50 protein-coding genes and 1 pseudogene (1 of these 51 running past the window's edge) are annotated in these 57,538 nt (G+C 56.7%); 27 read left to right on the forward strand and 24 right to left on the reverse strand.

Annotated elements, in window-relative coordinates:
* Positions 1-28 precede the first annotated feature (28 nt).
* On the forward strand, positions 29-481 hold the full coding sequence (locus AAIG39_RS00610) for a hypothetical protein (protein WP_343192954.1): 453 nt from the start codon (positions 29-31) through the stop codon (positions 479-481).
* 30 nt (positions 482-511) lie between these two features.
* Here the strand turns inward: AAIG39_RS00610 and AAIG39_RS00615 are convergent, their stop codons facing one another.
* Both AAIG39_RS00615 and AAIG39_RS00620 read right to left on the reverse strand, forming a co-directional pair.
* A complete protein-coding gene (locus AAIG39_RS00615; protein WP_343192955.1) occupies positions 512-1,786 on the reverse strand; it encodes an MFS transporter in 1,275 nt (424 codons plus the stop codon).
* Positions 1,783-3,207, reverse strand: a complete 1,425-nt coding sequence (locus AAIG39_RS00620; RefSeq protein ID WP_343192956.1) for a M20 family metallopeptidase — start codon at positions 3,205-3,207, stop codon at positions 1,783-1,785. Before AAIG39_RS00620 ends, AAIG39_RS00615 begins: the two co-directional genes overlap by 4 nt.
* 222 nt (positions 3,208-3,429) lie before the next feature.
* On the opposite strand from AAIG39_RS00620, the gene AAIG39_RS00625 reads away from it, so the two are divergent.
* A complete protein-coding gene (locus AAIG39_RS00625; RefSeq protein WP_343192957.1) occupies positions 3,430-4,359 on the forward strand; it encodes a LysR family transcriptional regulator in 930 nt (309 codons plus the stop codon).
* On the opposite strand, the gene AAIG39_RS00630 is transcribed toward AAIG39_RS00625, so the two are convergent.
* The gene (locus AAIG39_RS00630) at positions 4,356-5,234 is read right to left on the reverse strand and encodes a LysR family transcriptional regulator (RefSeq protein WP_343192958.1); all 879 of its coding nucleotides are present in this window, start codon (positions 5,232-5,234) and stop codon (positions 4,356-4,358) included. The two genes, AAIG39_RS00625 and AAIG39_RS00630, sit on opposite strands and share 4 nt — an antisense overlap.
* 107 nt (positions 5,235-5,341) lie before the next feature.
* Here AAIG39_RS00630 and AAIG39_RS00635 point away from each other — a divergent pair, with 107 nt between their 5' ends.
* Together AAIG39_RS00635 and AAIG39_RS00640 are read left to right on the forward strand one after the other, a co-directional pair.
* On the forward strand, positions 5,342-5,995 hold the full coding sequence (locus AAIG39_RS00635; protein WP_343192959.1) for a DsbA family protein: 654 nt from the start codon (positions 5,342-5,344) through the stop codon (positions 5,993-5,995).
* Positions 5,996-6,003: 8 nt separating this feature from the next.
* Positions 6,004-6,855, forward strand: a complete 852-nt coding sequence (locus AAIG39_RS00640; RefSeq protein WP_343192960.1) for a Vmh family MBL fold metallo-hydrolase — start codon at positions 6,004-6,006, stop codon at positions 6,853-6,855.
* Between the two features lie 108 nt (positions 6,856-6,963).
* On the opposite strand, the gene mtnA is transcribed toward AAIG39_RS00640, so the two are convergent.
* Entirely contained in the window at positions 6,964-7,983 is a 1,020-nt protein-coding gene (gene mtnA / locus AAIG39_RS00645; protein WP_343192961.1) for an S-methyl-5-thioribose-1-phosphate isomerase, read from the reverse strand.
* A 106-nt stretch (positions 7,984-8,089) separates the two neighbouring features.
* Here mtnA and mtnK point away from each other — a divergent pair, with 106 nt between their 5' ends.
* Entirely contained in the window at positions 8,090-9,289 is a 1,200-nt protein-coding gene (mtnK, locus tag AAIG39_RS00650) for an S-methyl-5-thioribose kinase (protein ID WP_343192962.1), read from the forward strand.
* Positions 9,290-9,357: 68 nt separating this feature from the next.
* Here the strand turns inward: mtnK and AAIG39_RS00655 are convergent, their stop codons facing one another.
* From AAIG39_RS00655 to AAIG39_RS00670, 4 genes are all read right to left on the reverse strand, one after another.
* Entirely contained in the window at positions 9,358-10,602 is a 1,245-nt protein-coding gene (locus AAIG39_RS00655) for an LVIVD repeat-containing protein (RefSeq protein ID WP_249568715.1), read from the reverse strand.
* A gap of 91 nt (positions 10,603-10,693) precedes the next feature.
* On the reverse strand, positions 10,694-11,758 hold the full coding sequence (locus AAIG39_RS00660) for a sugar ABC transporter substrate-binding protein (RefSeq protein ID WP_103280002.1): 1,065 nt from the start codon (positions 11,756-11,758) through the stop codon (positions 10,694-10,696).
* 18 nt (positions 11,759-11,776) lie between these two features.
* On the reverse strand, positions 11,777-12,772 hold the full coding sequence (locus AAIG39_RS00665; RefSeq protein WP_249568716.1) for an ABC transporter permease: 996 nt from the start codon (positions 12,770-12,772) through the stop codon (positions 11,777-11,779).
* Positions 12,769-14,271, reverse strand: coding sequence for a sugar ABC transporter ATP-binding protein (locus AAIG39_RS00670; RefSeq protein WP_343192963.1), 1,503 nt, complete (start codon positions 14,269-14,271; stop codon positions 12,769-12,771). Before AAIG39_RS00670 ends, AAIG39_RS00665 begins: the two co-directional genes overlap by 4 nt.
* A gap of 160 nt (positions 14,272-14,431) precedes the next feature.
* Between AAIG39_RS00670 and AAIG39_RS00675 the strand changes: the two genes are divergently transcribed.
* Complete coding sequence (locus AAIG39_RS00675; RefSeq protein ID WP_343192964.1) at positions 14,432-15,520, forward strand: oxidoreductase; 1,089 nt, start codon at positions 14,432-14,434, stop codon at positions 15,518-15,520.
* Between the two features lies 1 nt (position 15,521).
* Here the strand turns inward: AAIG39_RS00675 and AAIG39_RS00680 are convergent, their stop codons facing one another.
* The gene (locus tag AAIG39_RS00680; RefSeq protein WP_090082955.1) at positions 15,522-16,109 is read right to left on the reverse strand and encodes a TetR/AcrR family transcriptional regulator; all 588 of its coding nucleotides are present in this window, start codon (positions 16,107-16,109) and stop codon (positions 15,522-15,524) included.
* A gap of 113 nt (positions 16,110-16,222) precedes the next feature.
* Between AAIG39_RS00680 and AAIG39_RS00685 the strand changes: the two genes are divergently transcribed.
* A complete protein-coding gene (locus AAIG39_RS00685) occupies positions 16,223-16,966 on the forward strand; it encodes an SDR family NAD(P)-dependent oxidoreductase (RefSeq protein ID WP_090082077.1) in 744 nt (247 codons plus the stop codon).
* A gap of 123 nt (positions 16,967-17,089) precedes the next feature.
* Here AAIG39_RS00685 and AAIG39_RS00690 read toward each other — a convergent pair whose 3' ends face one another.
* The 7 genes from AAIG39_RS00690 to entC form a co-directional block, all read right to left on the reverse strand.
* Positions 17,090-17,287, reverse strand: coding sequence for a YbdD/YjiX family protein (locus AAIG39_RS00690; RefSeq protein ID WP_041852181.1), 198 nt, complete (start codon positions 17,285-17,287; stop codon positions 17,090-17,092).
* A gap of 103 nt (positions 17,288-17,390) precedes the next feature.
* Positions 17,391-19,496, reverse strand: a complete 2,106-nt coding sequence (gene cstA, locus AAIG39_RS00695) for a pyruvate/proton symporter CstA (RefSeq protein WP_343192965.1) — start codon at positions 19,494-19,496, stop codon at positions 17,391-17,393.
* A 641-nt stretch (positions 19,497-20,137) separates the two neighbouring features.
* Positions 20,138-20,551 carry a proofreading thioesterase EntH gene (entH, locus tag AAIG39_RS00700; protein WP_090082082.1) on the reverse strand — a complete coding sequence of 138 codons (414 nt, stop codon included), beginning with the start codon at positions 20,549-20,551 and terminating at the stop codon, positions 20,138-20,140.
* Positions 20,552-21,298, reverse strand: a complete 747-nt coding sequence (entA, locus tag AAIG39_RS00705) for a 2,3-dihydro-2,3-dihydroxybenzoate dehydrogenase EntA (protein ID WP_090082087.1) — start codon at positions 21,296-21,298, stop codon at positions 20,552-20,554.
* Positions 21,298-22,149 (reverse strand): isochorismatase, encoded by an 852-nt coding sequence (locus AAIG39_RS00710; protein WP_249568722.1) that lies wholly within the window; start codon positions 22,147-22,149, stop codon positions 21,298-21,300. The genes entA and AAIG39_RS00710 overlap by 1 nt, the downstream gene beginning before the upstream one ends.
* 12 nt (positions 22,150-22,161) lie before the next feature.
* Positions 22,162-23,772, reverse strand: a complete 1,611-nt coding sequence (gene entE / locus AAIG39_RS00715; protein WP_249568770.1) for a (2,3-dihydroxybenzoyl)adenylate synthase EntE — start codon at positions 23,770-23,772, stop codon at positions 22,162-22,164.
* A gap of 9 nt (positions 23,773-23,781) precedes the next feature.
* Positions 23,782-24,957 (reverse strand): isochorismate synthase EntC, encoded by a 1,176-nt coding sequence (entC, locus tag AAIG39_RS00720; RefSeq protein ID WP_343192966.1) that lies wholly within the window; start codon positions 24,955-24,957, stop codon positions 23,782-23,784.
* 188 nt (positions 24,958-25,145) lie between these two features.
* Here entC and fepB point away from each other — a divergent pair, with 188 nt between their 5' ends.
* Positions 25,146-26,105, forward strand: coding sequence for a Fe2+-enterobactin ABC transporter substrate-binding protein (gene fepB / locus AAIG39_RS00725; protein WP_090082095.1), 960 nt, complete (start codon positions 25,146-25,148; stop codon positions 26,103-26,105).
* Positions 26,106-26,161: 56 nt separating this feature from the next.
* Here fepB and entS read toward each other — a convergent pair whose 3' ends face one another.
* Positions 26,162-27,418 (reverse strand): enterobactin transporter EntS, encoded by a 1,257-nt coding sequence (gene entS, locus AAIG39_RS00730; protein WP_343192967.1) that lies wholly within the window; start codon positions 27,416-27,418, stop codon positions 26,162-26,164.
* Positions 27,419-27,528: 110 nt separating this feature from the next.
* Here entS and fepD point away from each other — a divergent pair, with 110 nt between their 5' ends.
* The 3 genes from fepD to fepC are packed head-to-tail and all read left to right on the forward strand — an operon-like array spanning position 27,529 to position 30,319.
* Positions 27,529-28,533, forward strand: a complete 1,005-nt coding sequence (gene fepD, locus AAIG39_RS00735) for a Fe(3+)-siderophore ABC transporter permease (RefSeq protein ID WP_343192968.1) — start codon at positions 27,529-27,531, stop codon at positions 28,531-28,533.
* A 38-nt stretch (positions 28,534-28,571) separates the two neighbouring features.
* A complete protein-coding gene (gene fepG, locus AAIG39_RS00740; protein ID WP_425503236.1) occupies positions 28,572-29,522 on the forward strand; it encodes an iron-enterobactin ABC transporter permease in 951 nt (316 codons plus the stop codon).
* Complete coding sequence (gene fepC / locus AAIG39_RS00745; RefSeq protein ID WP_343192969.1) at positions 29,519-30,319, forward strand: iron-enterobactin ABC transporter ATP-binding protein; 801 nt, start codon at positions 29,519-29,521, stop codon at positions 30,317-30,319. Before fepG ends, fepC begins: the two co-directional genes overlap by 4 nt.
* Before the next feature lie 92 nt (positions 30,320-30,411).
* Here the strand turns inward: fepC and entF are convergent.
* From entF to fes, 3 genes and pseudogenes are all read right to left on the reverse strand, one after another.
* Positions 30,412-34,286 (reverse strand): annotated as a pseudogene (gene entF / locus AAIG39_RS00750) (enterobactin non-ribosomal peptide synthetase EntF).
* A 10-nt stretch (positions 34,287-34,296) separates the two neighbouring features.
* Positions 34,297-34,500: an MbtH family protein gene (locus AAIG39_RS00755; RefSeq protein WP_090082106.1), complete on the reverse strand. Its 204-nt coding sequence runs from the start codon at positions 34,498-34,500 to the stop codon at positions 34,297-34,299.
* 24 nt (positions 34,501-34,524) lie between these two features.
* The gene (fes, locus tag AAIG39_RS00760; protein WP_343193141.1) at positions 34,525-35,745 is read right to left on the reverse strand and encodes an enterochelin esterase; all 1,221 of its coding nucleotides are present in this window, start codon (positions 35,743-35,745) and stop codon (positions 34,525-34,527) included.
* 252 nt (positions 35,746-35,997) lie between these two features.
* Here fes and AAIG39_RS00765 point away from each other — a divergent pair, with 252 nt between their 5' ends.
* The 6 genes from AAIG39_RS00765 (at position 35,998) to AAIG39_RS00790 (ending at position 43,284) form a co-directional block, all read left to right on the forward strand.
* Positions 35,998-38,274, forward strand: a complete 2,277-nt coding sequence (locus AAIG39_RS00765) for a TonB-dependent siderophore receptor (RefSeq protein WP_343192970.1) — start codon at positions 35,998-36,000, stop codon at positions 38,272-38,274.
* A gap of 50 nt (positions 38,275-38,324) precedes the next feature.
* On the forward strand, positions 38,325-38,987 hold the full coding sequence (entD, locus tag AAIG39_RS00770) for an enterobactin synthase subunit EntD (protein WP_343192971.1): 663 nt from the start codon (positions 38,325-38,327) through the stop codon (positions 38,985-38,987).
* Positions 38,988-39,104: 117 nt separating this feature from the next.
* Entirely contained in the window at positions 39,105-40,046 is a 942-nt protein-coding gene (locus AAIG39_RS00775) for a D-ribose ABC transporter substrate-binding protein (RefSeq protein WP_090082113.1), read from the forward strand.
* 13 nt (positions 40,047-40,059) lie between these two features.
* Positions 40,060-40,668 (forward strand): DUF2291 family protein, encoded by a 609-nt coding sequence (locus AAIG39_RS00780; protein WP_090082115.1) that lies wholly within the window; start codon positions 40,060-40,062, stop codon positions 40,666-40,668.
* Positions 40,668-42,194 carry a sugar ABC transporter ATP-binding protein gene (locus AAIG39_RS00785; RefSeq protein WP_343192972.1) on the forward strand — a complete coding sequence of 509 codons (1,527 nt, stop codon included), beginning with the start codon at positions 40,668-40,670 and terminating at the stop codon, positions 42,192-42,194. The genes AAIG39_RS00780 and AAIG39_RS00785 overlap by 1 nt, the downstream gene beginning before the upstream one ends.
* A 1-nt stretch (position 42,195) precedes the next feature.
* Positions 42,196-43,284, forward strand: coding sequence for an ABC transporter permease (locus tag AAIG39_RS00790; RefSeq protein ID WP_343192973.1), 1,089 nt, complete (start codon positions 42,196-42,198; stop codon positions 43,282-43,284).
* A 320-nt stretch (positions 43,285-43,604) separates the two neighbouring features.
* On the opposite strand, the gene AAIG39_RS00795 is transcribed toward AAIG39_RS00790, so the two are convergent.
* Positions 43,605-44,558: a sugar-binding transcriptional regulator gene (locus AAIG39_RS00795; RefSeq protein WP_343192974.1), complete on the reverse strand. Its 954-nt coding sequence runs from the start codon at positions 44,556-44,558 to the stop codon at positions 43,605-43,607.
* A gap of 315 nt (positions 44,559-44,873) precedes the next feature.
* Here AAIG39_RS00795 and AAIG39_RS00800 point away from each other — a divergent pair, with 315 nt between their 5' ends.
* The 4 genes from AAIG39_RS00800 to AAIG39_RS00815 are packed head-to-tail and all read left to right on the forward strand — an operon-like array spanning position 44,874 to position 49,637.
* The gene (locus AAIG39_RS00800; RefSeq protein ID WP_090082123.1) at positions 44,874-45,704 is read left to right on the forward strand and encodes a transketolase; all 831 of its coding nucleotides are present in this window, start codon (positions 44,874-44,876) and stop codon (positions 45,702-45,704) included.
* Positions 45,697-46,641, forward strand: a complete 945-nt coding sequence (locus AAIG39_RS00805; protein WP_343192975.1) for a transketolase family protein — start codon at positions 45,697-45,699, stop codon at positions 46,639-46,641. Before AAIG39_RS00800 ends, AAIG39_RS00805 begins: the two co-directional genes overlap by 8 nt.
* 34 nt (positions 46,642-46,675) lie before the next feature.
* The gene (locus AAIG39_RS00810) at positions 46,676-48,094 is read left to right on the forward strand and encodes an L-fucose/L-arabinose isomerase family protein (RefSeq protein WP_090082126.1); all 1,419 of its coding nucleotides are present in this window, start codon (positions 46,676-46,678) and stop codon (positions 48,092-48,094) included.
* A 31-nt stretch (positions 48,095-48,125) separates the two neighbouring features.
* Positions 48,126-49,637, forward strand: a complete 1,512-nt coding sequence (locus tag AAIG39_RS00815; RefSeq protein ID WP_343192976.1) for an FGGY family carbohydrate kinase — start codon at positions 48,126-48,128, stop codon at positions 49,635-49,637.
* Between the two features lie 61 nt (positions 49,638-49,698).
* Here AAIG39_RS00815 and AAIG39_RS00820 read toward each other — a convergent pair whose 3' ends face one another.
* Positions 49,699-49,860 carry a Hok/Gef family protein gene (locus AAIG39_RS00820; RefSeq protein WP_090082130.1) on the reverse strand — a complete coding sequence of 54 codons (162 nt, stop codon included), beginning with the start codon at positions 49,858-49,860 and terminating at the stop codon, positions 49,699-49,701.
* Positions 49,861-50,255: 395 nt separating this feature from the next.
* Here AAIG39_RS00820 and AAIG39_RS00825 point away from each other — a divergent pair, with 395 nt between their 5' ends.
* The 5 genes from AAIG39_RS00825 (at position 50,256) to AAIG39_RS00845 (ending at position 55,278) form a co-directional block, all read left to right on the forward strand.
* Entirely contained in the window at positions 50,256-51,824 is a 1,569-nt protein-coding gene (locus AAIG39_RS00825; protein WP_343192977.1) for an ABC transporter substrate-binding protein, read from the forward strand.
* A gap of 78 nt (positions 51,825-51,902) precedes the next feature.
* Complete coding sequence (locus AAIG39_RS00830) at positions 51,903-52,925, forward strand: ABC transporter permease (RefSeq protein ID WP_343192978.1); 1,023 nt, start codon at positions 51,903-51,905, stop codon at positions 52,923-52,925.
* Positions 52,925-53,758, forward strand: a complete 834-nt coding sequence (locus AAIG39_RS00835) for an ABC transporter permease (protein ID WP_090082136.1) — start codon at positions 52,925-52,927, stop codon at positions 53,756-53,758. The genes AAIG39_RS00830 and AAIG39_RS00835 overlap by 1 nt, the downstream gene beginning before the upstream one ends.
* Positions 53,751-54,587 carry an ABC transporter ATP-binding protein gene (locus AAIG39_RS00840; protein WP_343192979.1) on the forward strand — a complete coding sequence of 279 codons (837 nt, stop codon included), beginning with the start codon at positions 53,751-53,753 and terminating at the stop codon, positions 54,585-54,587. Before AAIG39_RS00835 ends, AAIG39_RS00840 begins: the two co-directional genes overlap by 8 nt.
* Positions 54,574-55,278 (forward strand): ABC transporter ATP-binding protein, encoded by a 705-nt coding sequence (locus AAIG39_RS00845; RefSeq protein ID WP_343192980.1) that lies wholly within the window; start codon positions 54,574-54,576, stop codon positions 55,276-55,278. The genes AAIG39_RS00840 and AAIG39_RS00845 overlap by 14 nt, the downstream gene beginning before the upstream one ends.
* Before the next feature lie 77 nt (positions 55,279-55,355).
* Here the strand turns inward: AAIG39_RS00845 and AAIG39_RS00850 are convergent, their stop codons facing one another.
* Both AAIG39_RS00850 and AAIG39_RS00855 read right to left on the reverse strand, forming a co-directional pair.
* Positions 55,356-55,508, reverse strand: a complete 153-nt coding sequence (locus tag AAIG39_RS00850) for a Hok/Gef family protein (RefSeq protein WP_139223017.1) — start codon at positions 55,506-55,508, stop codon at positions 55,356-55,358.
* 237 nt (positions 55,509-55,745) lie between these two features.
* Positions 55,746-57,086, reverse strand: coding sequence for an aspartate aminotransferase family protein (locus AAIG39_RS00855; RefSeq protein ID WP_090082141.1), 1,341 nt, complete (start codon positions 57,084-57,086; stop codon positions 55,746-55,748).
* Positions 57,087-57,269: 183 nt separating this feature from the next.
* Here AAIG39_RS00855 and AAIG39_RS00860 point away from each other — a divergent pair, with 183 nt between their 5' ends.
* On the forward strand, positions 57,270-57,538 hold the beginning of the coding sequence (locus AAIG39_RS00860; protein WP_090082144.1) for an SDR family NAD(P)-dependent oxidoreductase. 499 nt of this gene lie beyond the right edge of the window; only the first 269 of its 768 coding nucleotides appear in the window; its start codon is at positions 57,270-57,272; the stop codon falls past the right edge of the window.

A 57,538-nucleotide genomic window follows, 5' to 3' on the forward strand; every position in this document is an offset into this window, starting at 1 on the left:
CTGACGTTACGGCCTTGAGAATGGATGCGTGAAATCTTCCCTGTTTTTATTTTTACTGACCTTACCTGCACTGGCGGCTCGTGCGGATGACGCTGTCAAACTTAACTGCCCGCCACGTGGCGCCATTACCGTCTCTTTTTTTAATTACTATCTCATCACCATGAAATGGGGCGATCACTTCCAGGTCGCCTCAGGAAAATTACAAAGCCACACCAAAGCCGGAGTACCGTTCTGGACCACCACCTTTGGCAATGGCGACGATCTGGCCTATTTCCCCAATACCCACCAGTACTATCTGTTTTATGCGGGTTCGAGCGATCCCGTGCAATGTACAGAACAGGAAAGCTACGTCTATCCGGTCATCACCCCGCCACGCTATGAAAACAATATCGTTAGCAGCAAAAAAAATACGCCCTGGATACCAGACGGTGACATTGATAATTCTCAGGTGATTTTGCCCGGACCCGGAGCACAGGGCTAACCCCTCTGCGCATGCAGAGGGATCAGTAGATTAACGAAGTTGTTTTTGCGTATACCACAGCGCGGCAACGCTCAGGAACACGGTGACCATCAGGTATAAACCGGGTGCGAAATGGCTGCCGGTGGCGCTGATAAGCAGCGTACAAATGAACGGTGCAAACCCGCCAAAAACCGTGACTGCGATGTTGTAACTGATGGACATCCCACTGGCCCGGGTCGATACCGGGAAGATATCCGCCATCACCGACGGGATGGTTGAGAAGTAGAGGGATTTCAGCAGCGCCATCCAACCCACCAGCAGTGAAAGCGACAAAGGGGTCACATTCAGGCTGGTGAGCCAGAATGCAGGTAACAACGTAAACGCGAGCAGCCCCAACGCGGTCCACAACAGACGCTCACGCCCGACACGCTCTGCCAGTAGGCCCCCTATCGGCGTCACGACGGTAAGAATCACCCCGGCCAATAACGTCGCGCTATAGGCTGATGAGGCGGGCAAACCAAGACTTTTGGTCGCCCATGTCGGCACATAGTTGAGCATGTAGTTAATCGCTGTGGAGACAACCATCAGGCCAATCGCCAGCGCCAGCAGGCGTTTTTGCGAACCTAACAACTGTTTCACCGGATGACGCGGTTTCTCTGTCTCAACATACGCCTCAGGCTCATGCACATGGCGACGGATCCACAGCCCGACCGGGCCAATCAACAGACCGAAAGCGAACGGCACGCGCCATCCCCAGTCCAGCAACTCCTCCGGTGTAAGCCAGTGCGCCAGACCCAGACCAAATGCGGATGCCATCAGCGTACTGGCCCCTTGCGTGGCAAACTGCCAGCTGGCGATAAAGGTCTTGCGCTCCGGGAAGTGTTCCACCAGGAATGCCGTGGAACTTCCAAACTCTCCGCCTGCGGAGAAGCCCTGAATCAGGCGCGCCAACAAAATCAGTAGCGGCGCCGCCAGACCGAGAGTGGCATAACCGGGCATAAAGGTGATCATCGCCCCGCCGAGCATCATCAGGTTGATAGAGAGCAGCAGCGAGGCCTTGCGACCGTGTTTATCGGCATAAGCACCGAGCACCACAGCCCCCAGCGGGCGAATCAAAAAGGCGATACCAAAGCTGCCGAAGGCGAGCAGCAGCGAGACCGTAGGATTAGTGGTCGGGAAAAAAACCTGGGCGATATAGCTGGCAAAGAAGCCGTACACCGCAATATCAAACCACTCCAGGGCATTACCAATACAGGTGGCAAAAAGTGTTTTCGCCAGGCTCGGGCGTACATTCCCCTGCTCTGTTTCACGGGCGAGAGTGGTCATTTTGCACCTCCGTTCCGGTGAGCCAGGTGGCTGGCAAGCAGTGCAGATCCCCGCTCGCCCAAATCCCAGAACAGGCGGGTCATGATAGCCAGCCCCTCCCGGGCAATGGCAATCGGCAGATGCTCGTCCGGTGCATGTTGGCCGCAAGCCGGGTACGAATGGGGAACCCACAGCGTTGGCAGGCCCAGAATCCCGGCAAACACATCATTAGGCAGCGAGCCGCCGAGATTTGGCAACAGGGCTGGTTTCTTGCCGGTCGTCTCCGCCATCGCCTCAAGCGTCCAGTTTACCAGCGGATCGGTCGGGTCAAAGCGCGTCGCGGGGGTGCCGCGCACCTCGCTGACGGTCACCATGGAAAAGCCGTGCGCGTCCAGATGGGCGCGAATCGCCTGCTCCACATGCTCGTGGCCGGTACCAACCACGAAACGCAACTGGCAGACCGCCGTCGCCTGCCCGGGGATCGCGTTCATGGGTTGCGCCGGATTCCCCGTCAGGAAAGAGAGCACTTCCAGGGTATTCCAGCCAAAGAGCTTTTCTGCCGCCGATAAACCAGGTTCGCCCCAGTTCGGATCGGTTGTGGGATCGTTTTCGCCACGTGCCGGAGTGATATCCGCCAGGATGGTTTTCAGTTCGGGCGTTAACGCAGGCGGTTTGAGCGCCGCAATCTGGATTTCGCCTTTGCCATCCACCAGGCTCGCGATGGCGTTCGCCAGTTGCGTACCGGGGTTGCTCAGCAGCCCGCCCCAGTTGCCGGAGTGATAATCTTTGGCGCGGGCGTTAATGGTCATGCGGAAGTTGACGCACCCACGTGAACCGAGGAATAACGTCGGGCGTTCTGCGCTCAGGCGCGGTCCATCAGAGGCGATAAACAGATCCGCATTGATACGTGCTTTAAGCTGTTCGCAAACTGCGGCAAGCCCCGGGGAACTCACCTCCTCGCCCATTTCGCACAGCCAGACGCAGTTAAACCCCAGCCGGCCATTGCGTGCGTGATAGACCTGCTCCAGTGCGGCGAGGTTAACCGAGTGCTGACCTTTGTTATCGGCCGTACCGCGCCCGTACCAGTTGCCATCACGCTCGACCAGCGTCCACGGTGATAACCCTTCGGTCCAGCGCGCATCATCACCGAAGACCACATCGCCATGTCCGTAGCACATCACGGTGGGCAGGTTTGAATCTTCTTCCCGGCTGGCGAGTAAAAACGGTCGGGCCGCATTGACCGGGTTAGCAATCACCTCGGTCTTAAAACCCATCTCCTTAAAAGCGGGAATGAATACGTCGTTGTAATAACGCCTGAGCGCGTCATCCCTGTCGTTACGCTGGCTTTCGCTGGGGATAGCCACCCGGCTGGCAAGGATGGTTTTAAAATGGCCGCTGTCGAACCATGCCAGCGCCTGGTCGACGATCTGTTGTGTTGTCATATTGTTTGCCCTGTCTGTCCCGTCATAGTTCGAGCCGCAGTTGCGTGGCTGCAACGCGAACTTTTCAGGATGCATTTGCTGCCGGTGGCGCAAAGAGATGTTGTTGTCTTTTTGTTCTAAACCAGAACAGAGCCTTGCCACAATAATAATAATTGCAATTTGGCATTGCCTTTTTGATAAGGGTACACTGCGCAATCTCAGGGCGTCGCAGAGGATTCGTCTATGTTGAGCAATGAATTACGCTACTTTTTTGCGGTGGCCACCACTGGCTCTCTCAGCACTGCCAGCGAGCAGCTTTATGTGGCAGGTTCCGCCATCAGCCGACAAATTCACAAGCTGGAAACCCGGCTGGGCGTCACGCTCTTTGAACGTCATTCTCGCGGTATGGTGCTGACCGATGCCGGACAGATTCTGGCTAACCATGTACGCAAGAGCATGCGCGACATGGAATTTGCGATGGCCGAAATTCAGGGACTGAAAGCGGTACGCAAAGCGCTGGTGCGCATAGCCTGTACCGAGGGCATGGCGTTTGATCTGTTGCCAGGCATACTGGCGCGTTTTCGCCAGCAACACCCGGCGGTGAGTTTTGATTTGCAGGTCGGCACGGCGATGCAGGTGGCGGAGTGGGTCCGGCGCAGTGACTGTGATGTCGCGTTCCAGTTCAGCCTCGCGCCTGAACGGGACGTGGAAATTATCGCCGCCTGGCCCGCGCCGGTGCTGTTGCTGCTGGCGGACGAGCACGCACTGGTGTCACAGCCAGGTGTGGCGATGGAAGATTTGCACCGCTATCCGCTGGTTCTCCCGGAGGCAGGCACCACGCTGCGCCAGCTTTTTGATCTCTCCTGTCGCATGGCGGGCACCTTTCTGGAACCGGCGTTCAGCAGCAATAATTTTGCTGCCCTGTACGGTTTTACCCGCCATACACCCGATGCCCTGACCGTGTGCAGCCATTTCAGCGTGCTGTGGCGCGCAAAGCAGGATGGCATGACGCTTAAAGCGATCAATAACTCGTCGCTAAGCCAGCGCACGCTGCAGATTCAGGTGCCGGGAAGCAAACACCGACCGGCGGCAGTCAATACATTCCTCGAACTCACCACCCGGGAGCTGGACAGAGAACATAATCAGTGGATGGCGGAACTGACCCAGGCTTAAGCAGCGAGATGCTGTTTAATCGTATCGAGAAACAGGCCGAGCGCCGCATGTTGATGATCGCGGGATTGATATAGCCCATAAATTCCCAGTGGCTGCGGCTCCAGTTGCGGCAGCACGCTGACCAGCCGTCCACTTTCCAGCCCGGCGCGCGCCTCCATTTCCGGCACCAGCGCCACCCCCACATCCGCCATCGCCATATCACAAAGCAGAGACGATATCCCGGCGCTGAAATTACCATTAACCGCGATGGCGATAGCACCCTTTTCCGGATCGCGAAACGACCATGATTGTCCTGAAAAATGGCTGTAATGCAGGCAATTGTGTTGGGCGAGATCGTCCGGGGTTTCCGGGCGTCCGGCTCTCGCAAGGTAGCCTGGCGAGGCACACAATACCGAGCGGCACTCACCCAGCGCACGGGCGATAACCCCAGGTTCGGGGGAGTTGGTAATACGTATCGCCAGGTCAATGCGCTCGCCCACCAGGCTTACCGGCTGGTTGTTGATGTCCACTTCGATACGCAGCGCCGGATAGCGAGCCAGAAATGCCGGAATAATCGGCCCAAGCAGGTGGGTCGCCGTAAAGTGGGCGCAGGCAATACGCAACGTGCCCGACGGCGTAAGACGCGTGGCGTCATCTGCAATATCTTGCGACAGAGAAGCCAGCTGCCGCGTTTTCCCGAGGATTTTCTCCCCGGCGGGAGTCAATGTGAGTCGCCGTGTCGAGCGGTGAATCAGGCGTGCTCCGGCCCATTTTTCCATTTCGTCCAGATAACGGCTGACCATCGGCCGTGAGATACCCAGCGAACGTGCCGCCGCGCTCAGACTGCCCAGTTCGCAAATCCGGTTGTAGGTCACTGCCGCCATGATCCTGTCCATTTCCTCTCCATCTGATCGTTTTATGAAACACAGTATGAATTATTTCAGGAATAGTAGCAGAAGCTGTAATCCGTAAAATGGGCATCATTGACTCTCTGGAGGACTGCATGATGGGATTTCAACCCGGCCTTTACTGGATAATCGATCCACTTTGCGGCTGGAGCTATGGCGCACTGCCCTTACTCAACCGCGTGGCACAGGACTTCGCGCAACAGCATATTTTACCCGGTGGATTATTCATCGGCTCCCGGCGCAGAAAACTCGACGCCGACTGGCTCTCGCATGTTCATGAACATGATGCGCGTATCGCCGCCTTAACCGGCATGACCTTCGGCAGCGATTACCGCACACAGTTACTGACCAACAGCGAGATTGTGCTGGACTCCCTCCCTGCCAGCCGTGGACTTTTGGCTGCACAACGCTTTGCGGCTCCCGGCAGCGATCTTCTGTTTCTGCATGCGGTCCAGCGTGCCTGGTATGAACAGGGGCAGGACATTACCCGCGCCGATGTGGTCAACGATGTGCTCAGCAAATCCGTCGAGCCAGCCATTTTGCTGGGACAAATTCAGGACAATGAGGCGCTGGATGCCATTCAACATGGGCGAATGTTGATGGCACAAACAGGCGGTCAGGGCTTCCCCACCGCCGTATTCATCGATAAAGACGGGCAGTACACACTCTTGCCTGTCTCACGCTATTACGGGCAACCAGAGGCCTTTTTCACGCTGGTTAGTCCCCTTCTCTCTTCACTTAACGGTTAAGGAACACCATGAACGCAAAAACCGCCACTCTGTTACTGTCGCTGGTTGCCGTACCCGCGTTTGCCGCACCGCTGCAACTGGATGTCTACAACCCGCAGGAGAAAGGTATTTTCCCGGTCTCTTCAACGCTGGTTTCAGGGCCGAAAGAAGCGGTGCTCTTTGATGCGCAGTTCAGCGTAAAAGATGGCGAGGAGCTGGTGAAGCTCATCAAAGCACGTGGCAAAACGTTAAAAGAGATTGTGATCACCTCTGGCGACCCGGATTTTTATTTTGGTCTCGAACCGCTGGTAAAAGCCTTCCCGCAAGCAAAAGTGGTGGCCACCAAAGCGGTAGTTGACCATATCAACGCCACGAAAGAGGCGAAGCTGGCCTTCTGGGGGCCACAGATGAAAGAGGGCGCGCCGACGAAACTTATCGTGCCACAGATAACCACCGCCACGCGTTTTACCGTGGACGGGGAACCGCTGGAGTTAAAACACGCGGGCGATTATGCCGCCTATGTCTGGATCCCGGCGAACAAGGCCATATTAGGCGGCACCGGCATTGCATCAGGGATTCATGTCTGGACAGCAGATACACAGACCCCGGCAATTCGCCAGGGCTGGATAAACGTATTAAGCGAAATGCAGGCGCTGAAACCGCAGCAGGTCATTCCGGGTCACTATCTGGGGAAACGCCCGGCAGGCGATGGGGCGATTACCTTCACCCGCAACTACCTGAAAACATTTGAGCAAGCGCTTGCCAGCCAAAAGGGTTCCGCAGCGGTGATCGGAGCGATGAAAGCAGCGTATCCAGGGCTTGCGGATGAAGGTTCACTTGAGCTGAGCGCAAAGGTAAATACCGGCGAGATGAAATGGTAACGACGCCAGGGGAAAAGTGAAATTAGACGGTAGCCCGGATACGGCGTTTGCGCCGCCATCCGGGCTTTCATTTCGGGTCCCTTACCTCTTCGGAGCGAGGCCTACCGCTTAGCGGGCAAAAAAACCAGCTGTTACCTGTTCAGGTGTAACCACGCCGCTATCAAGTACCCAGCCGCTGATAAGCGATGCAGGGGTCACGTCAAAGGCCGGGTTATAGACCTGTGCGTTCTCCGGCGCCCACTGCACGGCTCCGAAGCTTCCGGCAACGCCCGTCACCTCCGCAGCGGCACGCTGCTCAATAGGAATCGCCTCCCCGTTCGGGCAGCTCGGGTCGAGCGTGGTTTGCGGCGCCGCAACATAAAACGGAATGCCGTGGAATTTCGCCAGTACCGCCAGGGAGTAAGTACCGATTTTGTTCGCCACATCGCCATTCGCCGCAATGCGATCCGCACCCACCCAGATAGCATCCACCTGCCCTTTGGCCATCAGGCTGGCGGCCATGGAATCGGTAATCAATTGATAAGGCACGCCCAGTTCGCCCAGTTCCCAGGCCGTCAGGCGTCCACCCTGCAACAACGGACGCGTCTCATCCACCCAGACATTCGTCACCTTGCCCTGCTGATGGGCCAGCGCAATCACCCCCAGCGCGGTGCCGACACCGGCTGTCGCCAGCCCGCCAGTGTTGCAATGCGTCAGCAAGCGGCTGGCCGGTTTGACCAATGTGTTGCCTGCCTGCGCGATACTGTCGCACAGCGCTTTGTCTTCTTCGATCAGGCGCTGCGCCTCTGCCACCAGCGCCGGTACGAAATCCTCTTGTGCCAGCGTCAGTTTCATTCGGTCAAGGTTATTCATCAGGTTGACCGCCGTCGGGCGTGAGGCGCGCAGCGTCTCCAGCGACTGAGCCAGCGTCTTGCGGTCTGCGCCGTTTTCCGCCAGCAATGCCAGCAGCAGACTGGCGGAAAGACCGATCAGCGGCGCGCCTCGCACGCGTAACGCATGAATATGCTCCACCAGCAAAGGCACCGAATCCGCTGACAGCCAGCGCTTTTCCTGTGGCAGCGCCTGCTGATCAAGAATAAAGAGTTGATTATCAACAACCCGCAGGCTGGTGGTCTGTAAGGTCTGCATAGCGTTAAATCCCTGTTGCGTTGTTGTAGCATATTGTGTCAGGATGAAATCCAGATGTATAGACGTCTGAATGGCTTTATTAGCATAAGAACATGAGGAACTGGCAATGTCGCAATACCGTACCTTCAACGCCCAGGATGCTGTGGCGTATGCACAACAATTTGGTGGTCTGGAGACGCCGTCCGAACTGGTTGAAGCGCAGGAGGTCGGCGACGGTAACCTGAACCTGGTGTTTAAAGTTTTTGATACCCAGGGCATCAGCCGCATTATCGTCAAACAGGCGCTGCCCTATGTACGTTGCGTCGGGGAGTCCTGGCCACTGACCCTCGATCGCGCACGTCTGGAAGCACAAACCCTGGTGGAGCACTATAAATACGCTCCGCAGCACACAGTTAATATTCTGCATTACGACCCGGACCTGGCGGTGATGGTCATGGAAGATCTCTCTGACCACCGTATCTGGCGCAGCGAACTGATTAAAAACCGTTACTACCCGCAGGCAGCACGCCAGTTGGGTGAATATCTGGCGCAGACGCTGTTCCATACCAGCGATTTTTACCTGCACCCGCACGTGAAAAAAGCCCAGGTTGCGCAGTTTATTAACCCGGAAATGTGCGAAATCACCGAAGACCTCTTCTTTAACGATCCCTATCAGGTTCATGAACGTAACAATTACCCGGCTGCGCTGGAATCCGACGTTGATGCCCTGCGTCAGGACAGCCAGTTAAAGCTTGCAGTCGCCTCTCTTAAGCACAGCTTCTTCTCTCATGCCGAAGCGCTGCTGCACGGCGATATTCACAGCGGGTCGATTTTCGTCGCCGAAGGCAGCCTGAAAGCCATTGACGCCGAGTTCGGCTACTTTGGCCCGATGGGCTTTGACATCGGTACTGCCATGGGTAACCTGCTGCTTAACTACTGCGGCCTGCCAGGCCATCTTGGCATTCGCGACGCTGCAGCGGCGCGTGAGCAGCGTCTGATTGATATTCAGGAGCTATGGTCAACGTTTGCCGGACGTTTCCAGACGCTGGCCCGTGAAAAGACCCGCGATGCCGCCCTGAGCGTACCGGGCTATGCCTCTGAGTTTCTCAAGAAAGTGTGGACAGATGCGGTCGGTTTCTGCGGCACTGAGCTGATTCGTCGTAGCGTGGGCCTGTCGCATGTTGCGGATATCGACACCATCGCCGATGAAGAGATGCGCCACGAATGCCTGCGCCATGCCATTGCGCTCGGCAAGGTGCTGATTGTGATCGCTTCGCGCATAGATAGCGTCGATGAGCTGATTGCCCGGGTGCGTCAGTATAGTTAGTTGAGTGTTGTATCCCGGATAACGGCGCAAACGCCTTATCCGGGCCATGTTTTTCACCCTCTTCCTGCTTAACCCAGATACTCAATCACCGACAATCCGCCGTTGTAATCCGTGCTGTAAATTATCCCCTGCGCATCCACAAACACGTCACAGGACTGAATCACCTGCGGGCGGCCCGGACGCGTATCCATCATTTTCGCCGGTGCGGCAGGCACCAGCGCCCCGGTCTCCACCGGACGATACGGATTAGAAATGTCATACGCGCGGACACCGGCGTTCTGATAAGTGGCAAAAATCAGCGTCGAGCTGATAAAACTCCCCGGACGGTTTTCGTGCAGGTTATGCGGCCCGAAGTGCGCCCCTTTCGCCACGTAGTCAATCTCATCCGGCTGCGGGAATGTGGAGATACTGACCGGGTTTGACGGCTCGCGAATGTCGAAGAGCCAAATCAGCTTTTCACCATCTTCCTGGTTATCCAGCACCGCCTCATCCAGCACCACCAGCAGATCCCGATCCGGCAACGGCAGCGCGGTGTGGGTGCCGCCGCCAAACGGCGGACTCCAGTTGCGGTGACTAATGAGCTTCGGTTGGGTACGATCTTTCACATCCAGCAGTGTCAAACCACCATCGCGCCAGCTACCGTAGGCGGTATCACCCGCAATAATCGCATGATGCAGCGCATAGCGTTTCCCCGCTTCCCAGTCCGGCGTTTCCCCTGCCGCCTGGTTCATCCCCGGCAGCCACCAGCGTCCTGCGACTTCCGGTTTACGCGGATCGGCCAGATCGATAGTCAGGAAAATGTAATCGCTAAAACCGTCAATCAGCGCGGAGACATAAGCCCAGCGGCCACCTACGTACCAGATACGGTGAATACCGATACCGCTCAGTGACAGAAAACTCATTTCGCGCGGTTTGTCCGGCGTGGAGATATCAAAAATGCGCAGCCCCGCGCTCCAGCCTTTATCCTGTACGTCACTCACCGTCTCACCCACTGAGCGGGTGTAATAGACTTTTTCATCGGCAAAGCGGGCATCGGCAAAAAGGTCGCGGGCGTTGATTACCAGCAGGAGATCGTCATGTGCCTGCAAATGCACGTTCCAGGTACCGGGAGGTGCCGCAACATAGCCTGCAGGTTTCGGATTTTTGGGGTCGCGCACGTCAACGATAGAGAAGCCCTGAGAGACCATGTGGCCGATATAGGCAAAGCCACGGTGCACCATCAGCTGTACGCCGTCAGGGCGACCGCCCTGGTCACTATGGCCAATCAGCCGCATATTACGGCTGTATTCCGGGCGTGGAAGTTCAGTTGCCATTGTTGTTCCTTGTAAACGGGGCACGGCCTGATGCCCTCCCCTGACTATCTCCCGGATCAGGCGTTTACGCCGTCATCCGGGGCAATGTCCGTTACTTGTTTTTGGCTTCCAGCGTCGCAAACCAGGGGGCGATAAAATCTTCGGTCTGGCCCCAGCCCGGAATGATTTTCGCCAGGGACGCCACGTTCACCGCACCCGGTTGGGCCGCCAGCAGCGCCTGCGGAATGGCGGCCGCTTTAAAGTCATAGGTCGCAGGTGTCTGTTCACCGGCAATCTTATTGGCAACCAGGCGCACGTTAGTGGCGCCAATCAGTTTAGGATCCACCGCCACACTCACTTTCCACGGGCTGTTGGATTCGCGCATCAGTTGCAAATCCTGGTTAGACACGTCAATGCTGTAGAGTTTGATCTCAGTACGCCCGTTCTCTTTCAGCGCTTTATATGCCCCCTGGCTAAAGGCATCCCAGGTGCCCCAGATTGCGTCAATCTGCCCTTTCGGGTATTTCGCCAGCACCGCGCCCACTTTGTTGGCGGTATCGCCCTGCACGTCGGAGGAGACCGCGCCGATGGATTCCAGCTCTTTAATGCCCGGATACTCTTTGAGCAGCTCAGCATAGGCTGCCTGACGGCGTTCCATTGGCGGGAAACCGGCCACCCACAGTTTAATGATGTTGGCCTTCCCGTTGAAATCTTTAGCCAGCGCGCCGAAGGAGAGTTTGGTCAGGGAGGCGTCATCCTGTTGAGTGACGGTTACGCCCGGGATTTCACCGTTAACAGCGGTATCAAAGACCGACACTTTGATCCCGGCATCAACCGCTTTTTTAATCAGCGCGGTGGAGTACGGATCACGGCCCTGAGAGAGGATAATGCCATCATATTTTTGGGTAATAGCCTGGTTCACAAAGTCCTGGAATTTAGCGTCATCGCCATTACTCAGGAAAGTACTAATTTTAAAACCGAGTTTTTTGCCTTCCTGCAACGCGCCGGAAACAAACTGAGTGGTGTTGTCATCGGAACCGAGGTTACGAATCAGCGCAATGCGAATCGGCCCGCTGTGGTTAGCAATAGCGTCCGGAACCGGTGCAGGCGTAGCCGCATAACCCGGCAGCGCGCTCAGTAATCCCAGCGTCAGTAAAGAGAGTGCTATCTTTTTCATCTGTTATCCCCTGAATAATTAACGACGCTGGAAGTAAGTCAACGCAAGGGCACCAGCCAGCACCAGCCCCTTAATAATGTCCATGGCGTAATACGGAACGGAGAGCATCACCAGTCCGTTGGAAAGCACGCCGAGAATCACTGCCCCCACCAGCGTGCCGAGCGCATTCGGCTTGCCGGAGCCTGCCAGCGAGAAACCAATCCATGCCGCCGCGACCGCATCCATCAGGTAGCCGCCGCCAGCGTTCACCTGCGAAGAGCCGATGCGCGAAGCCAGCAAAATGCCGCCTAACCCCGCCAGCAGGGAGGCAATGACATAGGCCGCCACTTTGTAGCGAGTGGTGCGAATACCGGATAAGCGCGCCGCTTCCGGGTTACCGCCAATGGCATACATGCGGCGACCATGGGTGGTCAGCGACAGACCAAGCTGTGCCACGACAGTGACCACCAGCATAATAATGACGATAGTTGGCACCTGGCCCAGCAGGCTGAAGGCGGCAGGAATGGTCCCTTCGGCCATATCACCGTTCGGCAGCACCATGTTTTCGGTGATCGAGCCGCCGTAGCTGTAGGTCATCGCCACCCCCTGAATCACAAACAGGCTGCCGAGGGTCGCCAGCATGTCCGGAATACGCAGCACCACAATCAGGAAGGCGTTAAACAGGCCCACCAGCGTACACAGCGCCAGCGTTACCAGAATCGCTTCGGTGGTGCCGAAGCCATGCCAGACAAACAGAGAGATCACCAGCGCGTTCGCCAGTGAAGCGGTTGAACCGACGGAGAGATCAAAACCGCCGATGGTCAGCGAAATGGATACCCCAACCCCAATTACCGTGACGATGGCAATGGAACGTAAAATGTTGATGATGTTGAACGGGTCGAGGAAGTTATCCGATGCCAGACCAAAGATGACCACCAGCGCGACAACCGTCAGCAGCATGCCCCATTTATAAAGAAAATCGAAAAACTGCTGACGGGATGACACCGCAGCCTTAACTGAAAGGGCTTTGCTCACGCTGCCGTTCCTCCGGTGGAAAAATAAAGTAAAGTCTCTTCGCGGGCCTCCTCGCCCTTCACTTCTGCGACAATGCGCCCGTCCCAGAGCACACAAATGCGGTCGCACAGGCCCACCAGTTCGGAAAACTCCCCGGAGGCATAAATCACGCCTTTTCCTTCCCGCGCCAGCCCGTCAATCAGCTGGAACAGGTCGGTTTTGGCTTTTACGTCGACCCCTTTGGTCGGCTCGTCAAAAATAACGACGTTGGCATTGCCGCGCAGCCATTTACCAATCGCCACTTTTTGCTGGTTTCCGCCGGAAAGGCGACGCAAGGTTTGCCCCGGCCCGGTAGCGCGCACGCCGACGCGGGCAATCACCTCCTGCGCCCAACGCCAGGCCTTGCGATGGCCGAACAGACTCCAGCGGGAGAAAGAATTATCCGCGCTGACCGAAAGATTCATGGCAATAGGCTCTTCAATGAAGATACCCTCTTTGCGCCGCTCTTCCGGCACCAGCGCCAGACCGCGAATCACGGAATCCGCCGGGTCACGTGGTCGCCACGGCTGGCTGTTAAGTTCGCCGCGTGTCACTTTACTTTTGCTCGCGCCAAAGAGTGCCTTGCACAGTTCGGTCTTTCCTGCTCCGGCAAGACCCGCGATGCCCAAAATTTCCCCTTTGCGCAGGCGCAGAGAGATATCTTTTAGCAGTCGCTCGTCATGCAGGCCATCGATGCTCAACAGGACCTCATCGCTATGCGGTGGCCGGCGCGGCGGATAGATATCGCTCAGTTCATGACCGAGCATCTTCTCGACGATTTGCTCACCGCTGAGTTCCGCCATCGGGCCAGACTCAATCAGCTTGCCGTCACGCAACACGGTCAGGGTGTCACAAATCGCTTTCAGCTCATGAATGCGGTGAGAGATAAACACCACGCCGATACCCTGTTGTTGCAGGCGTCGTACCACGGTAAACAGGCGCTCGCTCTCGTGTTGATCGAGGGGCGCGGTGGGTTCATCGAGAATCAAAAAGCGGCAGTGATGAGACAACGCGCGTGCCAGCAGAATTTGCTGCTTCTCCGCCAGCGTGCAGGTATCGATAGAGCGACGCACATCCAGCGACACGTCCAGTTGCGCCAGGGCCTCCTGCGCGAGCTTGCGCATTTCTCCCCAGCGCCAGGCATGCCCCGCCTCCGCCAGTCTGTCGAGCATGATGTTTTCCGCAATCGACAAGCCGGGGATCAGCGCCACATCCACTTCCTGTTGTACCAGATGAATGCCTAGCTGTTTGGCGTCACGCGGGCTACGGATGACAACCGGCTGACGATTAATAACAATCTCGCCTTCGTAATGATCGTGAGTGCCGCACAAGACCGCCATCAGGGTCGATTTTCCTGCGCCGTTCGCACCCGTGAGCGCATGCACGGAACCGCCGCGCAGAGTGAAATCGACGTGCGACAATGCGCTGAACCCGCCAAACGCGAGGCTGATAGTGCGCATTTCGAGGTGGTTAGTGCTCATCCGACGCGAGTTCCTGATAAATAAGTTTATTTGACGAATTTTTCACAGGCCGCCTTGACTGGCAACGACAGAAAAGGCATAAGATAAAGCAAAATAATATTAGCCATCCGGATGTCCAGACATAACATCGGGTTAGCGATAGTACATAAGGACACAACAAATGAGCAATACGAATATTCGCGTCGTCACTGGCCCGGCTAACTACTTCTCTCACGCAGGAAGCCTTGCGCATCTCCATGATTTTTATACGGCTGAGCAGCTTTCCCGTGCGGTGTGGATTTACGGTGAGCGCGCTATTGAAGGGGCTCGTCCGTTCCTGCCGGAGGGCTTTAACGCACCTGGCGCGAAGCATCTGTTGTTCAAAGGTCATTGCAGCGAACATGACGTGGCGGAACTGGCGCAGTTATCCGGTGATGATCGTGCGGTAGTGATTGGCGTGGGCGGCGGTGCTCTGCTCGATACGGCCAAAGCGGTGGCGCGTCGTCTTGCTTTACCTGTCGTTGCCATCCCGACCATTGCGGCCACCTGCGCGGCCTGGACACCGCTCTCCGTCTGGTACAACGACGCCGGTCAGGCGCTGCATTTTGAAATTTTTGACGACGCCAATTTCCTGGTGCTGGTCGAACCGCAGATCATTCTTAATGCCCCTGCGCAATATCTGCTGGCGGGGATCGGCGATACGCTCGCGAAATGGTATGAAGCAGTCGTGCTGGCGCCCGCACCGGAAAACCTGCCGCTGACGGTACGTCTGGGGATTAACAACGCGCTGGCGATTCGCGATGTGCTGCTGGCCAGTAGCGAAGAGGCGCTGGCAGATCAGGCGCGTGGCGAAGTAACGCAGGTATTTCGTGACGTGGTGGATGCGATTATCGCCGGTGGCGGCATGGTGGGGGGGCTCGGCGAGCGCTATACCCGTGTAGCCGCAGCCCATGCGGTGCATAACGGTCTGACGGTGTTGCCACAAACAGAGAAATTCCTGCACGGTACTAAAGTGGCCTACGGCATTCTGGTGCAAAGTGCCCTGCTCGGCCAGGATGAGGTACTGGCGCAGTTAGTGAACGCCTATAAGCGTTTCAACCTGCCCACCACGCTGGCCGCTCTTGATGTGGACATCAACAACCATGCAGAGCTGGACCGTGTGATTGCCCATACCCTGCGTCCGGTGGAGTCCATTCACTATCTGCCAGGCGAGTTGAGCCCGGCCAGGCTGCGCGCCGCATTCGAAAAAGTCGAGCATTTCACCCGCTAATTCAGGCAGGCCATAAGGCCATGGCTGAGCGGGCAATACTCAGCAAGTTTTCACGGCTCGCGCCATCGCGGGCCTGAATAGACATCCCCTGCTGAATACTGACATAAAGGCGTGTCAGTGCTTCGACGTCTACCGAACCGGGCAAGTCCCCCTGTTTTTGCGCCTGTTCCAGCCGCGTTTTTAACAGAGAAAGACCCGCGGCACGCATGCGGCGCACCACTTCCCCCAGCCTGTCATTACCTTCACTGCCCACCGCCGACAGCGTGACCATACAGCCGTGCGGCATATCGGTTTTTGTAAGCATGTCAGCAGAACGCTCCAGCCACAGCCACACCGCCTGACGTGGCGACGGTTCGGTAGTCATATGCCCCCAGATAACGGGTGCAACGGACTGCTCGTAATGGAGCAATACCTCTTCGTATAACTCTTCTTTGCTACCAAATGCCGCATACAGACTGGGGGATTTAATGCCCATCGCCTCGTATAGATCATTCATGGACGTAGCGGTATAGCCCTTCTGCCAGAAGATTTTCATCGCCTGGTTCAGGGCTTCGGTACGGTCAAACTCGCGTGGTCTTCCCCGGCTCATGGTGGCCTCCAACATTTTGTGCTGATCGACATATTAATACCATTGACGGGCACAGGGAAGTGCGTTTACTTTAATTATGTATCAATCGACACATAATTAACTCAGGAGTCACCATGTCATCTTCACTTGCTGGTAAACGCGCGCTGGTTACGGGCGCAAGTCGCGGTTTAGGTAAAGCCATCGCCCTGTCATTAGCCCGCGCCGGGGCAGACGTGGCGATAACCTTTGAAAAGTCTGTCGAAAAAGCGCAGGCCGTAGCCGATGAAATCCGCGCCCTGGGCCACAACGGTGTGGCCATTCAGGCCGACAGCGCGAGTCCACAGGCGATTCGCCAGGCGGTAACCCACGCGGTCGAGAAACTGGGCGGGCTGGATATTCTGGTCAATAACGCGGGAATCGCCCGGGGCGGGCCGCTGGAAGAGATGTCTGATGAGGATATCGATGCGCTAATCAACGTGAATATTCGCGGTGTGGTTATCGCGACCCAGGCGGCGATTGCCCATCTGCCGGAGGGCGGGCGCATTATCAACATCGGCAGTTGCCTCGCCAGCCATGTCCCACTGCAAGGAATTGCGGTCTATGCAATGACCAAATCCGCGCTCAACTCATTAACGCGCGGTCTGGCGCGGGATCTTGGCCCACGAGGGATTACCGTCAATCTGGTGCATCCGGGCCCCACCGACAGTGACATGAACCCGGCAGATGGTGAAGGTGCAGAAACCCAGCGTCAGCTGATTGCCCTTGGGCATTACGGTAAGGCAGAAGATATCGCCGATGCGGTAACCTTCCTGGCAAGCCCGGCAGCAAAACATATCACCGGGACCGGAATTGATGTAGATGGTGGCCTCAACGCCTGAGGCTGGCAGGTATGCCTCTGCCGTCCGGCAGAGGTAACGCGATAGCAAACGTGCCTTTTGAAGAACGAACCGCCGTTTATGACGCCGGGCAGGACTAAATGAACGCTGTCTGCCCAAAGAGGGCTAACAGCACTTCGCCCCGCCTTTGCCGCCGTAACGTGCCTCTTGCCGTTCGCGGAAAAACTCTTCATAAGTCATCGGCGTCTGATCGGGATGGGTGATGCGCATATGCTCAACGTAGTTGTCATAGTCCGGCACGCCAATCATCATTTTGGCGGCCTGGCCTAAGTATTTGCCTGCTTTTGAAAGGGTGTCGAACATAGTTCTTCTCTCATTGCGCCTTACTCCAGTCCTCTCCCCGAGGGGAGAGGAAGGAGAAGTGCATCTGGCCGGGCAAGCATCAGCGCCTCCCGGCAACGGTTAATTAATGTGCGCTTTTCGCCTGAGTGACAATCTCATCAAGGTTTGATGGCATTGGCTCATAAGGACGCTCTTGTGACGTTGGCTTGTCGATTTTCAGTGACGCCATCGCCGTTTTCACCGAGTAAAACGCCAGCACCACAACCACCACCATAAAGAAAATGGTCAGCCCGGCATCCAGACGGTTGTTAAATACCAACTGGGAAAGCTGTGACTGGGTGTACTGTGCCGAAATCTTACCACTGTCGATCATCGCCTGGAACTTATTGGCAATCGCCAGGAAACCGACTTTGTTATCCGGGCTGAACGCTTTCTGCCAGCCTGCGGTCAGGGTACAAATCAGCAGCCAGGCCGTGGGCAACAGAGCCACCCAGGCGTAACGCTGACGTTTCATCTTGAACAGTACGACCGCGCAGAGCATCAGCGCCATTCCCGCCAGCATCTGGTTAGCAATACCGAACAGCGGCCACAGTGTGTTAATCCCGCCTAACGGATCGACCACGCCCTGATGGAGGAAGTAGCCCCAGGCGAGGACGCAGAGCGCTGTCGCAATCAGGTTTGCCGGTAAGGAGTCGGTCCGTTTCAGATTCGGTGAAATCACCCCCAGCAAGTCCTGAAGCATAAAGCGTGCGGCACGCGTACCGGCATCCACCGCCGTCAGAATGAACAACGCTTCAAACAGAATCGCGAAGTGATACCAGAACGACACATCCATCATGCCGCCCAGCGCGCCGTGCAGGATATACGCCATCCCCACCGCCAGCGTTGGCGCACCGCCCGCACGGGAGATAATCGACTGCTCGCCTACTTCTGTGGCGATCTGTTTTAACGTATCCGGGGTAATGCTAAAGCCCCAGCCGCTGACCACCTGTGCCGCTGATGCCACCACATCGGTCGTCCCGGCAGGTGCCAGCACCGCCATCGGACTATTCATCGCAAAGTAGACGCCCGGGTCGATGATACAGGCCGACACCAGCGCCATGATGGCGACGAACGACTCCATCAGCATACCGCCATAACCGATAAAGCAGGCCTGGCCTTCGTTCGCCAGCATTTTCGGCGTGGTGCCAGAGGAGATTAGCGCATGGAAACCCGACACCGCGCCGCAGGCAATGGTAATAAACAGGAACGGAAACAGGTTCCCCGTCCAGACCGGCCCGGTGCCATCGACGAATTTCGTCAGCGCGGGCATGGTCAGTGTCGGGCGCATAATCAGAATACCAATCGCCAGTCCAATGATGGTGCCGATTTTCAGGAAGGTGGAAAGGTAGTCACGCGGCGCCAGCAACAGCCAGACCGGCAGTACGGCGGCCACAAAACCATAACCCACCAGCATCCAGGTTAACTGCACACCGGTGAAATCAAAGAACGGAGCCCAGGTCGGGCTTTCCGCCACCCATCCACCGGAGATAATCGCAAAAATCAGGAAAAACAGACCAATCACGGAGACTTCACCAATGCGTCCTGGACGCAGGTAGCGGATGTAGATCCCCATGAAAATCGCCAGCGGAATAGTAAAGGCAACGGTATAAGTTCCCCACGGACTGTGGGTCAGGGCTTTTACGACGATCATCGCCAGCACCGCCAGGATGATCACCATGATCATAAACGTCGCCACCAGCGCGATAACCCCAGCCGTTGGCCCCATCTCCTCTTTGACCAGTTCGCCCAGAGAACGCCCGTCACGGCGAGTGGAGACGAACAGCACCATAAAGTCCTGTACCGCCCCGGCGAGCACCACCCCGGCGAGGATCCAGATCATGCCCGGCAGATAGCCCATCTGCGCCGCCAGCACTGGCCCCACCAGCGGCCCTGCCCCGGCTATGGCCGCAAAATGGTGACCGAACAGCACTTTTTTATCCGTTGGCACGTAATCCAGCCCGTCGTTGTATTTCACAGCAGGCGTTATACGGCCGGGATCGACGGCCAGTACGTTTTTGGCGATGTATAAACCATAAAAACGATAGGCAATCAGATAGATACAAACTGCGGCAACGACTATCCACAAGGCGTTGATCTGCTCACCGCGATTAAGCGCGATGTAGCCAAGAGCAAACGCCCCGACAACGGAGAGTAATGCCCAAATAAGGTATTTCCCTGAGTTATTCATAGCGATTATCCGTGTGCGTAAAAGGAGATGTTACATTTTGTTTCTAGAACAAATCGCCAGTTTTAACAACATTGAAACATTGGAATTTCGTTATCGCGCCGGGCATTTATTTCAGTGTGCTACGCGGATCACTTATGCGAGGTATATGAGTGAGAATGGGGAGGAAGAATGAGAGGGGGAAGCGGGTTTGGATTTTGGGGAAGGGTGCGGCCTGTTCCCCTCACCCTTTCCCTCTCCCCCAGGCTGAGGAATCCCCAGGAATATGACATTTTACAGCGATAACGCAGCGCAATAAGAATAATACCGTCACCGCGATCACAGGGTCCGGCTGAAAATCGATGAGACGTTGACGGCTGACCGGGGCCGCCCGCAGGAAAGCGGGCGGAGGGGATAGCCTGCAAGGATGTAGGCTGGTCCCCGACCCGAAAGTCAGACGATATAAGTCGAATGCACCGCGCCAGCGGCGATTTTCCTGGCCGGGAGCCCGGGTCGCCAGGGCGGTGGCGGTGAACCGCCCTGGCACGTTCACAGGTTCTGGTGTTACAGAAAAGCAAGGAATATAAGGTGAACGGAATGCCCCTCAGAGCCGCATGTTCCCCCTCACCCTGCCCTTCTCCCCGGAGGGACGAGGAGCAGTTCCACTACCCCATCACCGCTGTACTCAACCGGCAGGTACAGCAGCGCCGTCCCTGCTCATCAAACACCACAATCTCCCAGCTCTGGTTCAGACGCCCCAGATGCAGTGGCTGGCAGACGGCACGCACTTTACCCTGTGACACCGCACGGTGATGGGTGGCATTCAGCTCAGTTCCCACCACACACTGACCATCGACAGTCATCATGTATCCGGCCATTGACCCAAGCGTTTCCGCCAGTGCGGCGGAAGCTCCGCCATGCAGCAAACCAAAAGGTTGATATGTGCGGGCATCCACCGGCATTTCTGCTTCCAGCACATCATCACCCAGACGGGTGTAGACAATCCCTAAATGGTCGACCAGGGTACGGGCACTGGTGGCATTGAGTTCATCAAGCGTTAAACGACGCTTCCAGATCATTTATGCCCCCAGCGTTGAACCGCCATCCACCACAATATCCTGCAACGTGATGTGGCTGGCATAGTCAGACGCCAGGAACAATATGGTACTGGCTATCTCTTCCGGGCGGGCAATCTTACCCAGCGGGATACCAAGCTTGAACTGCTCGCCAAAACCGGCAATGCGCTTCTGTTCCGCATCGCTGCTGGTCCACAGCGTTCGCTGCATATCGGTATCGGTGGAGCCAGGTGACACCACATTCGCCCGCACGCCGCTGGCGGCCAGCTCAAGCCCCACCGTCAGCGCCAGACTTTTCAGCGCCGCTTTCGACGCGCCATAAGCGCTCATACCGATACGCGGCGTGTGCGCGGCATCAGACGCCACGGTGACAATCGCCCCGCCCCGCTGCTGGCGAAACTGCGCCATGGTCGCCTGAAACAGATTAAACGCACCGCCAACATTGACAGCAAACGTCTCCTGCCACTCCTCCTGCGAAAGTGCATCCGTTGCCCCCATGCGCAAAATGCCCGCCGCGTTGACCAGCACATCCAGCCGCACGTTCTGCGCCAGCACCCGAGGGCAAACTCGCGAAACCTGCTCTGCGTCGGCAATATCCAGTACCTCGGTGGCGAAAGGGTAATGCTCCCCCGCAAAAGCGCGATCAAAACCGATGACCCTGGCGCCTGCCCCGGTGAAGGCGATGGCGGTGGCATAACCGATACCCTTTCCGGCCCCGGTCACCCAGACAGTTTTTCCTGAAAAATCCATTAATTGACCTCGCGGGACAGCAGCGCCCACCAGGCATCGATGGTCGGGTTTTTCGCCAGCATGACAAAATCGATATCACCATGTACTTTGCGCCAGCGCGCTGCCAGCGCCATCATGCGCACGGAATCCAGCCCGTAATCAATCAGGTTTTCATCATCGTAAGGCTCGTCGGATTCATCCAGCAGCGGCAAAATCTGCGCACGTAGCGCCGCCTTGCTGGCAGGCACCGGCAACAACGCTTCGGTCATTACCACGCGCCCGGAACGACCCGCCACATATTTCAGTGACATCAGATGCTCTTCCCGGCTGAAATCCGCCAGCGCATCGGCCACCATAAAGGGCTTGATATCACGCATAAAGGCGTCAGTCGCGGTCGTCATGCAGCCGATATGTGCGTACACACCGGTGATGATGAGCTGGTTGCGGCCGGTCTCTTTGAGCATCTGCTCCAGCGGCGAACGGTGGAAGGCACTGTAACGCCACTTCACCAGCACCGTATCGGCTTCGTCCGGGGTCAGCGCCGCCACAATTTGCTGCTGTTCAGGCGAGCGGGTCAGACCCGGCCCCCACATGTCGTTGAGCAGCGCACGATCGTCCTCACTCTGCTCTTTTGGCTGTGCCGTGTAATAAACCGGAATATTGTGCTGCTTACAGAACTGACGCAGCGCGGCAATATTGGCAACCACCTTTTCCATCATCGGGCAGTTTTCGCCCCAGAAATTGAGGAAATACTCCTGCATATCATGAATCAGCAAGGCGGCGCGTTCAGGTTCAAATGCCCATTGCACTTTGTTATCCGGAATATCATTCGCAGTCGGCAGTGCGTAGCCGCTCAGTTTGGGAATTGCCATCTTTTCTCCTCATTACGCCCGGGCGCGTTCTGCCAGCCACTGGCGTAATTGTTTCTTATCCACTTTGCCTACCGGAGTCAGCGGCAGGGCCTCCAGAGACTCAACGCGATCGGGCAGTTTAAAATCAGCCACGCCTTGCTCACGCAGGAAACGTCGAATCTCCACTGCCCGTATCGGCTGTTTCACCACCAGATATGCGCAGCTTTTTTCCCCCAACAGACTGTCTTCCATGCTGACCAGCGCAGCGTGGATCACCGCCTCATGGCGCAGCAGTAAATTCTCAATCTCTTCGGCGGCAATCTTCTCGCCGCCCCGGTTGATTTGATCTTTCTCGCGCCCCTGCACCGTGATATAACCCGCGTCGTCAATGGAAATCAGATCGCCGGAGCAGTAGAAGCCATTGGCGTCAAAGGCGCTGGCGTTATGTTCCGGGCTGTTAAAATAGCCCCGAAAGGTATACGGCCCACGCGTCATCAGGCGGCCCACCTGGCCACGCGGCAGTGGATGACCCTTTTCATCCGCCACCCAGACTTCATCATCCGGGCACATCGGGCGGCCCTGGGTGTTGAAAATGCGCTCCGGTGTGTCATCCAGCGCGGTGTAATTCACCAGCCCTTCCGCCATACCAAAGACCTGCTGTAACTGGCAGCCAATCTCCTCAGGAATACGTGCTGCCAGGGTGGCAGACAGGCGTGCCCCGCCTACCTGCAATAGCGTAAGCGAGGCCAGTTGCCTCTTGTCTGCCCCGTCGGCAATCGCCTGTAACCACAGGCTGACCGCAGGCGGCACCAGAGAGGTGACGTTGATGCGATGCTGCTCAATCAGCGGAAAACAGAGCGTTGCGCTGGGATCATGTGCCAGCACCACACGGCCACCCGCCAGCAACACACCCAATGAACCTGGGGAGCTCATCGCATAGTTGTGGGCGGCAGGCAGCGCGTTGAGGTAACGGGTATCCGCCGTAATCGCGCAGATTTCATTGCTGCGACGGATACTGTAGTAATAGTCATTGTGGGTACGTGGAATGAGCTTCGGCGTGCCGGTACTGCCGCCAGAAAGCTGAAAGAAAGCCACTTCATCGGCAGGTGTCGGCGTGGCGATAAAATTATCTGCCGGGCACTGGATCGCGGCCGTTAACGATTTATCACCGCTGTCGTTGAGAAATAGCGATACGCGTACCGAAGCATGTTCAGCAATAAACTCCTGCCAGAAGAGATCGGTAGCAAAGAGCGCATGCGCACGGTCAGCAATCAGCAATGCCGGTTTGATCTGCAGGGCATAGGCGTTAAGTTCAGTGCGCTGGTGGCTGAACAGCGCATTTACCGGCGCGACGCCGATTTTGAGCAGCGCAAAAAAGGTGATGTAAAACTCCGCCACATTGCCGAGTTGTACCAGCGCCGTTTCGCCGCGCTGAATGCCCTGCGCCTGCAGCCTGTTTGCCAGGTTGTCAGAAGCCTGATGCAGTTGCTGATAAGTAAACGTGCGTTCGCCATCAATCACTGCTACCGCATCGCTTTGCGCGTGGCGACTTAAGATGTCGGTCATCGGCAAATCCAGCCAGTAACCTTTTTCGCGGTAGCGCGTGGCGAATTCATCCGGCCAGCGGGTAAAGGGAATGGTCATCATCGCTCCTTAATGCAGGCCAAAAACATTGAGCATGGTGGACAGTTTGACGCCGGTTTCGCGCCACTCCGCCGCTGGTGATGACGCCGGCACAATGCCCGCACCGGCAAATAATCGAACGCGGTTTTCGTGAATGTGCGCACAGCGGATAGTGACGACCCACTCACCATTACCTTCGGCGTCGCACCAGCCGACAATGCCGCCAAACAACTCGCGCTCAAACGGCTCCAGCCCGACAATCAGCTTTTTCGCCGCCAGGTGAGGGAAACCGCTCAGCGCTGGCGTGGGGTGCAACAGACAGGCGAGGCTCAGGGCGTTCTCATCCGCTAGCGCTGTGCCTTCAATGGGCGTCGCCAGGTGCCACAGCGTCGGAGTAGTCACCAGTTGTGGGGTATCCGGCATACTCAGCGCACGGCTGCGCGGCGCCAGCATGGCTTTCATCGCCTGGGTGACCAGTTCATGCTCATGACGATCTTTTTCCGATGCCAGCAGTCTGATACCCGCTTCGCGGTCCAGCATGTCATCCGGCTGACGTCGCGCCGACCCGGCAAGCGGCAGAGAGCTGAATTGTTCGCCCTCTTTACGCAGTAACAGTTCCGGGCTTGCTCCCAGTAACACCGCCCCTCGCGACAGCGGAACATGGAAGTTAAAGCTCGCCGGGTTCTGGGCAATCAGGCGCTCCAGCAGCACACCGATGTCGAGAGGCGCATCGGTGGTAATATCAATCAGGCGCGAGAGGACAATTTTGTCCAGCTCTGGCGTGGCGGTCAGCGCAGCTCCCCGGGAAACCATATCCATAAAGACATCCTGCTGCGGGATCTCCGTACGCCTTGTGACGCCGGGGGTATCGTGCCCGGAGAAGTAACGGGAGGAACGCTGCTTAGACGGACGCGAAAAGGTCTGCCAGGACGCGGGAATAAAGAGTTCAGACGGCCGGGTGGTATCAAAAGGGATGGCCCCCACCACGACTGGATTGGCGATGCCCCGCGCTTTAGCCCCGGCAAAAGCCTGTTTCAGTTTTTGCTGGAACCTGCTGTCCGGGCTATCCCCATCCACCGCCGGTTCACTGATACGGGCAAAACAACCCGATGTGGTGAAACTACGAAAGGGCGACATAAAGAAGAACTGGTCCGATGCCAGGGTTTTTGCAGCCTGTTGAACTTCCTCAGCCAATGACGTATCCATATCATCCTCCAGGAAATGATAAATATATTACGAATGATTATCATTTGAATTTTGGTTGAGTAAGCTAAAGCGAAAGACCCGGCATGTCAACCAGCGCACCCGCCTCTCTTGCGACTAACGCTTGCATCCATCATGCACAATGATGAAAATGAGAAGCATTAACTTCAACAAAAACAGGACGTGACCTCGTGAGACTCCCTTTGCTATGCCGTAAGGCCCTTATCATATTGGGTATTTTTGTTTTCGGACTTTCCGCAGCCACCGCCGCCGACTGGCCGCGCCAGGTGAATGACAGCAAAGGCAGCCATACGCTCGACCATAAACCTCTGCGCATTGTCTCCACCAGCGTGACGCTGACAGGTTCACTGCTGGCTATCGATGCCCCGGTTATCGCCAGCGGCGCCACCTCACCGAACAACCGATTCGCCGACGATCAGGGCTTTTTGCGCCAGTGGGGCGAGGTGGCCAAATCGCGCAATGTCGCACGTATTTATATTGGCGAGCCTAACGCCGAAGCCGTTGCAGCCCTGATGCCGGATCTGATCCTCATCAGCGCTACCGGGGGTGACTCAGCGTTATCTCTTTACGATCAGCTCTCAACGATTGCCCCGACCCTGGTTATCAATTACGACGATAAAAGCTGGCAAGCCCTGCTCACCCAACTGGGCGAAATCACCGGCCAGGAAAAACAGGCCGCAGCCCGTATTGCTGAGTTTGATAAGCAGATGGCCGATGTAAAAGCACGCATAAAACTGCCGCCGCAGCCGGTTAACGCGCTGGTTTATAACCCGGCGGCGCACAGCGCGAACCTGTGGACCACCGATTCCGCCCAGGGCAAGCTGATGCAGGAACTGGGGTTCACCCTCGCCACGCTACCGGAAGGGTTACAGACGCTGCAAAGCCAGGGTAAACGCCACGACATCGTGCAACTGGGCGGCGAGAACCTGGCGGCCGGTCTGAACGGCGAAGCGCTCTTCCTGTTCGCCAGCGATCAGAAAGAGGCTGACGCGCTGAATGCCAACCCGTTGCTTGCCCATTTAAGCGCTGTGCGGAACAAGCGTGTTTATGCGCTTGGCGCCGAAACGTTCCGTCTCGATTACTACAGTGCGACGCGGGCATTAGCGCGGCTGTCCGCACTGTTTGGCTAAGACCTTCCCGGCTGGCGCTACGCTTCGCCGGGCGAAGCCCACACCCGTCGCCCGGGTCAGGCGCTTGCGCCGCCATCCGGGGACGCTACCGGAATCTGACGGAACTGACGCAATTTGCGTAATATCAACACCAGCACCACGCCCACTATTGCCAGTACAAAACCACTGCTACTGGCCGACGCCCCTGGCGTCATAACGACGCCAAGCCCGCCCAGCACCGCCGCGCCAGTCGCATCGCCCGTCACGTTTTGCGCCGTCCACAGCCCATTGATACGTCCCAGCATCGCTTCCGGCGTTTGCGTCTGAATCAGCGTGTACTGCAACAGGGAACTGATCGCGCTCAGCCAGCCAAACAGGGCCAGAAACGCCGCACCTAATACCCAGTACGGCATCAGGCTGAATAAGCCAATGGCGACGAAGGCCCCCACGCTGCTACACAGCATCAACAGGCCCGGACGCGGATGTTGCGCCAGCCGCCCACTGGTTAATGCCCCGGTCGCCGCGCCAAGTGGGATTGCCGCATACAGCACGCCAATTTGCGCCGCCGAGATATGCCACTCAACGGCCAGTGCGGGATAAAGCACGCGCACAGCGCTGGCCATGGTCAACAAGGCTCCCAGCAGGGCAATACCGCCGATCAGTGGGCTGTTAAATAAAAAGCGAATCCCCGCCACCAGCGAAGACAACGGATGTTCACGCGGTTGTGGTGGTGGTGGCAACACAGGCAAGCTCAGCAACGGCAACAGGGTGATAAACGTCCCTGCTGCCGCCAGCCCGTAGTTCCAGGCCACCCCGCCTGTTGCCAGCAACAGACCACCGCACATCGGGGAAATCACCGAACCCAGGCGTACCGTCAACATAGTGATCGCCCCGGCCTGCATCAAATTTTCACGCCCGACCAGCGCTGGCGTCGCCGCCAGCAGCGCGGTCACTCCCAGTGACGCGAAAAAACCATCCCATAAGCCAAGTAAATAAATCGCCAGCAGAGACGGTTCCGGCAGTAGCGCATTAAGCCACAGGCCAATGAAGCCAATACCGCAGGTACCGCGCGCCAGCAGGATCAATTTCTTACGCTCATAGCGGTCGGCAAGCACGCCCCCGGCCATCAGCCCCACGAACATCGCGCCGCCGGTCAGGGTAACGGAGAGACCCACTTGCCAGCTTGAACCGGTCATCGCCTGAATCTGTACTGGTACGGCAACACCCAGCAAACCCAGCGATAAGATAGAGATAAAACGGGCGAGAAATACGGCACGAAAGGCCGGATGCGTCTTCAAAAGGCTTACATTCAGCAGCCGGGATTGTTGGTTCATTACAACGCCTTAAGGCAATCTTTTTTTATTCATTCCATGGCGTGCATGGTAACATAGACAAACAAGATCGATAACGATAATTACTATCATTATCAAGTCAGGAATGTTCTATGTCGTTTCCTCGTTCCCCGAGGCGTATCGTCACGCTCCTCGGGTTGGTGATTCTGCTTATTGTGGCAATGGCGCTCAGTATGCTGGTCGGTGCAAAAGCGATGCCCGCCAGCGTGATCCTGGATGCGCTGACAGGCACCTGCCAGAGCGCAGACTGCACCATCATTCGCGACGCACGCTTGCCAAGAACGCTGGCCGGGTTACTCGCGGGCGGCGCGCTCGGTCTGGCGGGTGCGCTGATGCAAACCCTCACCCGCAATCCGCTGGCCGATCCAGGCCTGCTGGGCGTAAACGCCGGAGCCAGTTTTGCGATTGTCCTCGGCGCCGCCCTTTTTGGCGCCGCCTCCCCCGTCGAACAACTGGCGCTGGCCTTTTGTGGTGCGCTGGTGGCCTCGCTGATTGTCGCCTTCACCGGCAGCCAGGGGGGTGGACAACTCAGCCCGGTACGCCTGACGCTGGCGGGCGTGGCACTGGCCGCCGTGCTGGAAGGGCTTTCCAGCGGGATTTCGCTACTCAATGCCGATGTCTACGATCAGTTACGCTTCTGGCAGGCCGGCTCGCTGGATATTCGTACCCTGCAAACGTTGAAAATTGTCCTGCTGCCGGTGTTGCTGGCCGCGAGTGTTGCGCTGCTGTCCAGCCGGGCGCTGAACAGCCTGAATCTGGGCAACGATACCGCCACCGCGCTTGGCAGCAAAGTGGCGCACACACAGCTTTCTGGTCTGCTGGCTATTACCGTACTTTGCGCCAGTGCAACGGCAGTAGTCGGCCCCATCGCCTTTATCGGGCTGATGATGCCGCACCTTTCACGCTGGCTGGTGGGGGCCGATCACCGCTGGTCGCTGCCGGTCACCCTTATTGCCACCCCGGCTTTGCTGCTGTTTGCCGATATTGTTGGCCGTCTGCTGGTGCCAGGTGAGCTGCGCGTGTCGGTTGTGAGCGCCTTTATTGGCGCACCGGTCCTGATTATTCTGGTTCGTCGCGTACGCGGAGGTGGTCTGTGATCGCCCCGTCCCGTCGTCTGATAATCAGTTGTCTGCTGATGCTGCTGGCAGGCCTGCTCTTTACCCTCTGGGGTCTGCGCAGTGGCGCGGTTATGCTGGATAGCCGCCAGGTCATTGATGCGCTTACGGGGAGTGCGCCGCGCGCCATGCAGCTTGTCGTCATTGAGTGGCGATTGCCCCGCGTACTGATGGCGCTGCTGATTGGTGCCGCGCTGGGCGTCAGCGGCGCTATCTTTCAGTCACTGATGCGAAACCCGTTAGGCAGCCCGGATGTGATGGGCTTTAACACCGGGGCGTGGAGTGGCGTGCTGGTGGCGATGGTGCTTTTTGGGCAGCATCTGACGGCGATTACGCTCGCCGCCATGGCGGGCGGCATTCTGACCTCGTTCATCGTCTGGGCGCTGGCGTGGCGAAACGGCATTGAAACCTTCCGCTTGATTATCGTCGGTATTGGCGTGCGGGCGATGCTGATGGCCTTTAATACCTGGCTGATTTTACAGGCCTCGCTGGAAACCTCGCTTACTGCCGGGCTGTGGAACGCGGGGTCGCTCAACGGTTTGACCTGGGCGAAAACTTTCCCGTCTGCCCCCTTTATTCTGCTGATGTTTATTGGCGCGGCATTGCTTTCCCGCCGTATGCGACTACTGGAGATGGGGGATGACAGCGCCTGTGCTCTTGGGGTAAGTGTTGAGCGCTCACGCCTGCTGCTGATGCTGGTGGCCGTCGTCCTGACCGCCTCTGCCACAGCGCTTGCCGGCCCTATTTCGTTTGTCGCGCTCGTCGCGCCGCACATTGCCCGGCGCATCAGCGCCACCGCGCGCTGGGGCCTGACACAATCGGCCCTCTGCGGTGCCCTGCTTCTGCTGGCTGCGGACATCTGCGCACAGCGGCTGTTTATCCCTTATCAGTTGCCGGTGGGCGTTGTCACCGTCAGTATTGGCGGTATCTACCTTATCGCCTTGTTAATTCAGGAGTCCCGCAAGAAATGATCGATACTCAGGCCCGTTTGCGAGGCGAACAGTTAACCCTGGGCTACGGTAAGAAAATTGTCGCCAGAGACTTGAGTGTCTCGATTCCCGATGGCCATTTTACGGCGATTATTGGGCCGAACGGCTGCGGAAAATCAACGCTGCTGCGCACCCTGAGCCGACTGATGACGCCAGAAAAAGGCCATGTTTATCTCGACGGCGAACAGATCCAGCGTTTTGCCAGCAAAGAAGTGGCGCGCCGGGTCGGGCTACTGGCGCAAAATGCCACCACGCCAGGGGATATTACCGTTCAGGAACTGGTCGCCCGTGGCCGTTATCCGCACCAGCCGCTGTTTACCCGCTGGCGTCGGGAAGATGAACTGGCTGTCACCCGCGCCATGCGTGCTACGGGAGTCGATACGCTGGCGTCGCAGAGTGTGGACACACTGTCAGGCGGGCAGCGGCAGCGCGCGTGGATAGCGATGGTGCTGGCACAAGAGACCTCCATCATGCTGCTTGATGAGCCAACCACCTGGCTTGATATCAGCTACCAGATAGATCTGCTGGAGTTGCTCAGTGAGTTAAACCGTGAGCAGGGCTATACGCTGGCGGCGGTGCTGCATGATTTGAACCAGGCCTGTCGCTATGCCACCTATTTGATTGCCCTGCGGGACGGCAAAATTGTGGCGCAAGGCGCGCCGAAAGAGATTGTCACAGCGGGGCTTATTGAAGCGGTATACGGTTTGCGCTGTATGATTATTGAAGATCCGATTGCCGGTACGCCGCTGGTGGTGCCACTTGGCCGACGTTCGCTTTGATATTGTCCCGGATGCGGCGTCGCCTTATCCGGGCTACGGCTGATTTGTTGCCCCGGTAAGCGCCCGCGCTACCGGGGACATTCTCCTGACAACTACCCTAACAACTCCCTTACTACCGGGCCGATGGCTTCAAACGCCTGCGGTGAAATGATATCCACGTGGGCGCAATCCTGGCGGTAGACATCCAGTTCACCCACCCACGGCGCCCAGGCCTTTTGTGGACTCATCCCAGGTGTCAGCGTGCGTTCAGCGACGAACAATGTCGCTTTACCGTCAAACTTCACGCTATGCGCCGTGGTCAGCAGACGTACCGCATCGCCATAGTTGCCTTCAATGGCGGCAAAGAGTTCCGTCGAGGCTTGCCCTTTTTGCGCCGCCAGGAAGGCCTGCCGCTCGCGCTCGATTTCCGCCAGCACGTCCGGGTCCAGCCCGTTGGCCTCTTTCTCCGCCCAGTTCTGCGTCTCCGGCGGCCAGGTATCCAGAAGCCCTAAAAAGGCCACTGTTTCCCCACGCGCATGCAAGCGGGCAGCAACCCCCTGCGCCAGCGTTCCGCCCAGCGAGTAGCCGAAGAGGTAATATGGCCCGCGTGGCTGTCGCGCCAGCAGTGTCGCAAGATGATGTTCGCACACCTCATCCAGCGTGGCGGCCTGCTGCATCGGCCCCTCAGGACGCGGTGACTGGATGCCTGTAATCCCCCAGCGCGGCGAGAGGTAGCGCGCCAGCACGCTGAACTGCCAGGCAAAGCCGGAAGCCGGATGGAAACAGAACAAGACGGGGCCATCACCGTCACGCAGGGGCAAAAGGGTTTCCAGTCCGAGTTGACTGTCGGCCTGTGCCTGCGTCAGCAGGGCCGCCAGTTTCTCAACAGTTGATGCAACCATAATTTGTCCAGCCGTTACCGGGCGCTCAAACGTCTGGCTCAGCTGTGCCCCAGGCGCATCGCCAGTAAAGAGTGGCCGCCAAGAGCAAAGAAATCGGCCTGCGCATGGTGAACGTCGCAACCGAGCAGCGAAGAAAAAGCTTGTGCGATCCGGGTTTCCACCCCCGCCTGCAGCGCCCGGCCGACCTGCTCACGCGCGGGCTCAGGCAGAGGCAGCGCTTTTCTGTCGAGCTTACCGTTGGCGCTCAGCGGAAGTTCGCTTAATTGCAACAGCACCACCGGTACCATATGCGGTGGTAGCTGCGTACTGAGTTGCTCGCGTAGCGCAGTGAGATTAAGCGGCAGGCCACTCTCTGAGACCACATAGCCCACCAACTGGCGCGCATCGCCATTGCCAGCCGCCGCCTGATTCAGTACGCAGGCATGGGCGACGCCCTGCGCGACATCCGCCAGCGTCTGTAACGCTTTATCGATCTCACCGAGCTCAATACGCTGCCCGCGAATTTTTAGCTGGTCATCGCTGCGTCCCAGATATTCCACCGCGCCGTTATCCAGCCATTGTGCCACGTCACCGGTGCGGTACATCCGCTCGCCGGGGGCAAACGGGTCAGCAATAAAGCGGCTGGCGGTCAAATCCGGTCGTCTCAGATAGCCTTGCGCCAGTTGGATGCCGGTAAGATACAAATCCCCCGCCACACCCGGCGGCACCGGCTGCATCATACTGTCCAGAATCCGCAGACCGGTATTCCAGACCGGGTAACCAATCGGCACGCTGTTACCCTTCACTGCCGCCAGTTCATCGCCGAAGGCCGGATACCAGCTCACGTCGACGGCAGCCTCAGTAGGCCCGTAGAGGTTGTGCAAAGGGGCGCCGGTCAGCTGTTCCCACTCGCGGCACAGGGCCGCCGGAAGCGCTTCGCCGCTGCAAAATACCTTGTTCAGGGTACGACAGCTTTCCTGCGCCGTTTCTGGCGTCAGTGACGTAACAAACGCGGCCAGCATGGAGGGTACGAAGTGCGTGGTGGTTACGCCAAAACGGGCAAAAAAGCGTTGCAAAGCCTGCGGGTCACGGTGTGCCTCGGGTTCGGCCATCACCAGTTGAGCACCCGCTATAAACGGCCACCAGAACTCCCACACGGAGACATCAAAACTGCACGGCGTCTTTTGCGCCACCACATCCTGTGCGTTGAGCGGATAGTGGTTTTGCATCCACAACAGACGGTTCACGATAGCGGTCTGTCCGACCATCACCCCTTTTGGCCGCCCGGTAGAGCCCGAGGTAAAAATGATATAGGCGGTGTGTTCCGGGCGGGACAGCGCCAGAGGTTCTCCCCCCGTCGTCGCCAGCGGCGCGGTGTAGCTAAGGTGAGCGAGTCCTGGCAGATTGTTAAAACGCGCAAGCTGGTCATCAGAGGTGATAAGCAGACGCGGCCGGGCATCTTCCAGCATCATGTGCAGCCGCTCATCCGGATAACCCGTATCAAGCGGCAGCCAGGCGGCCCCGGCTTCAACAATGCCATGCAGTGCCAGCGTCAGGAACACGGAGCGCGGTAGCGCGACGGCAACGCTGTCACCAGGCTTAACGCCACGCTCACGCAGAAGGCGGGCCAGCGCCACCACCTGCTCACGCATTTCCCGGTAGCTAAACTGCCAGTGCGCATCGGTCAGCGCCGGGGCATCCGGCGTTTTTGCCGCCTGTTCTGCCACCAGTTGGCTTAGCGTTGTGGAGGGCAACATCATGCCGGTATCGTTAATCTTTTCGATTCGCTGCCACTCGTCGGTGGAGATCAGCCGGGCCTCACCGCAGCGAAGCGTCGGCTCCGCAGCAAACTGGTTCAGCAGGTCGTGCAAACGGGCCACATGGCGATTGAGCACGCTTTGCTCGTAGCGGCTGCGGTTAGCCAACACTTCCAGCGTCAGGCCGCCCTCTTCGTCCGGGAAGAGCGCAATCTCCAGATCGTTAACCGGCCCTGTTGCCAGGGTGTGGGTTTGCCCGGCAATGCCGTCAACATCCAGCAGGTAATCAAACATTTTGACATTAAAAACCGGGCCAAAAAGCGGCTCATCGCCGGTAGCACGTCCCGCGTCACGCAAGATCTGCTCGGCATCATAGCGCTGATGGCGGCGCATCTTTTTCAGTTGCCCGGCAAGCGCACTGGCCAGTTCTGCCAGGGTTTGCGTCTCGTCAATGTGTACGCCCAGCGGCAGTACATTGAGCACCGGCCCGGTTGCGGTCAGCGCCGCCGAACCCATGCGCCGCATAAAAATAAACCCGGCGGCATAATCCAGCCGCCCACAAAGTCGCCCTAGCCACAGCGCAACCAGCGCTAACGCCAGATCGGCCGGCTGACACTGGCTCGCCGCCTGGGTCAGGCGACGGAAAGCGGCGGTATCAAGGCGACATTGCAGGCGCAGAATATCGGTCGTCACCGCACGACCCGCCAGAGGCGCTGGCGACAGGGAAACCGGTTCAGGCAGGGTGCGTTGTTGCTCCGCCCAGAAGGCCTTGTCTCGCTGCCATGCCTCGCTTTCCCGGTAGCGCTGGTACTCTTCCACCACCGCAGAAAATGGCGTAAATGGCGTCGGCGGGATGGCATCACCCGCACGAAGGGCGCGATAAATGGCGGCGATCTGGCGGGTAATGGCAGGGAAACTAAAGCCATCCACCAGTAAATGATGATAACGCTGATACCAGTACCAGCGACAGGTATCGACCTGAATAAGCAGATGACAGAAAAGCGATTTACCGCTGTCCGCGCGAAGATCCTGCGCAAGATCAGCCTGCATTAAAGCCAACGCGGCCGCGTGCGGGTCGGCGTGATGTCGAACATCCATCAACTGCGGCCGGGCAAATACCACGTTATCGTCCAGTTGCTGCCAGACGTCGCCATTGTCTTCCATAAAGCGCATACGCAGCGTGTCGGCCTGCGACAGCCCTTCGACAATGGCCTGCGCCAGCAACGGTGCATCCAGTTCGCCATCCAGCCCGACATAGTGGGCCACGCTCCAGGCGTTGGGTAACGTAGAGAGTTTTTCGGCCATCCAGATCCCCGGCTGCGCGGCCACGAGGGGTAAACGTGTGGTCATTCGCGTCTCCTTAACAGGCGTGGTGCGCCGGGGTTAAACTCTGCCAGTGGGCCTTAAGCCAGGCGTTACACACCTCCTGCGAGGCGGGCTGACACACGACGTGCCATCCATGCGGTAACGCACACTGTTGTGGCCACAGGCTGAACTGCTGCTGCGCGTTTTGCAGAATAAAAAATTGCCCCTGCTGGTTATCGAAGGGGTTGCTGAATTCCATACCAGGCTCCTGTCGTAATTGCGCTTATTGCGCCGCGCGCGTCAGAGGCTGCCAGAGGGTCATGAGCCCTGCGGTCAATCCACCGCGCCAGCAAAGCGCATCATGTCCGCCGTCAACCTGACGCCAGAAAACCGTCCGCTGTGTGTGTTGCAACTGGGCATAAAGGGCCAGATTGGCCCGAAAAATAATCGGCTCGCGCACGCCTGCCTCCAGCACTATCCGCAACCCCTGCGCCGATAACTCGCCGCGTTTAAGTTGTTCGATAAGCAGGCCATCTTGTTGCCCGCCTCGATCCGGCCACCAGTAGGAGCCAGACTGACTTAGCACGCAGCCAAAACGGTGCGGCCAGTTCAGGGCGGCATACAACGATGACAAACCGCCAAAACTCTGTCCGGCCACGACCGTGCGACCCGCATCATCGCTAAAGGGGGTTGTCGCCCGCACTTGCGGTAACAGCTCCTGCTGAACCGCCAGCCAGAAATCAGGGTTGCACGGCAGCTCCTTGCTGCGGTGGGCCATATCGATCACATCGATTAGCACATAGACCGCAGGCGGCAGTAATCCCTGCGCGGTGAGCGCTGCCAGCGCGGGCCAGACAGGCATGCTTTCGGCCCAGAACTGACCGTCGAGCAGTATCGCCATCGGGCGTTCGGCGCTGTGGTCATCACCAGTGGTGTACACCCATACGCGGCGACGGTTATTCAGGCGCTGGCTTTGCCATGTCAATACTGTCGCCGGGGTGTATGCCGTAGCGGGCAGATCCCACCCTGGCTGATGTGGCGCGCCGGGCATCGCCAGTGGCGACACGGGATGGCCTCTCCCGCCACGCCAGGAATGGGGGTTAAGCGGATCGGCAATGGCGCGTGGCAGTAGCTTGCGCCAGCCTTCGCGCAGTGCCGCACGGTCCGGTGGTGTCCGGGCAAAAACCTGGGGTGAAAAGTCGTCCGTCCGGTCAGAGGGGATCAGGCAATAGCTTCCGCGCCAGCCTGCTTCCAGTCGCGTTTGCCAGTACCAGATATCCGTGCCGGGCATGCGCGTCAGCGACTGTGGCATCGCCTGCTGATGGTGGTCAGTTACGCCAGTGATGTAGATCCAGACATGCTTAATACTGGAGGTGGTTTCTGTTCCTGCCGGGTCACGCCACCAGAAGGTAACCTGATAATGTCCCTCGCTTTCGGGACGCCACTCCGGCCCCTCTTTTGCCTTCCACCAGGCCTCGCTTCCCGCTATCGACGTCAACGCTATAACCTCATTTTTTCTGTGGAAACTTTTGCTTGCAGATCAAGAAATATTGATAATATTATTGATAACTATTTTCATTTGCAATAGCGTATTGCCGCGCTTTCGCGAGCGCGTCTTTCATATTCACAATGCCCTCTTTTGCGGATTTTCTCAGGATGAGCCCCTTCGCAACTGAATGGCAATGGCATGCCGTATTTCTTACCCTTCTGGGGATGGATCGCGTGGGAATGCGGCAAGAAAAGCAGGAAAAAAACAATGAAAAACAAAATGCGTTCCCTGACCCTGTTGGTCAATCTGGGAATATACGGCGTTGCTTTACCCGCATTCGCAGCAGAGACGAACACCGACGAAACAGCCAGTAATGATGACACCGTTGTTGTTACCGCTGCGCAGCAAAATCTGCAGGCGCCAGGGGTATCCACCATCACCGCGGATCAGATCCGCAAAAACCCACCGGCCCGCGATGTTTCCGAAATCATCCGTACGATGCCCGGTGTAAACCTGACGGGTAACTCTACCAGCGGTCAACGTGGCAATAATCGCCAGATCGATATCCGCGGTATGGGGCCGGAAAATACGCTTATCCTGATCGACGGTAAGCCGGTAACCAGCCGCAACTCTGTTCGCCTTGGCTGGCGCGGCGAGCGTGATACCCGTGGCGATACCAGTTGGGTTCCGCCAGAGATGATCGAGCGCATTGAGGTTCTTCGTGGCCCGGCTGCAGCCCGTTATGGCAACGGTGCGGCGGGCGGCGTGGTGAATATCATCACTAAAAAATCGACCGATCAGGCATGGCACGGTTCGTGGAACAGCTATTTCAATGCGCCTGAGCACAAAGAGGAAGGTTCGACCAGACGTACGGATTTTAGCCTGACCGGCCCGCTGGGCGACAGTGTCAGTTTCCGCCTCTATGGCAATCTTGATAAGACTCAGGCCGATGCCTGGGATATCAACCAGGGCCACCAGTCGCAGCGTACAGGGACTTATGCCAACACCCTCCCGGCCGGGCGAGAGGGCGTCATTAATAAAGATATCAACGGCGTCGTTCGCTGGGACTTCGCGCCCTCACAGTCTTTAGAACTGGAAGCAGGCTACAGCCGCCAGGGCAACCTTTACGCCGGGGATACGCAGAACACCAATACCAACCAGCTGGTAAAAGATAATTACGGCAAAGAGACAAACCGTCTCTATCGCCAGACCTACTCATTGACCTGGAACGGTGGCTGGGATAATGGCGTGACCACCAGCAACTGGGCGCAATATGAACATACGCGTAACTCCCGTACGCCAGAAGGCCTGGCGGGCGGTACTGAGGGGATCTTCGATACTACCGCCACGCAGAAGTATGTTGATGCCGATCTGAGTGATGTCACGTTACACAGTGAAGTGAATCTTCCACTGGATTTGTTGGTTAACCAGACTCTGACCCTGGGCACAGAGTGGAGCCAACAGCGCATGAAGGATATGCTCTCCAACTCTCAGACCTTCCTGGGCGGCAATATTCCTGGTTCCAGCAGCACTGGCCGCAGCCCCTACTCGCAAGCAGAGATTTTCTCCCTGTTTGCTGAGGACAATATGGAGCTGACCGATACCACCATGCTGACCCCTGCATTGCGTTTCGATCATCACACCATTGTCGGCGACAACTGGAGTCCATCACTCAACCTGTCTCAGGGGCTCGGCGATGACTTTACGCTGAAAATGGGTATCGCCCGTGCATATAAAGCGCCAAGCCTGTACCAGACCAACCCGAACTACATTCTGTACAGTAAAGGTCAGGGCTGCTACGCCACCGGCGCCGCCACCGGCATCGGCTGCTATATGATGGGTAACGATGATCTGAAAGCGGAAACCAGCATCAATAAAGAAGTGGGGCTGGAGTTCAAGCATGAAGGCTGGCTGGCGGGGGTGACCTGGTTCCGCAATGATTACCGCAACAAAATTGAAGCAGGCACTGAACCCTTTGGTCGGACCTCCATCAGCAATAAAGGGAAAACAACTTACACCGATATCTATCAGTGGGAAAACGTTCCTAAAGCAGTGGTGGAAGGCCTGGAAGGCACGTTGAACGTCCCGGTTAGCGAGACCATTAACTGGACAAACAACATCACTTACATGCTGCAAAGTAAAAACAAAGAGACGGGCGAACGTCTGTCAATCATTCCGGAATACACGCTGAACTCAACGCTGAGCTGGCAGGTTGTGCAGGATGTTTCCGTGCAGTCCACCTTTACCTGGTACGGCAAGCAAGAGCCGAAGAAATACAATTATCAGGGCAAACCGGTTACCGGCTCGGATAAGCAATCCATCAACCCTTACAGCATCGTCGGCCTGAGCGCGACCTGGGATGTGACGAAAAACGTCAGCCTGACAGCGGGCATAGACAACGTCTTCGACAAGCGTTTATGGCGTGAAGGCAATGCACAGACCACCGGTAGCACAACCGATGTTTCTTATATGCGTGGCGCGGGTGCGTACACCTATAACGAATCCGGCCGCACCTGGTATATGGGTATCAACACCCACTTTTAAGCACCAACCTTCCCTCTCCCTTCGGGGAGAGGGCGGGCGTGAGGCGACACATGCACACCGTTCACTCCACGCTGCCCCTCCATTCCCACCAGGTCCACCTCGTCACCTTCGACCCCTCCACCTTTGCGGATCGCGACCTTTTATGGCTACCCCATCATGACCGCTTAACCCACGCCGGGCGCAAACGGAAAAGTGAACACCTGGCCGGGCGCATTGCCGCCGTACATGCCTTGCGCAAATATGGTCATCAGGCAGTACCCGGTATCGGCTCAGGCGGTGAACCGCTCTGGCCCGCCGGACTTTACGGCAGCATCAGCCATACCGGGCAGACCGCCGCCGCTGTTGTTTCATCTGCCTGTGTCGGCCTGGATGTGGAGAAGGTGTTCACTGCCCAAGTGAGTGCAGAGATTGTTGAGAGCATCGTGAATGCCGAAGAATACACGTTGTTGCAACAAACCCCACTTCCCTTTACGCTGGCGTTATCGCTAACTTTTTCAGCAAAAGAGAGTCTTTTCAAAGCCTTTTCCGCCATCACCCTTCCCTTCCCCGGCTTTCACAGCGCGCAGCTTATCGCACTGAATGACCGGTCGCTCACCCTGCGCATAACCGGGAAATTTAGCCATCATCATGCAGGCATGTGCGTTGATATTGCATGGATTGCGCATGAAACCATGGTCATCACGCTGTCATCGGGTCTCCCTGCAGGATCGTGATCCTTTTCTCCTTTTAAGAAATTTGCTGCGCAAACCGTAGACAGTTCGCCATTGCCGTTTTATCGTTAACTTGAATAATAAATCATTATTGAATAAATATTCAATGTGGAGAAAAAGATGAAAACGACCCTACTGAAATCGGCTGTACTCGCTTCCCTGATCGCCGCTTCCGGCTCGCTGTTTGCAGCGGATAACGGGCTGATCGCCATTATCACCCCCTCACACGACAACCCATTCTTTAAAGCGGAAGCGGACGGTGCGGCGGCAAAAGCCAAAGAGCTTGGCTACACCACCCTTGTGGCTTCCCATGACGATGACGTCAACAAACAAAACCAGCTGATCGAAACAGCCATTGCCCGTAAAGCGAAAGCGATCATCCTTGATAACGCCGGAGCGGATGCCACCGTCGGTCCGCTGGAAAAAGCCAAAGCCGCAGGCGTTCCGGCCTTCCTGATTGACAGGGAGATCAACAAAACCGGCGTTGCCGTCGCGCAAATCGTCTCTAACAACTATCAGGGCGCACAGCTTGGCGCGCAAAAATTCGCCAAATTACTCGACGGCAAAGGCAAATATGTCGAACTGTTGGGCCGTCAGTCTGATACCAATGCCAGCGTCCGCTCCCAGGGCTACCACGATGTACTGGACGATTTTCCGGAGATGAAAATGGTGGCGCAGCAGACTGCGAACTGGAGCCAGACCGAAGCCTTCACCCGTATGGAAGCCATTTTGCAAACCAACCCGGATATCGTGGGCGTGATCTCCGGTAATGACACCATGGCGCTTGGCGCAGAGGCGGCACTGAAAGCCGCCGGGAAAAACAACGTTATTGTGGTTGGCTTTGACGGCAGCGACTACGTTCGTGACTCCATTATCAATAAAGGCAACATCAAAGCCACCGTCCTGCAACCAGGCTGGCAGCAGGCACAAATGGCGGTCGAACAAGCCGATCACTTCCTGAAAAACGGCAAAGCCCAGAAAGAAGAGAAACAGTTGATGGACTGCATGCTGATCGACGAAAGCAACGCCAGCAAACTGAAAATGTTCAACCTGAGCAAGTAAGGGCGGAGATGTTATGTCATTAAAACAATGGGGTGCTGCATTCGTAGGGTGCACCACCCTGTTGCTGACGGCCTGCACGGTGGTGGATCTGGATGATAATGGCAAGCCGATAATGCCTGCCGATCCGAATGCGAAAGCCAGCTTCGATAACATGACACCACAGCAGATCGCGCAACAAACATGGCAAGAACGCGTCATCGACGCCGCCCACAAGCATGCACTGGACGCCACCGCACTGACCACACAACTGAAGGCAACAAGCGATAAACCTCAAAGCGTGTTTGTTCGCCTGACGAGTAAGGTTGAACGTGTCGATGTCAGTAATGAACGCGAACAGAAACTGGTTATCACTTTCAACGGCCAGCCGCTGGAAGTACAGACTGGACCGGTTATTCAGGGCAACGCCATTCGCGATGCCACAGGCTTTAAATTTGAAGACTTTACCAACCAGGTTCAGTTTGCGCAGTTATCACGGGCTTACAACCGCGAAACCATTAAGCACTTACCCAAAGTTGACGACAGTTGGGCGGGCAAACAGGCCACTGTGCTGATGGCCGTCACCATTAAGGGCGGTAAGGCAACAGATGCTGCGGCACTGGAGTTGAAACAGGAGGCACAGTAATGAGCGATGTACCTGTGGATGACATTATTCTGCGTACGCGCGGCATATCGATGCTCTTTCCTGGCACCGTCGCGCTGGACAACGTGGACTACAACGTCTGGCGCGGCAAAGTGAATGTGATCATCGGCGAGAATGGTGCAGGGAAATCTACCCTGATGAAAATCCTCGCGGGTGTACAGCAACCGAGCCTGGGTGATATCGAACTGAATGGCAAACCGGTAGAGATTTCCAGCACCCGCGCCGCTGCTGCGCTGGGTATCGGCATGGTGCACCAGGAGCTGAATCTGTTTGAAAACCTCAATGTTGCCGAGAACATTTTCCTGGGGCGCGAGTTACAAAAAGGGATTGCCCCCATCAAGGAGGCCGAACAGGAAAAGCGGACCGCAGAGCTGTTAAAACGTCTCGACCAGCCCATTTCGCCGAAAGAGCTGGTGGGTAACCTGAAAGTAGGCCAGCAGCAGTTAGTGGAAATCGCCAGGGCGCTGGCGGAAGACGCGGACATTCTGATCCTGGATGAGCCCACGTCAGCGCTGAGCAAAACGGAAGTGGAGATCCTCTTTCGCGTGATCCGCGAGCTGACCCGCCAGGGGGTGTCGATTATCTATATTTCACACCGTCTGGAAGAGCTAATGGCCATTGGCGATGTCATCACCATTCTGCGCGATGGCAAGTTTCAGGCCGAAGCGAAAGTGTGCGACATCGACGTGCCGTGGATCGTGCGTGAAATGCTCGGCAGCGATCCGGTGAGCAATTTTCTGGCGCCGGGCCGTACTTTTGGCGCACCGGTGCTGGAAGCGGAGCATATCACCTGCGTTAACAGCGCGGGTAATACGGTGGTGGACGATGTCACCTTTAAAGTGCACAGCGGTGAAATTGTCGGTATTTACGGCCTGATGGGCGCGGGGCGCACGGAGCTGTTCGAATGCATGCTCGGGACCGAACGCAACTACCTGGGCAAACTGTGGCTCGACAGCAAACCCGTGCCGCAGCGATTGGCAACGGCGGATCGTATCCGTATGGGGATGAGCCTTGTGCCGGAAGACCGCAAACGTACCGGAATCTTCCCGATATCGTCGGTGGCGACCAACCTGACTATCGCCAGCCTGTGGCGGCGATTGCAGCGTGGAATCACCATTTCGCAAAAAGATGAGCAGGCGGTGGTGGCCAGCACGATTGGCAATCTGTCGATTAAGGTCTCAACGCCGGAGGTTGAAATCCAGGCGCTGAGCGGCGGTAACCAGCAAAAAGTGGTTATTGGACGCTCGCTGTTAACCAACCCGAAAGTCCTGTTTCTGGACGAACCGACGCGCGGGATTGACGTAGGGGCAAAAGCCGACGTCTTTCGCATGATGGTGCAACTCTCCGAACAGGGGATCGCAGTGGTCTTTTCCACCTCCGATCTGAAAGAAATCATGGCGGTATCTGACCGCATTCTGGTGATGTCCGGCGGCAAACTCACCGCCGATATCGTGCGCGATCGGGCCGAAGAATCGGCACTGGTAACGGCAAGTGCTCAGGGGTTCTGATATGAAAACAACACAGTCTGTGGCAGTGGCACCGCGCGCAAGCGCATCGCTGTCACGCGAAAGCATTCTGCTTCTCTTGTTAAAGCTGCGTACTTTTATCGCGCTGTTCCTGATTGTTGGCTTCTTTACCGCCACGGTGCCCGGCTTCCTCTCAACGGGCAGCCTGGTCATCATGATTAAACATATCGCCATTAACGCCTTCCTGGCGCTGGGCATTACGTTTGTCATCATCACCGCCGGGATCGATTTGTCCATCGGCGCAACGCTGGGCCTGTGCGGGATGATCGCCGGCTGGATGATCACTAAAGGCATCGTTCTGCCGATGTTTGGCATCGCCATCTTCCCCAGCGTCTGGGTGATTGTGCCGCTGGTGTTGCTGATTGGCGGCTTAATTGGCGCGGTGAATGGCTGGATAATCACCCGCTATAATGTCGCGCCGTTTATCTGCACGCTCGGTACGATGTATGTTCTGCGTGGCGCCGCGATGCTCACTTCCGACGGGCAAACCTTCCCGGGGCTGTCCGGCAATCCGCTGCTGGGCAATACCGGGTTTGATGAGATTGGCGCCGGTACGCTGTTTGGCATTCCGTGGGCTATCTGGCTGATGATCGTACTGGCGGTGGTGATTGCCTATGTCGCGCGTCGCCTGCCCTTTGGCCGCCACGTTTATGCCATCGGCGACAACGAGCGTGCGGCAGAGCTTTCCGGCGTGAAAGTGAAGCAGGTAAAAATCTGGGTCTATACCATCTCCGGGCTCTGCGCGGCGCTGGCCGGGATTGTGGTCTCAGCACAGTTGCTGGCGAGCCACCCGGCGAACGGTACAGCCTTTGAAATGAATGCCATCGCCGCCGTGGTCCTTGGCGGGACCTCACTGGCAGGCGGTCGCGGCACCGTGCTGGGGACACTGATCGGTGCCTTTGTTATCGGTTTCCTCGCCGACGGTCTGGTGATGATGGGCGTGAGCGAATTCTGGCAGATGGTGATTAAAGGTATCGTAATTATTGTTGCGGTCATCATCGATCAGATGCAGAACCGTATGCAGCAAAAAGCGGCGGTGGTTGCGCAAAAAGCAGTGATAGAAAGTAAGTAGTTTTATCGGTTTGGCCTGGGTTTCTCAGGCCTCAGATAACCGATAAAACCACCAGAGTGGATGGAACGGCGTAGATACTGTGAACGTCTTCAACCTTTTTAGCCATGGCTGACTCGTTTTCCCGCATGACCACCACAGCGACATCTTTGTGCTCCCTGGCGCAGAGCGTGCAGCGAGGGGTTTGAATCCACGCTGAAATCGGTGAGACGCAGACCCGATTCCCCTCACCCCAACCCTCTCCCCGGGGGAGAGGGAGAAAACCGGTCGTAGGCCGGGTAAGCGCAGCGCACCCGGGACTCCCGAAGGCGGCGTAACCCAGGTCAGCCATTGCTCACCAGGCTACGCGCCGTAGCGTAATCCGTGATCAGGACATCAAGGTAATTTCCCTGCAGCGCGCCGCGAACAGCATTGTGCTTTTCCGGCCCGCCCGCGAGACCGATAACCTGCTTACAGGCGCGGATTTGTTCCAGCTCCATGCCAATAACCGGGTCTTCTTCATGGCTCAGGACCGGTTTGCCCTCCCGATCGTAGTAATGCAGACAGATATCCCCCACCGCGCCGCGTTCGGACAGCAGATGCAACATATCTTCGTTGTAATAGTTGCCGGAGTTTTTGAGTAACTGTGATGGTTCCAGCTCGCCAATTCCGACAATCGCCACATCGACCTCGGCAAATTTTGCCACAACCGCCGCCACATCCGGGCTATTGACCAGACGTGCGCGCTCTTCAACGGAGTGCTCAATACTCTGCGAAGGCAGCAGCCAGGCCGGGCAGCCTAAATATTCCGCCAGTTGTTGAGTCAAAATAGTCGCCTGCACATTTCCGTTTGGCCCAACACCGCCCAGCAGTTGGATAACCCCCTGAGCGCGAATATTCTGCGGATGCATTTCATCGACCATGCAGCGAATGGTGCTACTCCAGGCGGAGATCCCCACCAGGTCTTCCGGACGGACGCGCGTTTCCATATAGTGTGCCGCCGCACTGCCGATGGCATGTTTTATTTGTGCATTGCTGGCCTCTTCACCCACATCCACGACAATGGCCTGACGAATGCCATACTGCTGCTCAATGGCCTTCTCCAGCGACACGAAAATATTGGTGGGCTGTACCACGGTGATTTTCACCAGCCCTTCTTTTTGACAACGTGTCAGCGCGCGTGAGACAAATGACTGTGATAAGTTCAGCAACGAGGCAATCTCTGACTGCTTTTTATTCTCGTTGTAGTAAAGCGTGGCGATTTTCACCAGCAAACGCTGCTCATCCTGCTTTGACATTGGTTTCCCCTTGAATCTTCTCCTGTCATTTTTATTCATACCCGAATAGATAACAAGCCGCACAATGCCGGATGGGATGATCCAAATGTGATCGTATTCTCCTTTCTTCCATATTGCTCGCACAAGGCGTAGACAAACCCCAGGACAAGGCATATCTTTACCTATGAATAATAAATCAGTAGTGAATATATATTCAAAGCATTAACAACCTGACGTTTGACTTTGCGAAATCGACCGCAAAATGGTGCGCAGGTGCGCTTTTTCACCCTGACTGAATATTTATTCAAAATAGATTATAAATTCATGAGGTGGACTATGAATCCGTTTTCGCTCTCTGTAGCGGAGCTTGAAAAAAAAGCACGCGCCGTACGCCGTCGCATCATCGTGCTGAATGCCGAAAGCCCGGCAGGCGGGCACACGGGTGCAGACCTATCCCAGGTTGAGCTGCTGACTGCGCTCTACTTCCGTATTCTGAACTGTTCGCCAGAGCTGAAAGACAGCGATGAACGCGACATTTACATCCAGTCAAAAGGTCACGCGGTGGGCGGTTATTACTGCATCCTGGCGGAAGCCGGATTTATCCCTGTTGACTGGCTTTCAACCTATCAGCATCCCGATTCGCATCTGCCGGGCCATCCGGTAAAACATAAAACGCCGGGTATTGAACTCAATACCGGCGCACTGGGCCACGGCCTGCCAGTTGCCGTCGGTATAGCCCTGGCGGCCAAACGCAGCAACAGCAAACGCCGGGTGTTTGTCGTGACCGGCGATGGTGAACTGGCTGAGGGCAGCAACTGGGAAGCCGCGCTGGTCGCCGCCCATTACCAGCTCGACAATCTGGTCATTATTAACGACAAGAATAGCCTTCAGCTGGCCGGCCCGACCAAAGAGATCATGAACACCGATCCGCTGGACGAAAAATGGCGCGCCTTCGGCATGCAGGTAACCGAGTGTAATGGTAACGATATGGCTGATGTGGTGGCGACGCTGGAAGGATTGCAGCCTGCCGGGAAACCGCACGTTGTGATTGCTTATACCACCAAAGGCGCTGGCATCTCCTTTATTCAGGGGCGTCCGGAGTGGCACCACCGGGTGCCGAAAGGGGAAGAAGTTGAACTGGCTCTGGAGGAACTGAAAGATGAGTAATAGCGAACATCTCGCAACGGTGATGGTAAATGCGTTTATCGATGCCGTTGACCGTGGCGTAGACCTGGTGCCGGTGGTGGCAGATTCCACCTCCACGGCCAAGATTTCACCCTTTATGAAGAGGTTTCCGGGTCGCCTGGTGAACGTGGGTATCGCCGAGCAAACGCTGGTGGGTGCCGCCGCAGGACTTGCCATTGGCGGAAAAGTCGCGGTGACCTGTAACGCCGCGCCATTTTTGATCTCGCGGGCCAATGAACAGATCAAAGTGGACGTTTGCTACAACAATACCAACGTGAAACTGTTTGGCCTGAACGCCGGTGCCAGTTATGGCCCGCTGGCCAGTACGCACCACAGTATTGACGATATTTCCGTGCTGCGCGGTTTTGGCAACATCGAAATTTACGCCCCCTCCTGCCCCGTTGAATGCCGTCAGATAATCGACTATGCGCTGGATCACGTCGGCCCGGTCTATATCCGTCTGGACGGCAAAGCGCTGCCGGAACTGCACGATGAAGGCTACCAGTTCAGGCCTGGCGAGATTGATGTGCTGCGCGAAGGGAGAGACGTTGCGCTGGTGGCGATGGGATCAACAGTCCATGAAATTGTCGCCGCCGCCACACAACTGGCAGAAGCCGGTATTGAGGCCAGTGTTATCAGTGTACCGTCTATTCGTCCATGCAATACCTCGCAGTTACTGGCCGCACTGAAAACCTGTAAAGCTGTCGTCAGCGTTGAAGAGCACAACGTCAACGGTGGCGTGGGCAGCCTGGTCGCCGAAGTGCTGGCAGAAGCCGGATACGGCATCCCGCTTTGCCGTCTCGGTATCCCTGATGGTCAATATGCTATCGCCGCCGATCGGGCCTCCACCCGCGCACGCCATGAGATTGACGCCGCAGGCGTGGTGAAAAACGTCCGTGAACTGCTGGCACGGCAATAAAAATAATAAAGAGCAACTTACTGGAGAGAGAGCAATGTCCCGAATTCCTCAACAACTGACCATGGCGGTTATCATTGGCAACCGTGGATTTTTCCCGAGTTACCTGGTGGCAGAGGCCCGTGAACAGGCGGTTGCCCTGTTTGGCCGTCTTGGCATCAAAACCATTATGCTCGACGAGACCCAGACCGAACTCGGCGGCGTTGAAACCCGCCAGGATGCCAAAACCTGTGCCGAACTGTTCCGCGCCCACCGTGATGAGATTCATGGCGTGGTTGTGCTTCTGCCAAACTTCGGCGATGAAAAAGCGGTGGCGGAAACCCTTCGCCTGTCGGGTCTGAACGTCCCGGTACTGGTACAGGCAGAAGAAGATAATCTGGATAAGATGGGGCTGGCGACGCGCCGCGACAGCTTCTGCGGCAAGATCTCCTTGTGCAACAACCTGCGCCAGTACGGCATCCCGTTCACCCTGACCACACAGCACGTTTGCGCCCTGAGCGGTGAGGTTTTTGAACAGGATCTGAGGCGTTTTGAGCAAATCTGCCGCGTGGTGAGCAGCATGCGTGGCGTTCGTGTGGGGGCCATCGGCGCACGTCCGGCCGGTTTTAATACCGTTCGTTACAGCGAAAAATTGCTTGAGCGCCTGGGCATTGCAGTGGAAACCCTGGATCTCTCCGAAGTCTTCACCCGTATCAAATTACTGCGCGATGACGATATCCGCGTTGATGAGAAACGCCGACTGTTGCTCGATAACGCCGACGCCAGCGGTATCGCCGCTGACAAACTGCTCACCATGGCGAAACTGTTTGTGGTAATCAGCGAATGGGTTATCGCCAACGATATCGACACCACGGCCATTCAGTGCTGGACCTCATTGCAGGAAAACCTGGGCATTAACGTCTGCTCCATCATGAGTGTGATGTCCGGTCAATTGATGCCATCAGCCTGTGAAGTCGACGTGATGGGTGCGCTTTCTATGTACGCGCTGGCAAGCGCCAACATGAGTCCGGCCTCGATTGCCGACTGGAATAACAATTTTGGCGATGATCGCGACAAATGTGTGCTCTTTCACTGCGGTAACTTTGCTGCTGCCAGCCTGGAAACTCCACATATGGGCACCGCCGATATTATCGGTACCACCGTGGGTAAAGAGAACACCTGTGGCGCAGTACATGGTCGACTGAAATCCGGCCCCCTCACCTATTTCCGTCTGAGCACCGACGATTTGACCGGGGAAATCAAAGCCTATGTGGGCGAAGGCAAATCCGTCGACGATCCGCTGGATACCGTCGGCTGCCGCGCGGTTATTCAGGTTCCGCATCTGGAAGAGTTACTGACCTACATCTGCCGTAACGGTTTTGAACACCACGTGGCGATGAACCATGCGGCCAGCGGCGCCATCCTGCATGAAGCCTTTACGCGCTATCTCGGTGTTGATACTTACCTGCACCAGTAACGTGTGCACATGGGCATGATGGAGAAATACCGTGTCGAAAGATATTGTCATTGCGCTTGATGAAGGGACGACCAACGCAAAAGCCGTCGCGCTGGATGAACAGGGCAACGTGGTGGCGAAAAGTTCGCGCTCGTTGTCGATCCAGACACCACGCGAGGGCTGGGTAGAGCAGTCCGGCGAACTGCTGTTGCAGGCATCGCTGGCGGTAACAGGCGAGGTCATTGCGCAGGTTGGCGCCGGACGCGTAGCCGCACTGGCGGTCAGCAATCAGCGGGAAACGGCCATTGGCTGGTATCGCGCAAGCGGGGTGCCATTAGGTCCGGCCATCTCCTGGCAATGCTCGCGCACGGCAGATTTTTGTCATGCCCTGCGCGAGCAAGGTCAGGAAGCAAAAATTAAAGCGGTGACGGGTCTGCCCGTCGCCCCGCTGTTTTCTGCGTCCAAAATGTGCTGGCTGCTTAATTCGGTGCCCAATGGTCAGGCGCTGGCGGAGCAAGGCGAAATTTGCCTGGGGACGATAGACAGTTGGCTGCTCTGGCACCTGACGGCGGGCGAGGCGTTTTGCTGCGACTACTCTAACGCTTCGCGCACACAACTACTGAATCTCAACACCGCCGACTGGGACGCGGAGATGCTGGCGCTCTTTCGGATCCCCCGTCAGGCATTACCCGAAATTCGCCCCTCCAGCGGGTTATTTGGTTATACGAAAGGGCTGGGTGCAATTCCGGATGGTATCCCGGTGATGGCGATGATTGGCGATTCGCACGCGGCGTTATTCGCCCACAGCATTGGCGCCGCCGGGTGTGTGAAAGCAACGTACGGTACCGGTTCATCGGTGATGGCTCCGGTGGCATCCGCGCAGTGTGACGTGAAATCGCTGGCGACCACCGTGGCCTGGCACGATGGCGAGCGGCTGGTGTATGGGCTGGAGGGCAACATTCCCCATACTGGCGACGCCGTGGCATGGATGGCGGAAAGCACCGGCTTAAGCGAATTGCCGCAAGCGGAACTGGCGCAAGCCCTGAATTCGCTGCCTGCCTCGGTGGAGTCAACGCTTGGCGTCTATTTTGTTCCGGCACTGACGGGGCTGGGCGCGCCGTGGTGGGACGAAGATGCGCGTGGTCTGATCCATGGTCTGAGTCGTGGGGTCAAGCGCGCGCATCTGGTGCGTGCGGCGCTGGAATCCATCGCCTATCAAATTGCCGACGTAGTGGTTGCCATGCGCCAGCACGGCGATTTTGCTTTAAAAGCACTGATGGTCGATGGTGGTCCCACTAAAAACGACTGGCTGATGCAGTATCAGGCGGACCTGCTGGGTTGCCCGGTGATGCGCAGCGACGTCCCGGAGTTATCGGCAATGGGGGCCGCACTTCTGGCACGTAAAGCACTATTGCAGGTCGATAGCGAACAGCTTCGCCAGTATCTTCCTGAGCATGTGACCTTTACACCGGACGACCTGCGCCACGGTAGATTGCAAAATCGCTGGCATGACTGGCAAAGCGCCGTGCAGCTTGCCCGCAGACAGAAAACGCAGGCAGGTTAAGAGTTTGGGTGCATGAGGTTTAAACCTGACAAGATGGGTTGCGGGGATTGCTCCCCGCAGTTCAGATTAGCGACTTCTTCGGTTCGTAAGCGAGACTAGCTTTAAACTCAATACCACGTTGCCTGTAGCTCATCTCGCAAAGCGAGTCCCGTACTAACAGCGTGAAACCCAGTGCCGTTATACACAGCACCACGATCGCCACCAGGGCGTACTTTGTCAGCATGTCATTGCCTGCGTGCAATAAAGAGACTAACATCCAACCTGTCCAGGGTTCGGATGTAAGCCTCAGGTTGATAACACTATCTCCAGGGGCTTTCACCTTTCTGAACCCTGCAATGCCTAGCTCAGAAAGCCTCAGGCACCCGCGAGAATGCTACCCGTTTACTTCCCTGCAGACGAATAAAACTGTATTTCTATCCAGCTAATTTCTCTTTTTCAGAAAAGATAAAAAACGCTAAAACCCGGACCGCTTTTTCGGCTTCATTTTCATAGCCAAATAATCTGGTTTATTCCCTAAGCGCATAAATAAAGACGAATTTAAACTTTAAGAAAAATCGGAAGCAGCCTAATTTAACGATACAAAATAATCACACTTAATTAACTTTACAGGGATCTCATATGGCCAAAAAACTGCTCCCCCTCGTCATCATGACACTGCTTTCTGCCACCAGCTATGCTGCGACGCCACCGGATACCCTGGTTGTTGCACAAGGGCTGGACGATATTGTCAGCCTGGACCCGGCCGAGGCCAATGAGCTTTCCAGTATCCAGACCGTACCCAGCCTCTATCAGCGCCTGGTTCAGCCTGACCGTGAGAATCCGGAAAAAATTAACCCGGTGTTGGCGGAAAGCTGGCAGCCTGATGCGGCAGCCAAAACCCTGACTATCAAACTAAAGAGTGATGCGAAGTTTGCCTCCGGCAACCCGCTGCGCCCGGAAGACGTGATTTTCTCCTACACCCGCGCGGTCACCATGAATAAATCCCCGGCCTTTATTCTGAACGTCCTGGGCTGGGAACCGGACAATATTACCAGCCAGTTAAAGAAAATCGATGATCATACGATTCAGTTGCACTGGACGGCGGATGTCAGCCCGGCGGTAGCACTGAATATTCTCTCTACCCCTATTGCCTCAATAGTGGATGAGAAGCTGGTGAGCGCGAACATCAAAGATAATGATTTTGGTAATGCCTGGCTTAAGCTGCACTCTGCGGGTAGCGGCGCATACAAAATGCGCGTTTATCAACCGCATCAGGCTATCGTACTGGACGCCAATGCCACCTCACCGGGCGGCGCGCCAAAACTGAAAAATATCATTATTAAAAATGTGCCGGATCCGGCCTCCCGCCGTCTGTTAATTCAACAAGGCGATGCCGATGTGGCGCGCGATCTCGGCGCCGATCAGATCAGCGCGTTAACAGATAAAAAAGGCATTAAGGTGCTGAGTATTCCGTCTGCTGAGCAGAACTATCTGGTCTTTAACACCGGCAACAGCGCGAACCCGTTACTCAACAACCCGGCATTCTGGGAAGCGGCGCGCTGGCTGGTCGATTACGACGGCATCACTAAAGATTTGCTGAAAGGGCAATATTTTGTCCATCAGAGTTTCCTGCCGGTCGGCCTGCCTGGCGCGCTGGAAGATAACCCGTTTAAATTCGATCCGGCGAAAGCAAAAGAGATCCTCGCAAAAGCGGGGATTAAAGATGCGCACTTCACGCTGGACGTTGAAAACAAACCGCCTTTCATCACTATCGCCCAGTCCATGCAGGCCAGTTTTGCCCAGGGCGGCGTGAAGGTGGATCTGTTACCCGCTGCGGGTAGCCAGGTCTATGCGCGTGTGCGTGCCAAACAACATCAGGCGGCAATTCGTTTGTGGATCCCGGATTACTTTGACGCCCACTCCAATGCCAGCGCCTTCGCCTACAATGACGGTAAATCCAGTACGGTTGCCGGGTTAAATGGCTGGCAGATCCCCGAATTGAACAAAGCAACGCTCGCGGCGGTCGCCGAGCCGGATGCTGCTAAACGTCTGGAACTGTACAAAACAATGCAGCAAGAGTTGCAGCACAAATCTCCTTATATCTTTGTTGATCAGGGGAAAACGCAAATCGTGGTGCGTGATAATGTGAAAGGTTATCAGCAAGGGTTAAATGCGGATATGGTGTGGTATGACCGCGTAACCAAGTAAGTGAATGATTGCGCCGGTGACCCTCTCTCATTACGGGGGAGGGTTATCATTTAAGAATGATGTCATTAAGAGTTAGTCATGTCTCACATCTCACCCAGGCTGTTACGGGTTATCCAGACCCTGATAACCCTCGTCCTGACGTTGTTTGGTCTGTTACTGGTTACCTTTTCACTCTCGGCACTCTCGCCCGTTGACCGTGTGCTGCAAATTGTCGGCGACCACGCCAGCCAGTCGACCTACGATCAGGTCCGTCACCAGCTCGGGCTGGATCAACCGCTTCCCGTGCAGTTCTGGCACTATTTACTGAGCCTGTCTCACGGTGATTTAGGCACCGCCAGCGCTACAGGGCAACCGGTCTTACAGGATTTACTCTCCGCGTTTCCTGCCACGCTGGAGCTGGCCACCCTCGCATTGATTATCGGCACAGCGCTAGGTATTTTCGCAGGCGTGCTATGCGCTCGTTTTGCCGGTTCCCCGCTGGATCTGGCGGTGCGCACCTTTACCCTACTCGGTAACTCAGTCCCCATCTTCTGGCTCGGTCTGTTAATGCTGGCGCTGTTCTACGCTAACCTGCAGTGGAGCGCAGGTCCCGGCAGGCTGGATGATATTTATCAGTACACTGTCACTGCGCAGACCGGCTTTGTACTGATTGATACCTGGCTTTCCGGCGACAGCCAGGCATTCAGAAATGCCCTGAGTCATATGGTGCTTCCGGTCACCCTGCTCGCCTATTATTCTCTGGCCAGCATTACCCGCCTGACCCGCTCGGCCTGCCTGGGCGAGTTGAATAAAGAGTACATCTTGCTGGCGCGCGCAAAGGGGGCTGGCGAGATGACAATCATGCTGCGCCATATCCTGCCGAATATTCGGGGCACACTCCTGACCGTGGTCGCGCTGTCGTATACCAGCATGCTGGAAGGCGCGGTGCTGACCGAAACCGTCTTTTCCTGGCCTGGGATTGGCCGCTATCTTACGACCGCGCTGTTTGCTGGCGACACCACCGCAATCATGGGCGGTACGCTGGTTATCGGTGTCTGCTTTGTCCTGATAAACAATCTCGCCGACCTGCTGGTACGGCTCACTGATCCGAGGATTCGCTAATGCCGACGACTCTCTTTTTACGCCGTCTGCGCCATTCGCCCGCGGGTTTTAGCGGATTGATTATCGTGGGATTACTCCTGCTGGTTGCCGTACTGGCACCCTGGCTGGCGCCGCAAGACCCCAACTGGCAGGATGCCGCATCGCGCTTACAGCCCCCCTCGGCCGCCCATTGGCTTGGAACCGACAGCTATGGTCGTGACTTGCTGTCACGACTTATTTACGGCACGCGTCCGGCGCTGGGGCTGGTAGCCCTGGTCACTATTATTACGCTGCCTGCCGGTTTGCTGGTCGGCATTCTCTCTGGTTATTACGGTGGCTGGCTGGAACGTGTGCTGATGCGCTTTACCGATGTGGTCATGTCAATGCCGCGTCTTATCCTCGCGTTCGCATTTGTCGCCATGCTTGGCCCGGGCCTCGTCAATGGTGCACTCGCACTCGCGCTGACCACATGGCCTGCCTATGCGCGGCAGGCACGCAGCGAGATCCAGCGTCTTCGCCACAGCGATTATCTGGCAGCGGCAGAGATGATGGGGATCCGCGGCTGGCGGTTATTGCTGGGGCATATTCTGCCGCTCTGCCTGCCGTCAGCGATTGTACGTCTGGCCCTGGATCTGGCGGGCATCATCCTCGCCGCCGCCGGGCTGGGATTTTTAGGCCTGGGGGCACGCCCACCGATGGCGGAATGGGGAGCCATGATCGCCGATGGCATGCAGGTTATCTTCGATCAGTGGTGGATTGCCGCCGCTCCCGGTGCGGTCATTTTACTGGCAAGTCTTGCATTTAACCTGTTGGGCGATGGCCTGCGCGATGTACTGGAGCCACAGCATGACTGAAAAACGGATTGTCGTATCGGGGCTTAATGTCGATTATCCCGGCACCCGCGTGGTCAATAACCTGAACTTTACCCTGGGAAATGAGCGCCTCGCGCTGGTGGGCGAATCTGGCTCCGGTAAATCAATGACCGCCCGCGCACTGATGGGGCTGGTACGTAAACCCGGCATAGTCAGCGCCAGTGAACTGAGCGTATCCGGGCACAATTTACTGACCCTTGAAAATAAAGCATGGCGCGCACTGCGCGGCAATGGCATTGCGATGGTATTACAAGACCCACGCTATGCGCTCAATCCAGTACAAACTGTGTTTGCACAACTGGACGAAGCTCTGACGCTCCACCAGCGTCTGAACCGTAAACAGCGGCTGGAAAAAATAAACGAAGCATTGCGCGCTGTGGAGCTGGAACCTGCGGTATTGCAACGCTATCCCGGAGAGCTTTCCGGTGGTATGGGCCAGCGCGTGATGATCGCTATCGCGCTGGTTAACGATCCCCAGGTGCTGATTGCGGATGAACCCACCTCAGCCCTGGACGCGCGCCTGCGCAATCAAATCCTTGAACTGCTGGTGGCGCAATGTGAACAGCGGAAAATGGCCATGCTGCTTATCAGCCACGATTTGCCGCTGGTCGCGCAGCATTGCCATCGCGTACTGGTTATGTACCAGGGGCAAAAGGTGGATGAAATGCCCGCCAGCGAACTCCCTAATGCCACGCATCCTTACACGCGCACGTTGTGGACCTGCCGTCCGCAGGCGCAAACCTATGGTCAAATGCTCCCGACGCTTGACCGCAGCCAAATTTTTACGGAGTCAGATCATGGCCATCGCTGAAATTCGCCATCTGGAGGTAAGCTTCGGGGAAAAAACTGTCGTCCGCGATGCCAGTTTTACCCTCGAACAGGGCGAGACGTTTAGTCTGATTGGCGCATCAGGCTGTGGCAAATCAACGCTGATGCGGGTACTGGCTGGGCTGCAGCGCGAATGGCGAGGCGAAATGTCACTGTTCGGCTCAGAGATAAAAGCGGGCGTACGTTACCAGGGAGCATTGCGACGCAACGTACAAATGGTTTTTCAGGATCCGTATGCTTCACTGCACCCCAACCACACGCTGTACCGCACTCTCGCGGAGCCGCTACAGATCCACCGCGAGAAAGCGCCAGAGCAGCGGGTCAGCACAGCACTGGAAGAGGTGGGGCTTCCTGCGGATGCGGCCAGACGCTACCCGCATCAACTTTCTGGTGGACAGCGTCAGCGCGTAGCGATCGCCCGGGCGCTATTGTTGCGCCCGCAAATTCTTCTGCTTGATGAGCCGACATCGGCGCTGGATATGTCAATCCAGGCAGAGATCCTCAACTTACTGAACCGCCTGAAAGCCCAGCACAAAATGAGCTATTTGTTGGTTAGCCACGATGCGGACGTCATTGCGCATATGTCTGACCGGGCCGCCTTGATGGCGAACGGCAAAATCGAACGCTTTTTTGACCGGGATGCGCTGGCTCGTGGCGAACACCGCATGGGGTAAATGAAATGGGTTTGGGTGCGTGAGGATTCTACCTGATAAGCGGAATTGCGGGGATTGCTCCCCGCAATTCTGATTAGCTACTTCTTCGGTTCGTAAGCGAGAACAGCCTTAAACTCCGTATCCCGTTGTTTGAACGTCATCTCGCAAAGCGAGTCCCGTACTAACAGCGTGAAACCCAGTGCCGCCATACACAGCACCACGATCGCCACCAGGGCGTACTTTGTCAGCATGTCGTTGCCTCCGTGCAAAAAAGAGACTAACATCCAACTTGTTCAGGGTTGGGATGTAAGCCTCAGGTTGATAACACTATCTCCTGGGGCTTTCACCTTTCTGAACCCTGCAAATGCCTGGCTCAGAAAGCCTCAGGCACCCGCGAACATCCTAACCTCTTCATTTCCTTTGCACGAAAGAAAAGCTGTATTTATATCCAGTTAACTTCACTTTTCAGAATAGGTTCAGGCGTGACGCTATGACTTCGCCAGGCTGCCAAACTGCCCAAGCACGGCATCAAAAATCGCCAGCCCTTTTTGCACTTCTGCAGCACTCATGGTGCACGGCGGTACCACGTGAATACGGTTTTCGGCGATAAAAGGCAAAATACCCGCCTGGAGCAACGCACCTTTGATCGCCGCCATATCGGCCGCGGCTACTGGCGTTTTCGCCACGCGGTCGGTGACCAGTTCCAGCGCCTGGAACATTCCACGCCCACGCACATCGCCGATCAACGCATGTTTCTGCGCCAGTGACGTCAGGCCTGCGCGCAGCACGCCGTCCCCTACCGTCGCCGCGTTTTCTACCACTTTTTCCTCTTTCATCGCATCGAGGGTGGCAACAATCGCCGACATCGCCAGCGGATGACCGGAATAGGTCAGGCCGCCTGCAAAGAAGTGGTCGTCAAAATAGTGCGAAATTTTCCCGGAGATAATGACGCCGCCCGCCGGTACGTAACCCGCATTGACGCCTTTTGCAAAGGTGATGAGATCAGGAACAATGCCATCCTGCTCGAAGGCAAACCAGCTCCCGGTGCGGCCAAAACCGGCCATCACTTCATCGACAATCAGTACAATGCCAAACTCATCTGCCAGCGCACGTACGCCTTGCATATAGCCTTTTGGCGGCACCAGAATCCCGGCGGTGCCCGGTACGGACTCCAGCAGGATGGCAGCAACAGAATTCGGCCCTTCACACTCAATCATCCGGCGCAGATGCGCCAGTGCGCGCTGGCACTCTTCTTCCTCGGTCGTGGCGTTAAATTCGCTGCGATACAGGTACGGGTTAAAGAAGTGAACGTGCCCACGGGCATATTCGTTCGGGATACGGCGGGAGTCGCCCGTTGCCACAATAGCGCTGCCGGTATTCCCGTGGTAGGAACGGTATGCAGAAAAAATCTTATCGCGCCCGGTGTACATACGCGCCATACGCATGGCGTTCTCGTTGGCGTCGGCACCGGCGTTAGTAAAGAACACCTTGCTAAAGCCTTCGGGTGCCAGGTCTACGATGCGTTTTGCCGCTTCACCGCGCGCGAGGTTTGCCGTCGCCGGCGCGATAGTGGTCAGCTCTTCCAGTTGTGCCTTCATTGCCGCCAGAACGCGCGGATGTTGATAACCGATATTGACGTTTACCAGTTGGCTGCTGAAATCCAGATACGTGTTGCCATCGTAATCCCACAATTCGCACCCTTTGGCACCGGCGATCACCAGCGGATTGAGGCTGCCTTGCATCGACCATGAATGGAACACATACGAACGGTCCAGCTGACGTACATCATCGTTGGTTATCGCCATCTCGCTCTGAAGTGCCAGTTTCATACCCTGCTCCTTTCATACCGTTGTTGTTGATTCCATCATGCGGCGCGCCACCCACAGTCAGGTAGAGCCAGTCTTGTTAGCGGCATGTGACACACGTGTCACATATTTACTCACCAACTGGCTCTGTCTCTCCTGCGCGCGCGTTTTTTATAGTGGCGAAAGAAACCAGCACAGGAGAGAGAGATGACAACAGCAAAGAAAGTGGTCTTTATTACTGGCGCGACATCCGGGTTCGGCGAAGCCGCCGCACGGGTCTTTGCCAAAGCAGGTTGGTCGCTGGTATTGAGCGGACGCCGCCTGGCACGTCTTGAGGCGTTGCAGGATTCGCTTTCGGCAGATGTCCCCGTGCACATTATTGAGCTGGACGTACGCGATAAAGATGCCGTGAAGCAGGCCGTTGCCGCGCTTCCACCCGCGTTCGCCGATATCACCACGCTTATCAATAACGCCGG

The organism is Phytobacter palmae, from assembly GCF_039409775.1.
Classification (GTDB): Bacteria; Pseudomonadota; Gammaproteobacteria; order Enterobacterales; family Enterobacteriaceae; genus Phytobacter; species Phytobacter palmae.

What these genes read in the sequence shown, in the direction of transcription:
- entH (WP_090082082.1), bottom strand. Translation starts at nt 20,551, where the DNA reads ATGATCTGGAAGCGTCGTTTAACGCTTGATGAACTCAATGCCACCAGT.
- fepG (WP_425503236.1), top strand. Translation starts at nt 28,572, where the DNA reads ATGCTGCTGGCAGGCCTGCTCTTTACCCTCTGGGGTCTGCGCAGTGGC.
- entA (WP_090082087.1), bottom strand. Translation starts at nt 21,298, where the DNA reads ATGGATTTTTCAGGAAAAACTGTCTGGGTGACCGGGGCCGGAAAGGGT.
- AAIG39_RS00805 (WP_343192975.1), top strand. Translation starts at nt 45,697, where the DNA reads ATGAGTAATAGCGAACATCTCGCAACGGTGATGGTAAATGCGTTTATC.
- entC (WP_343192966.1), bottom strand. Translation starts at nt 24,957, where the DNA reads ATGGATACGTCATTGGCTGAGGAAGTTCAACAGGCTGCAAAAACCCTG.
- fepC (WP_343192969.1), top strand. Translation starts at nt 29,519, where the DNA reads ATGATCGATACTCAGGCCCGTTTGCGAGGCGAACAGTTAACCCTGGGC.
- AAIG39_RS00675 (WP_343192964.1), top strand. Translation starts at nt 14,432, where the DNA reads ATGAGCAATACGAATATTCGCGTCGTCACTGGCCCGGCTAACTACTTC.
- AAIG39_RS00625 (WP_343192957.1), top strand. Translation starts at nt 3,430, where the DNA reads ATGTTGAGCAATGAATTACGCTACTTTTTTGCGGTGGCCACCACTGGC.
- AAIG39_RS00755 (WP_090082106.1), bottom strand. Translation starts at nt 34,500, where the DNA reads ATGGAATTCAGCAACCCCTTCGATAACCAGCAGGGGCAATTTTTTATT.
- AAIG39_RS00840 (WP_343192979.1), top strand. Translation starts at nt 53,751, where the DNA reads ATGACTGAAAAACGGATTGTCGTATCGGGGCTTAATGTCGATTATCCC.
- AAIG39_RS00810 (WP_090082126.1), top strand. Translation starts at nt 46,676, where the DNA reads ATGTCCCGAATTCCTCAACAACTGACCATGGCGGTTATCATTGGCAAC.
- AAIG39_RS00620 (WP_343192956.1), bottom strand. Translation starts at nt 3,207, where the DNA reads ATGACAACACAACAGATCGTCGACCAGGCGCTGGCATGGTTCGACAGC.
- entD (WP_343192971.1), top strand. Translation starts at nt 38,325, where the DNA reads ATGCACACCGTTCACTCCACGCTGCCCCTCCATTCCCACCAGGTCCAC.
- AAIG39_RS00795 (WP_343192974.1), bottom strand. Translation starts at nt 44,558, where the DNA reads ATGTCAAAGCAGGATGAGCAGCGTTTGCTGGTGAAAATCGCCACGCTT.
- AAIG39_RS00615 (WP_343192955.1), bottom strand. Translation starts at nt 1,786, where the DNA reads ATGACCACTCTCGCCCGTGAAACAGAGCAGGGGAATGTACGCCCGAGC.
- AAIG39_RS00680 (WP_090082955.1), bottom strand. Translation starts at nt 16,109, where the DNA reads ATGAGCCGGGGAAGACCACGCGAGTTTGACCGTACCGAAGCCCTGAAC.
- AAIG39_RS00780 (WP_090082115.1), top strand. Translation starts at nt 40,060, where the DNA reads ATGTCATTAAAACAATGGGGTGCTGCATTCGTAGGGTGCACCACCCTG.
- cstA (WP_343192965.1), bottom strand. Translation starts at nt 19,496, where the DNA reads ATGAATAACTCAGGGAAATACCTTATTTGGGCATTACTCTCCGTTGTC.
- AAIG39_RS00670 (WP_343192963.1), bottom strand. Translation starts at nt 14,271, where the DNA reads ATGAGCACTAACCACCTCGAAATGCGCACTATCAGCCTCGCGTTTGGC.
- AAIG39_RS00835 (WP_090082136.1), top strand. Translation starts at nt 52,925, where the DNA reads ATGCCGACGACTCTCTTTTTACGCCGTCTGCGCCATTCGCCCGCGGGT.
- AAIG39_RS00800 (WP_090082123.1), top strand. Translation starts at nt 44,874, where the DNA reads ATGAATCCGTTTTCGCTCTCTGTAGCGGAGCTTGAAAAAAAAGCACGC.
- AAIG39_RS00710 (WP_249568722.1), bottom strand. Translation starts at nt 22,149, where the DNA reads ATGGCAATTCCCAAACTGAGCGGCTACGCACTGCCGACTGCGAATGAT.
- AAIG39_RS00775 (WP_090082113.1), top strand. Translation starts at nt 39,105, where the DNA reads ATGAAAACGACCCTACTGAAATCGGCTGTACTCGCTTCCCTGATCGCC.
- AAIG39_RS00630 (WP_343192958.1), bottom strand. Translation starts at nt 5,234, where the DNA reads ATGGACAGGATCATGGCGGCAGTGACCTACAACCGGATTTGCGAACTG.
- AAIG39_RS00655 (WP_249568715.1), bottom strand. Translation starts at nt 10,602, where the DNA reads ATGGCAACTGAACTTCCACGCCCGGAATACAGCCGTAATATGCGGCTG.
- entS (WP_343192967.1), bottom strand. Translation starts at nt 27,418, where the DNA reads ATGAACCAACAATCCCGGCTGCTGAATGTAAGCCTTTTGAAGACGCAT.
- mtnK (WP_343192962.1), top strand. Translation starts at nt 8,090, where the DNA reads ATGTCGCAATACCGTACCTTCAACGCCCAGGATGCTGTGGCGTATGCA.
- AAIG39_RS00855 (WP_090082141.1), bottom strand. Translation starts at nt 57,086, where the DNA reads ATGAAACTGGCACTTCAGAGCGAGATGGCGATAACCAACGATGATGTA.
- AAIG39_RS00690 (WP_041852181.1), bottom strand. Translation starts at nt 17,287, where the DNA reads ATGTTCGACACCCTTTCAAAAGCAGGCAAATACTTAGGCCAGGCCGCC.
- AAIG39_RS00660 (WP_103280002.1), bottom strand. Translation starts at nt 11,758, where the DNA reads ATGAAAAAGATAGCACTCTCTTTACTGACGCTGGGATTACTGAGCGCG.
- AAIG39_RS00820 (WP_090082130.1), bottom strand. Translation starts at nt 49,860, where the DNA reads ATGCTGACAAAGTACGCCCTGGTGGCGATCGTGGTGCTGTGTATAACG.
- AAIG39_RS00640 (WP_343192960.1), top strand. Translation starts at nt 6,004, where the DNA reads ATGAACGCAAAAACCGCCACTCTGTTACTGTCGCTGGTTGCCGTACCC.
- AAIG39_RS00845 (WP_343192980.1), top strand. Translation starts at nt 54,574, where the DNA reads ATGGCCATCGCTGAAATTCGCCATCTGGAGGTAAGCTTCGGGGAAAAA.
- AAIG39_RS00825 (WP_343192977.1), top strand. Translation starts at nt 50,256, where the DNA reads ATGGCCAAAAAACTGCTCCCCCTCGTCATCATGACACTGCTTTCTGCC.
- fepD (WP_343192968.1), top strand. Translation starts at nt 27,529, where the DNA reads ATGTCGTTTCCTCGTTCCCCGAGGCGTATCGTCACGCTCCTCGGGTTG.
- AAIG39_RS00790 (WP_343192973.1), top strand. Translation starts at nt 42,196, where the DNA reads ATGAAAACAACACAGTCTGTGGCAGTGGCACCGCGCGCAAGCGCATCG.
- AAIG39_RS00850 (WP_139223017.1), bottom strand. Translation starts at nt 55,508, where the DNA reads ATGCTGACAAAGTACGCCCTGGTGGCGATCGTGGTGCTGTGTATGGCG.
- mtnA (WP_343192961.1), bottom strand. Translation starts at nt 7,983, where the DNA reads ATGCAGACCTTACAGACCACCAGCCTGCGGGTTGTTGATAATCAACTC.
- AAIG39_RS00635 (WP_343192959.1), top strand. Translation starts at nt 5,342, where the DNA reads ATGATGGGATTTCAACCCGGCCTTTACTGGATAATCGATCCACTTTGC.
- AAIG39_RS00685 (WP_090082077.1), top strand. Translation starts at nt 16,223, where the DNA reads ATGTCATCTTCACTTGCTGGTAAACGCGCGCTGGTTACGGGCGCAAGT.
- AAIG39_RS00765 (WP_343192970.1), top strand. Translation starts at nt 35,998, where the DNA reads ATGAAAAACAAAATGCGTTCCCTGACCCTGTTGGTCAATCTGGGAATA.
- AAIG39_RS00785 (WP_343192972.1), top strand. Translation starts at nt 40,668, where the DNA reads ATGAGCGATGTACCTGTGGATGACATTATTCTGCGTACGCGCGGCATA.
- AAIG39_RS00830 (WP_343192978.1), top strand. Translation starts at nt 51,903, where the DNA reads ATGTCTCACATCTCACCCAGGCTGTTACGGGTTATCCAGACCCTGATA.
- entE (WP_249568770.1), bottom strand. Translation starts at nt 23,772, where the DNA reads ATGACCATTCCCTTTACCCGCTGGCCGGATGAATTCGCCACGCGCTAC.